A 44518-nucleotide genomic window follows, 5' to 3' on the forward strand; every position below is an offset into this window, starting at 1 on the left:
CCCTAACCGGTCTTACCGCCGCCACCGCGTACAACGAATCACAGCTTAACGGCCTGACCACCGCCACCATCGCTGGAACCACCTCCGCGCCGTTAACCTTAGACAGCGCGCTGGCCACCCATCTGACCGCCACCATCAACAACGCCAGCTACGACGGGCTGATTGCCGAGGCGCACCAGCTCCCCGCCACCGCTAACGCCGATCGCTACCAGTTTGTCCTGCGTCCCTGGCTGTGGTGGCTGACGCTTGCCAGTAACAACCGCGTGTTTCAGAACCTCAGCGCGCAGGAGATCGTCGAGCAGGTGTTTAAAGACGCCGGGTTTAGCGACTACAAATTTCAACTGAAAAGCAAACCGGCGAAGCGGGAATACTGCCTGCAATATAACGAAAGCGATTTCAACTTTATCTCGCGCCTGCTGGAGCAGGAGGGGATCTTCTGGTTCTTCACTCATGCGCAGGGCAAGCACACCCTGGTGCTGGCGGATGATAACAGCGCTTTTCCGCCGATACCTGGCGACAAAAAAGTGAAGTATCAGGCCGCAGCAAGCGGCGCACGGGAAACTGGGATGATTCGCTCGGCAGAACTGCATTTACAGGCCACCGCCCAAGGCTTCCAGAGCAGCGATTTTAACTACGAACAACCAAAAGCTGCGCTGTTTTCGCAGACGGGCGAGAAGAAGGGCGGTATGCAGTATCAGCATCCGGGGCGTTTTAGCGTTAAAGCCGAAGGCGACGCGCTGGCGGCGTGGAAGGTTAACGCCCTGAAAGCGCAGGCGAAACAGCTGGTGGGCGAAAGCGACTGCGCGGCGCTGATGGCCGGGCACTGGTTTACGCTAACCGATCATGACGACAAATCTCTGAACATCGACTGGCTAATCACCACCGTTAGCCACGAGTACGATGGTGAACGCTATCGCAACCGCTTCACTGCTATTCCAAAGGCCACGCCGTATCGCCCCCTCGCCGTGACGCCACAACCCTTTATGCATACGCAAACGGCGATGGTGGTGGGTAAAAGCGGCGAGGAGATCTGGACCGACAAACTTGGTCGGGTGAAGGTACAGTTCCCGTGGGACAGAGAGGGCAAAAGCGACGAAACCAGCTCCTGCTGGCTGCGGGTGGCGACGGCGTGGAGCGGCAACGGCTTCGGCGCGCAGTTTATCCCGCGCATCGGTCAGGAAGTGGTGGTGAGCTTTATCGACGGCGACCCGGATAAGCCGCTGATTACCGGCTGCGTCTACAACGGCGCGAATGCGCTGCCGTACGCACTTCCGGCGAACCAGACCCAGTCGGGCATTAAAACCAAAAGTGAAAAAGGCTTCAACGAACTACGCTTCGACGACAAAAAAGATGCCGAGCTGCTGGCGATGCAGGCGCAAAAAGACTTCCAGCTTACCGTGCTTAACGACAGCAAAACGACTATCAGCCATGACGACATTCAGAACGTCAAAAACGACCGCACGCGTACCGTTGAAGAGGGCAACGAAACCGTTACCCTAAAAAAAGGCAATCGTGCGGTGAAAATCGAAAAAGGCAGCGACACACTGGAGGTAAAAGAGAAGCGCAGCGTGACGGTGAAAGGCGATCAGGAGTACGCCATCGACGGCAACGAGACGCATAAGGTAAAGGGCAACTACACGCTGAACGTCGATGGCAACCTGACGATTAAGGTCAGCGGTACGCTAACTCTCGAGAGCGGTAAAACGTTGGACATCAAGAGCGGGTCGGGTCTTAACGCCAGCGCGTCGGGCAGCATGAAGCTGGATGCCACCAGCATAGCCAGTGAAGCGAAAGCCTCGCTGACCCAGAAAGCCGCAACCATCAGCCACGAAGCAAAAGCCACGCTCACCAGCAAAGCCAGCGCGACCCAAACGGTGGATGGTGGCGGGATGCTGATGATTAAAGGTGGCCTGGTTAAGATTAACTGATGAGCGATACGCAGGAATATCACCTGGATAACACCCTGCTACGGGCAAATCTTGCGAACGACCAGCTAAACGGTGAGACGCGAATTGAAGAGAACGGACGCCTGCTGGCAGTTTTGCGATATCAACAGGGGGCGCTGCATGGGGTAATGGAGCGCTGGCATCCTAACGGTCAGCTAGCTATGCAGCAGGCGTATCGTGAGGGCAGGCCGGACGGTATTGCTCGTTACTTCTCGGAAAACGGCGAGCTACTGCGAGAAGAGCAGTGGCTTGAGGGCCTGCTGCACGGCGAATGCCGCAGCTTTTATCCTTCCGGGCAGCTACAGCAGCGTGAGCAGTGGAGTCAGGGGTTGCGTCACCAACTCAGCGAACAGTTCTATCCGGACGGCTCGCTTGCCCAGCGTCTCTGTTATGAAAAGGGGATACTGAAAGGGGAAGCGGAGCGCTGGCTGCCGGATGGGCGTGCCATTGATGCCCGTGGTAAAGCGCAATCGCGAATGAGTAAATGGACGGAGAGGCTGTGAACACGCCTCTCCTGAGTGATTTTATCGCAAATGATGCACGACCTGGTTGCTGCTACCGCGCCAGATCAGCGCCGGGTCTTTGAGGTCCTGCACAAATTTGCCATCAACCAGCACGTTGATGAGATCCACCACTTGCATCTGTGCGGCGTTGAGTTCATCGAGCTTGTAGCCGGTCCACACCCAGATATCTTTTCCCGGACACTCAGCGCGAATACGTTGTACCAGTTGCAGAATATCCGGCACGTTTTGCGGATGCAGCGGATCGCCGCCCGACAGCGAAATTCCCTGACGGTGAATACGCGTGTCGTTCAGATCGGCAATGATCTTATCTTCCATCTCTTTGGTAAACGGCTCGCCGGAATTGAGCCGCCAGGTGCTTTTGTTATAGCAACCGGGGCATTCGTGCACGCACCCTGACACAAACAGGGTGCATCGGGTTCCTGGGCCGTTGACGATATCGACAGGATAGTATTGATGGTAGCGCATAGAGGATGTCCAGAAAGCATGTAGGCCGGATAAGGTGCTTGCACCGCATCCGGCAACATTGTGATGCCTGATGGCGACGCGATTGCGTCTTATCAGGCCTACGGCCTTTGCAAACGGATATTAACCTATCTGCCCATTGCCTAAATGCTTAACGCGGCGCTTCACTTCTTCCTGCTTACCGGCGTTAAACGGACGTGCGTCCGGACTGCCTAAATAACCGCACACGCGGCGGGTGACCGACACGCGCGCGGCGTCGTGGTTACCACATTTCGGGCAGGTGAAGCCTTTACTGGTGCACTCGAACTCACCGGTAAAGCCGCACTCGTAGCATTCATCGATTGGCGTGTTGGTGCCGTAATACGGCACGTGCTGATAGCTGTAATCCCAAACGTCTTCCAGCGCTTTCAGGTTGTGCTGAATATTCGGGTACTCGCCGTAGCAAATGAAGCCCCCGCTCGCCAGCGGCGGGTATGGCGCTTCGAAATCGATCTTGTCGTACGGGTTCACCTTTTTCTCCACGTCGAGGTGGAAGCTGTTGGTGTAGTAACCTTTGTCGGTTACGCCCGGCACCACGCCAAACTCGGCGGTATCCAGACGGCAGAAGCGGTCACACAGGTTTTCACTCGGCGTGCTGTACAGGCTAAAGCCATAGCCGGTCTCGTCTTTCCACTGATCGACCGCCTGACGCAGACGTTCCACAATGGAGATACCTTTGGCGCGCAGCTGCTCGCTGTCATAGACATGTTTGTCGCCAAACAGCGCGTTGATGGTCTCATGAATGCCTATGTAGCCCAGAGAGATAGAGGCGCGACCATTTTTAAAGATCTCAGACACGTCATCGTCCGCTTTCAGACGCACGCCGCAGGCACCTTCCATGTACAGAATGGGCGCAACGCGGGCTTTTACGCCTTCCAGACGCGCGATACGGGTCATTAGCGCTTTACGCGCCAGCACCAGACGGTCGTCGAGCAGTTTCCAGAAGGTGGCTTCATCGCCATGGGCTTCCAGCGCGATACGCGGCAGGTTGAGGCTGATAACGCCGAGGTTGTTGCGACCATCGTGAACCTGTTCGCCGTTCTCGTTTTCCCACACGCCGAGGAAGCTGCGGCAGCCCATTGGCGTTTTGAACGAACCGGTGACTTTGACCACCTGATCGTAGTTCAGGATGTCCGGGTACATACGCTTGCTCGCGCATTCCAGCGCCAGCTGCTTGATGTCGTAGTTCGGATCGCCAAACTTGTGGTTCAGACCATCGCGAATCGCGAACACCAGCTTCGGGAACACCGCGGTTTTACGGTTTTTACCGAGGCCAGCAATGCGGTTACGCAGAATAGACTGCTGGATCAAACGCGATTCCCAACTGGTGCCCAGGCCAAAACCAAAGGTGACGAACGGCGTCTGACCGTTGGCGGTATGCAGGGTGTTCACTTCATACTCAAGGGACTGGAAAGCGTCGTAGCACTCTTTTTCGGTACGGGAATGGGCATAACCGTCGGCGTCCGGGATCTGCCATTCTTCAGCGGTCTTGCGATGTTTATTAAAGCTCTCGGTCACGAACGGCGCGAGAACTTCATCAATACGGTTAATGGTAGTACCGCCATAAATATGGCTGGCAACCTGCGCGATAATTTGCGCGGTCACGGCGGTCGCGGTAGAGATGGATTTTGGCGGCTCAATCTCCGCGTTACCCATCTTAAAGCCCTGCGTCAGCATGCCTTTCAGGTCGATCAGCATGCAGTTAAACATCGGGAAGAACGGCGAGTAGTCGAGATCGTGATAGTGAATATCACCACGCTCGTGCGCCTGAACGACATCACGCGGCAGCAGGTGTTGGCGCGCATAGTGTTTGGCGACGATACCGGCCAGCAGATCGCGCTGGGTCGGGATCACTTTGCTGTCTTTGTTGGCGTTTTCGTTCAGCAGAGCAGAGTTGGTTTGCTCAACCAGACCACGAATTTCCTGGTTCAGACGGCCACGTTTTTCACGCTGGATATCACGGTCGTGGCGATATTCGATGTACGCACGGGCGAGTTGTTTGTACGGGCCAGACATCAGCTGGTTTTCTACCGCTGTCTGGATCTCGTTGATATCGACCTGGCTGCGCTCATTCATCAGGCTACTAACGACTTCTGCGACGGTGGCACAGTAATCTGCGTCATCGACTCCCGCTGCTTTAGCTGCACGCAGAATGGCTTCTTTGATGCGCTCTGATTTAAACGGCACTTTACAGCCATCTCGTTTCATCACATGCGGTGTCATGATCACTCCATATTTATAAGAACAGGTTATCCACAGAGGTTGGGGAAGCGGCCATGGCTTTATTCATCTCTATTGCCAATGACTTCCCGCAATCCTGACCCACGTTATCCACAATTCCACCGTGAAGCGGTGCATTGTAGTTGTAGCAATTATAGGCGATTAATACAACATATTGGGTCGGCGTGCATTTTAAGTTCTATATGTAGTGATTTGCATCAAGGATGTTTACGATTTTTTTGATGTAGCGCAAAGTAAAAATCGGAGCGTACAGATGACGGGCGCTACAGCCGATTGTAAATTACCCCTGGAAAATTCTGATTAATTATTCAGCAAAAACAGGAAGGTAAGCTGAGCGTAGGCGACAACGCCCGGCCACGCTATGCGTACCGGGCCTGAACATCATTGCAAGCTATTTTTGCACCCACCAGACGGCTTCAAAAGGACGCAGCGTCATGTCAACGGGTTGGCTGGCGACCTCGGCATAGTTGTGCATCAGCACCTGCCAGTTTCCGTCGGCATGCGTCGGTTGCCAGCTCTGGAAGGTATCGCTCAGGTTGGCAATAACCAGCAGCCGCCGTCCTTGCCATTCGCGCTGATAACACCATACGTGTGGGCTGTCTGGTAACAGATCCTGGTAATCGCCCCAGGTGATAACTGGCTCCGTTTTACGCAGGGCGATCAGCTTCTGATAGGTGTAAAACACAGAATCAGCATCATCAAGCGCCGCTGCAACGTTGATCTCGGCTGCGTTGTCACACAGATTGATCCACGGTTCGCCCGCGGTGAAACCCGCGTGTTGGCTGGCATCCCACTGCATTGGCGTGCGGCTGTTATCGCGGGATTTACTGGCGAGGATTGCCAGCAACTCTTCGGCATCGCGTCCCTGCCCGTTCAATTCGGCGAACATGTTATGGCTTTCTACATCGCGGTAATCGGTAATCTGGCGGAAGTGCGGGTTGGTCATGCCAATCTCTTCCCCCTGGTAGATATAGGGCGTGCCCTGCATACCGTGCAGCACCATCGCCAGCATTTTGGCGGCGGGCACACGGTATTTCCCTTCATCGCCAAAACGCGACACGATGCGCGGCTGGTCGTGGTTACACCAGAACAGCGCATTCCATGCGACGTTGTGCATGCCCTGCTGCCAGTGGCGGAACAGAGTTTTGAGCGCCACGTAGTCCGGTTTGGCTAACGTCCATTTTTCACCGTTGGGATAATCCACCTTCAGGTGGTGGAAGTTAAAGGTCATCGACAGTTCGCTACCGTCCAGCGCGGCGTATTGCTGACAGTTTTCCAGCGTGGTGGAAGACATTTCGCCGACTGTCATCAGGCTACGTGGGGTGAAAACGTCGCGGTTCATCTCGCGTAAAAACGCATGCGCGCGCGGACCGTCGGTATAAAAACGGCGACCATCGCCGTCGGGATCGTTCGGGAAGTCCTGATCTTTGGAGATAAGATTGACTACGTCGAGGCGCAGGCCGTCCACGCCGCGATCGGCCCAGAACTCGCACACTTTTTTCAGCTCGGCGCGTACCGCCGGGTTTTGCCAGTTCAGGTCGGCCTGCTCAGGGGCAAAGAGATGCAGATAATACTGCTCGCTTTCGGCGTGCCAGCCCCAGGCGCTGCCGCCAAATTTTGACTGCCAGTTGTTCGGCGGGGTGGTCGGTTCGCCGTCGCGCCAGAGATAAAACTGACGATATGGGCTGTCTTTATCCAGCGCCTCACGAAACCATGCGTGCTGGGTTGAGGTGTGGTTAAACACCATATCCAGAATAATGCGTATGCCGCGCGCTTTCGCCGCTGCTACCAGTTCGTCAAAGTCTGCAAGCGTGCCGTAAGCCGGGTCAACTGACATGTAGTCGGCGACGTCGTAGCCGTTATCAACCTGCGGCGAAATGTAGAACGGCGTCAGCCAGATTGCGTCCACGCCCAGCTTTTGCAGATAGCCGAGGCGCTGCGTTACGCCGCGCAAATCACCCGTGCCGCTGCCGGTGGTGTCCTGAAAACTCTTGGGATACACCTGATAGATAACGCCGTTTTGCCACCAGTGTGGAATATTCATTGCTGTTTCCTGGAGATACGATGGGGCGCAACTGCGCCCCGAAGAAAAGTTACACAATCTGTAACGTGCCCTGACGGTATTTACGCTGGTAGACGAATGAGGTCAGTACCATCGGGATAACGATCGCGATGACCATCGCCATGCCAAACACCTGCCAGTAAGTCGGCTGAATGGAGAGGATACCCGGCAGGCCGCCGACGCCAATGCCGTTCGCCATCACGCCGTTCAGGCCGCACAGCAGACCGGCGAGACCGGAGCCGATCATCGCGCACAGCATCGGGAAGCGGTATTTCAGGTTGATCCCGTACATCGCCGGTTCCGTTACCCCGAGATAAGCCGAGATCGCCGCAGGTACTGATATTTCGCGTTCATTGTGTTTGCGGCTGGAGATAATGATGCCGACCACCGCAGAAGCCTGAGCGATGTTTGACAGCGCAATCAGCGGCCATACCGGCGTACCGCCCATGCTCTGGATCATCTGCATGTCGATAGCCAGCGTGGTCTGGTGTACGCCGGTGATCACCAGCGGCGCATACAGGAAGCCGAACAGCGCCGCGCCAATCGGCGCAAAGCTGCCGGTCATCAGATGACGAACCGCGAACGCCACGCCGTCGCCGATCATGCGGCCAAACGGACCGATAAACGCGTGCGCAAGGAACACAGCGAGGATCAGTGAGCACACCGGGACGATCACCAGATACAGATAATCCGGGACGATGCGTTTCATGCGCGTTTCAATAAACCCGAGCGCCAGACCGGCCAGCAGTGCCGGGATAACCTGCGCCTGGTAGCCCACTTTCTCTATGCTGGACAGGCCGAAGTTCCACACTTCCGGCACCTGTTGACCGAGCAGATAGGCGTTCATCAGCTGCGGCGAAACCAGGGTCACACCCAGCACAATACCGAGGATCGGCGTACCGCCCATTTTCTTCACCGCTGACCAGCAGATCCCGACAGGCAGATAGAAGAAGATCGCTTCGCCAATCAGCCACAGGAAGTCGTAGAGGGTTTTCAGCGACGGATGCATCTGCGCCAGCGTCTGCCCGTTACTCATTGGCAGATCGCCGATCACATTGCGAAAACCTAAGATCAAGCCGCCGCTAATCAGCGCTGGCAGCAGCGGGAAGAAGATCTCTGCAAAATGAGAAATGAGCTGTTCATGCCACTTCATGTTCTGCCGCGCGGCTTTTTTCGCCTGCTCTTTGTCGGCACTGGCCTGGCCGGTGGTCGCCAGCAGCGCTTTGTAGTAATCGCCCACCTCGGTGCCAATCACCACCTGAAACTGCCCGGCGTTGGTGAAGCAGCCTTTGACCATCGGCAACTGCTCTATCTCTTTTGGCCTGGCATTCGCAGGCTGATTCAGCACAAAACGCAGGCGAGTGATGCAGTGGCTCACCGTAGCGATATTGTCGCACCCGCCTACCAGCTCAATCAGCCGGTCGATGTCTGCTTGTTTTATTTTGCTCATGATGACGTGTATTCCCCGTAGGCCGGATAAGACGCGTTAGGTCGCCATCCGGCAACTCCCGCGTTGTTGGCGCAAGAGTATATCTTCGATGAATATTTAAAAACGGGAACGTTCCCGAAACACAGCGAAGATCACAAATTAGCGCTCAGAAAGCGATCAGGCGAGGGTGGAGGGAATAACGATTTGTCGCGGTTCGCTACGGCCGTTGATCTGCTCGATCAGCTGCGAGGCCGCTTGTCGTCCGGCTTCAGCGTAACCGGGATCGACGGTGATAATTTCCGGATGGAGAAATTTCATTAGCGGTGTGTTGCCCACACTCGCCAACTGCAGATTATCAATCCGCTGCTCCTGCAGATATTTGCTGACCCCAAGGGCAAGGGTATCCGTCGCGCAGACTAAGGCGGTGGTTTCCGGGGTGATGACATTGGCGGCCTGCTCATAACCCTGCTTCATGGCCAGGCCCGGTAGCGCGGCAACCGGATGCAGTTTGTGTTTTTTACAGAATGCCAGGTAGGCTTCATGACGGCGCTTACCGGTGGTCACGTCGCTATGGGGGACGCCAAGAAAGCTAATATGGCGGTGGTCGCGATCGTATAAACGCTGCATCAGGGTATGAATAGCGCCCTCATCGTCATAGCAGACGGAGGCAAAGCCTTTGGCATCTCTGGCCAGCAGTACCAGAGAATCCTGCCAGGAGGTGAGCATCGTTTCGGTAATGCCGGTAAAACCAAACAGCACCACACCGTCAATATTACGGCGTCTGAGCATGCCCAGATGTTCTTCGACCAGTTCAGGCGAGAACTGGCTTTCCATCATGATCGGATCGTAACCCTGTTCATAAAAAGCGGGCAGCATGGTCTGCACGGCGAGATTTTCTGAAAGAGAATCCAGGCGCGTGACGATAATCGCCACCACCTTGTCGCTTTGCCCACGCATGGCGCGTGCGGAGCGGGAAGGGGAAAAACCGTGCTGATTCATCACCGCTTCGACGCGTTCACGGGTACGTTCGCTGACGCCGCTTTCGTTGTTGAGAACGCGGGAAACCGTGGATTTCCCCACACCGCTTAAGCGGGCGATGTCTTTAATGGTCAGCCGATTTTGCATCCTGTTTTCCCGTGTCGCGTGTGAAGTTATGCCAAAAGAGAATAACTTTACTCAAGCACAGTGCAATGGGCAAAGTCTGGTATACGTTTGGTTTAGTTTCTATGCTTTATCATACCGCCATAATTGCCACAAACCTTATGGTTTTCTGCGTATAATCCGCGGCGCTTATCATTCACTTACCGGAGGCTATATGGATCCCGATCCCACCCCTCTCCCGAGACGGAGAAACACAACTTTCCGGTAAGCCTGTCTTTCACTGTCTTACCGGATGCGTAAGACAGTGACGTTCTGACGTCCCTGTTGTGATTTTAAAATTGCCATCAGGCAAGGCTTTGCCACGCCTGAAAGATTTACTGCGCCTGTTAAGACTGGCGCAGGGGGACTGCCTATGTTCAAAAATATTACTCGCCAGCTGTTTGCCCGGCTTAACCGCCATTTACCACATCGTCTGGTGCATCGCGACCCGTTGCCCAATGCGCAGACCGTTGCCAGCACACCGATCCCGCCCTCGCTGAGCGAACATTGCCTGAAAATGGCGCTGATGGACGAAGCCGCGCTGTGGAAAACGTTTGGCGCACACCCGGAAGGATTAAACGCCGCAGAGGTCGAGAGCGCCCGCGAAATCCATGGCGAAAACCAGTTGCCGGCGCAGAAGCCGTCGCCGTGGTGGGTGCATCTGTGGGTCTGCTACCGCAATCCGTTTAATATTCTGCTGACCATTCTTGGCGCCATTTCCTATGCCACTGAGGATCTGTTTGCTGCTGGCGTAATCGCGCTGATGGTCGCCATCTCGACGCTGCTGAATTTTGTGCAGGAGGCGCGTTCCACCAAAGCGGCAGATGCGCTGAAAGCGATGGTCAGCAACACCGCCACGGTGCTGCGCGTTATCAACGAAAAAGGCGAGAACGGTTGGGTTGAACTGCCAATTGACCAGTTGGTACCCGGTGATGTCATCAAGCTGGCGGCAGGGGATATGATCCCGGCGGATTTACGTATCGTCCAGGCGCGCGATCTGTTTGTGGCGCAGGCTTCGCTGACCGGGGAATCGCTGCCCGTGGAGAAAGTCGCAACCAGCCGCGACCCGCAGCAAAGCAACCCGCTGGAGTGCGATACGCTGTGCTTTATGGGGACCAATGTGGTGAGCGGCACGGCGCAGGCTATTGTGATTTCGACTGGAGCCAATACCTGGTTCGGGCAACTGGCGGGGCGCGTCAGCGAGCAGGAAAGCGAGCAGAATGCCTTCCAGAAAGGGATCAGCCGCGTCAGCATGTTGCTGATCCGCTTTATGCTGGTGATGGCGCCCATTGTGCTCATCATTAACGGCTATACCAAAGGCGACTGGTGGGAGGCGGCGTTGTTTGCGCTGTCTGTTGCGGTAGGGCTGACCCCAGAAATGCTGCCGATGATCGTCACCTCGACGCTGGCGCGCGGGGCGGTGAAGCTGTCTAAACAGAAAGTCATCGTCAAGCACCTTGATGCCATCCAGAACTTTGGCGCGATGGATATCCTGTGCACCGATAAAACCGGGACCCTGACGCAGGATAAAATTGTGCTGGAGAATCATACTGATATCTCTGGAAAACCCAGCGAGCACGTTCTGCATTCCGCGTGGCTGAACAGCCATTACCAGACCGGGCTGAAGAATCTGCTGGATACGGCGGTACTGGAAGGCGTGGATGAGGAATCTGCCCGCCAGCTTTCTACCCGTTGGCAGAAAATCGATGAGATCCCGTTTGATTTTGAACGTCGCCGCATGTCGGTGGTGGTGGCGGAAGAAACGGATGTGCACCACCTGGTGTGCAAAGGCGCGCTGCAGGAGATCCTCAGCGTCTGCACCCAGGTGCGCCACAACGGCGAGATTGTCCCCCTGGATGAGGGCATGCTGCGTCGGGTGAAACGCGTTACCGATACGCTGAACCGTCAGGGGCTGCGCGTAGTGGCGGTGGCCACCAAGTACCTGCCCGCGCGTGAAGGTGATTACCAGCGTATTGATGAGTCGGATCTGATCCTCGAAGGCTATATCGCGTTCCTCGATCCGCCGAAAGAGACCACCGCGCCGGCGCTGAAGGCGCTGAAAGCCAGCGGTATTACGGTGAAAATTCTCACCGGTGATAGCGAACTGGTGGCGGCAAAAGTGTGCCACGAAGTGGGGCTGGATGCGGGCGATGTGGTGATTGGCAGCAGCATTGAAGGATTAAGCGATGACGAACTGGCAACGCTTGCTCAGCGCACCACGTTGTTTGCCCGCCTGACGCCGATGCACAAAGAGCGCATTGTCACGCTGCTCAAACGTGAAGGCCACGTGGTTGGCTTTATGGGCGATGGCATCAACGACGCTCCGGCGCTGCGCGCGGCGGACATCGGTATCTCTGTTGATGGCGCGGTCGATATTGCGCGTGAAGCGGCGGATATTATCCTGCTGGAAAAGAGCCTGATGGTGCTGGAAGAAGGGGTGATCGAAGGACGCCGTACTTTTTCTAACATGTTGAAGTACATCAAAATGACGGCCAGTTCTAACTTCGGTAACGTGTTTAGCGTGCTGGTGGCGAGCGCCTTTTTACCGTTCCTGCCGATGTTGCCGCTGCACTTACTGATTCAGAACCTGCTGTATGATGTATCCCAGGTGGCGATTCCGTTTGATAACGTCGACGAAGAGCAGATCAAAAAGCCCCAGCGTTGGAATCCCGCCGAACTGGGCCGCTTTATGATCTTTTTTGGGCCGATCAGCTCGATCTTTGACATTCTGACCTTTTGCCTGATGTGGTTTGTCTTCCATGCCAATACGCCAGAGCATCAGACGTTGTTCCAGTCGGGCTGGTTCGTGGTGGGCCTGCTGTCGCAAACGCTGATTGTGCATATGATCCGTACCCGTCGCGTGCCGTTTATCCAAAGTCGCGCCGCATGGCCGCTGATGCTAATGACGCTGGTCGTGATGGTGGTGGGCATTGCATTGCCGTTCTCGCCGCTGGCCAGCTATCTGCAATTGCAGGCGCTGCCGCTGAGCTACTTCCCGTGGCTGATTGCGATTCTGGCGGGCTACATGACATTGACCCAATTAGTGAAAGGTTTTTATAGCCGTCGCTACGGTTGGCAGTAAACATCAAACTTCTCAGCAGGATGGTGTAAATACCATCCTGCATTTCTCTTTTTCATTCGAAAGATATTCTCGCGAAATAGTAGTGTTTTATTTTTATTGAAATGCTAGCTGAGGGAATTAGTATCAAATCGCCTTCTTTGCGTTGTTTTTTTATCAATAAAACGATCTGTGTTGCAAAAATGAAACACTGTGCTAAAAATTATTAGCATCTGCGATTTTTTGTGAACGCAGTCATCGAAATAAATTGTTACACCAGCTAGTCTGCGCAGGTAACGTCGTTAAGAAAGTTTCTCGCTGCCCGTTTTAATTCCGGCAGTCATTTGCTCTGCAAGCTATTCCTGTTAATGGATATTATGAACTTCTGGAGAAGGACAAATGAAACTGACAAAAAACCTGTTAAGTCTGTGTATTGGCGCGTCCGTATTACTGGCGAGTCATGCAACGCTGGCACAAACTTTTCGCGCCGCGGATGTGCATCCGGCTGATTACCCGAACGTCGTCGCAGTGAAACATATGGGGGAGAAGCTCAGCGCCGCGACCGATGGCCGTCTGGAGATTAAAACATTTCCAGGTGGCGTGTTAGGTGATGAAAAACAGATGATTGAGCAGGCGCAATTAGGCGCTATCGATATTATTCGCGTCTCAATGACGCCTGTTGCCGCTATTCTTCCTGAAATTAACGTATTTACCCTGCCGTATATCTTTCGCGATGAAGACCATATGCATAAGGTCCTTGACGGCATGATCGGTCAGGAGATTGGCGACCGCCTGACGGCCAATACGAAATCGCGGCTGGTATTCCTGGGTTGGATGGACGCCGGGACGCGCAACCTGATTACCAAAAATCCGGTGGTGAAACCGGAAGATTTACACGGTATGAAAATCCGCGTTCAGGCGAGTCCGATAGCGCTGGATACCTTAAAGGCGATGGGCGCTAACTCTATCGTGATGGGCGTCAGCGAAGTGTTTAGCGGTATGCAGACCGGCGTTATTGATGGTACGGAAAATAACCCGCCAACATTTGTTGCGCACAACTATTTACCGGTCGTTAAAAACTATACCTGGAGCAAACACTTTATTATTCCTGAGCTTTTTCTGTTTTCCAAAGCCAAATGGGATAAATTGAAAAAAGAAGACCAGGAACTCATTATTAAGCTCGCCAAAGAAGCGCAGGTTGAACAACGCAAACTTTGGCAAGAATATAATGCGAAATCTCTGGAAACTATGAAAGCCAATGGCGTTCAGTTCCACGATATTGATACGGACTATTTCTATAAAGCCACGCAGTCAGTGCGGGATAATTACGGTAAAGACCACCAGGATTTGATCAAACGTATTCAGGATGTGAAGTAATTCATCAGGCGGAGGGGAGCAATCCTCTGCCTGAGTCTTTTGATTAATTCGAGGTGATAATTATGGGTGAATGTTATTCATCGGTAATGGATTTTCTTTATCGGGTCTCTATGTGGATTGCCGGTGTCGCATTATTGGTTATGGTCGCCATTATCCCTATTGGCATATTCGCACGCTATGTCCTGAACAATGCCCTGTCATGGCCTGAACCGGTCGCCATTCTTTGTATGGTGACGTTCACCTTTATTGGCGCGGCGGTGAGCTATCGCGCAGGTTCGCATATCGCGGTGAGCATGGTGATTGACCGTCTGGGGGAGTCCGCCCGTCGTTACTGCTCGATTGTCGCAGATATCATGTTGGTGGCGATCAGCCTGTTTATTCTCTGGTATGGAATCAATCTGTGTCTTGAGCTGTGGGACCAGCCTGTCGCGGAATTCCCGCTTTTAAGCGCCGGGCAAAACTATCTGCCGTTGCCGATTGGCTCCGCTATCACGCTGCTGTTTATCGCAGAAAAGATTTTCCGCGGCCCGCAATATCAACGTCCCGTTGTCATGCTGGGTTCAACCAGCTAGTTACCGCCCCCATTTCATTAAGGAAAGCAGATGGATGCATTTATTCTCGTCTTTACGCTTGGCATTATGCTGGCGATTGGGGTACCGGTAGCGTACGCGGTTGGCATTAGCGCCATCATTGGAGCCTGGTATATTGATATTCCGCTGGAAGCCGTGATGATCCAACTGACCAGCGGAGTAAACAAGTTTTCGCTGCTGGCGATCCCATTCTTTATTCTGGCCGGGGCAATCATGGCGGAAGGGGGGATCGCGCGCCGCCTGGTGAATTTTGCCTATATTTTCGTTGGCTTTATCCGCGGCGGGCTGTCGCTGGTAAATATCGTCGCCTCGACCTTTTTTGGGGCAATTTCAGGATCGTCGGTGGCCGATACCGCTTCTATCGGTTCAGTGATGATCCCGGAGATGGACAAAAAAGGCTACCCGCGCGACTTTGCCGCGGCGGTAACCGCCAGCGGCTCGGTGCAGGCGATCCTCACGCCGCCCAGCCATAACTCGGTTATCTACTCGCTGGCAACGGGCGGGACGGTGTCGATTGCCGCGCTGTTCATCGCCGGGATCCTGCCGGGCCTGTTGCTGAGCTTTAGCCTGATGGTGATGTGCGTGGTTTTTGCCCATAAACGCGGTTATCCAAAAGGGGAGCGCGTACCGTTTCGCCAGGCGCTGAAGATTTTCGTCGATACGCTGTGGGGATTAATGACGGTGGTGATCATCATGGGCGGGATCCTGTCAGGTATCTTTACCGCAACGGAATCCGCGGCGATTGCCTGTCTGTGGGCCTTCTTTGTCACCATGTTTATCTATCGTGACTATAAATGGTCAGAGCTGCCGAAGCTGATGTTCCGCACGGTGAAAACGGTGACTATTGTGATGATCCTGATAGGCTTTGCCGCCGCGTTTGGGGCCGTCATGACCTATATGCAGTTGCCGATGCGGATTACCGAAGCCTTCACCAGCATCTCGGATAACAAATATGTCATCCTGATGTGCATTAACATCATGCTGCTGCTGATCGGTACGCTGATGGACATGGCGCCGCTGATCCTGATCCTGACGCCAGTGCTACTACCGGTGACCAACGCGCTCGGCATTGATCCGGTCCATTTTGGCATGATCATGCTGGTGAACTTAGGGATCGGCCTGATTACGCCGCCGGTGGGGTCGGTGCTGTTTGTGGCCAGTGCGGTGAGTAAGCAGAAAATCGAGCAGGTGGTGAAGGCGATGCTGCCATTCTACCTGGTGCTGTTCCTGGTGCTGATGCTGGTGACGTACATTCCGGCGATTTCGCTATTCCTGCCGAAAATGTTTGGCGTGATGTGATAAATGCCCGGTGGCGCTCGCGCTTACCGGGCCTACAAACTACGCTTGCATAGGCCGGATTACGCGAAGCCGCCATCCGGCACAAGGTGGTTTAGCGACGAACGGCGATCGCTTCAATCTCGATTTTCACGTCTTTCGGCAGACGAGCAACTTCCACGCAAGAACGCGCCGGGAAGGTCGCGTTGTGCTCGGTGAAGAACGCTTCGTAGGTGGCGTTGACGGTAGCGAAATCGTTCAGGTCTTTCACGAAGACGGTCGTTTTTACGATGTCGCCCACTTTTAGACCTGCTGCTTCAACGATAGCTTTTACGTTTTCCAGCGACTGACGCGCCTGAGCGGACACGTCTTCCGCTACGGCGCCGGTTTTCGGATCGACCGGGATCTGACCGGAAGTGATTACCATGCTACCCAGGTCAACACCCTGTACGTATGGGCCGATTGCTGCTGGTGCATTTTCCGTCGCGATAGTCTTGCTCATGATTTCTCCTGAATTACAGCGGTAAGTAGAATTCCTTAGGCATTATAGGGAGCAGGGATCTCATAACCAACCCTAATTAGTTGGCCAGCACCACATAATGCGAAAACTCTTTTTCACAGTATTTGCATTTGAGTGCGATGTCATCAGCACGCTTTTTCACTGCAAAACTGGAAGAAACCGGCTCAGCATGACTGATGCAGTTGCTGTTCGGACACACCAGCACGTTGTCGATGCGCTCTGGCAGACTCGGACGTGATTTACCCACCACGTCGTAATTATCAATGCGGTTCACCGTTGCCTGCGGCGCATACAGAGAGAGCTGGTTAACCTGCTCGTCGGTCAGGAAGGTATTTTCAATTTTGATCAGGTCTTTACGACCCATCTCACCGGACGGCAGGTTCAGACCGATGGTGATTCGCTGGTCGGTTTCTGTCAGCTTGAACAGCGTCAGCAATTTAAAACCAACCTGTGCGGGAATATGGTCAATCACGGTGCCACGTTTGATGGCTTCAACCTGCAGTTTGTTATCGTGTGTCATCTCTTTTTCTCCCTTACAGTGCCAGTTCGCTATTCAGTACCAGTGCCAGTAACGCCTGGCGGGCGAAGATGCCGTTGCCAGCCTGCTGGAAATACCAGGCGTGCGGCGTCTTATCGACGTCGGTGGTGATTTCATCAATACGCGGCAGCGGGTGTAGTACCTTCATATTGGCTCTGGCGCCGTTCAGGTCGCTGGCGCGCAGGACAAACTGTGCTTTCACGTTGGCGTATTCGGATGGGTCCAGACGCTCTTTTTGTACGCGGGTCATGTAGAGGATATCGACTTCCGCCATCACCTCTTCGATAGTGCCATGCAGGCTCCAGGCGATGCCCTTTTCAGTCAGCATATCCAGAATGTACTGCGGCATGGCCAGCGCATCCGGGGCGATGAAGTAGAAGCGGTTGCCTTCAAACTTCGCCAGCGCCTGGGTTAAGGAGTGGACGGTGCGGCCATATTTCAGATCACCCACCATGGCGATTTGCAGATTGTCCAGGCGGCCCTGTGTCTCCTGAATGGTAAACAGATCCAGCAGCGTTTGGGTTGGATGCTGGTTAGAGCCGTCGCCCGCGTTAAGAACCGGGACGTTACCAGAGAATTCTGTTGCCAGACGCGCGGCGCCTTCCTGCGGATGACGCATGACGATGGCGTCGACATAGGTGCTGATGACGGAAATGGTGTCAGCCAGCGTTTCGCCTTTTTTGCCCAGAGACGTGTTGCTGCTGTCAGAGAAACCTACCACGCTGGCGCCCAGACGGTGCATAGAAGTTTCAAAGGATAGACGGGTGCGGGTGGACGCCTCAAAGAAGCAACTGGCGATGACCTTATGCTTTAACAGTTCCGGTTGTGGGTTCGCTTTTAATTTCGCCGCCGTTGCGAGGACCAGATTGAGGTCATCGCGGCTGAGGTCGTTTATGGAAATGATGTGTTTTTGATAGAGCGGGTTAGCCATGTTTATCTCCTGACGCCTGGGCAAAAAAAAAGCCCCTCAATTGAGGGGCTCGGAATGGGTGATCAACGGAAAGAAAAACGGCAGGCCAGCGTCCTTTTTCAGACGCGGTAAGACAAAATGTCGTACACACTGAACCATACATCCTCCCGGCAAATTGTCCGCGATTATACTCAGCTACGTTATGGGATCAAGCGAAAAATGCACGATTTATTCATCGCAAACGGTTCTTCTGAATTTTAATTCATTTTAAAGAGATAATTAATCTGCTTGTGAACCAGGCCCGTTCGCTGCACGACGCGCGGCGCGACCCAGACGATACTGCTGCCGGCAATGACGCCCAGAATTTCCGGCAAGGCGTGATAATCGAGGATTCTGGCAACCGCGCGACCATATCCTGCAGCGGTGTGAATAAGGATAAACTCGCTATTGTGTTCTATGCTGACCACCATTTCAGCGATCGATCGCGCCGCATCAGGAGCGGGTCGTGACTGAGGATTGACAGAATAAATTTTTTGCCCTTTTGTATTTCTTATTTTTATGGCCCCAAGCAACTTCAGCAAACGAGACACCGTCGACTGACTAATACTGGTAAAGCCGTGGCTTTGCAGGTCGCGGCGCAGCGCTTCCTGGGACAGGTAGCTTTTTTCGCTAATCAGGCGCTGACACATCGCCAGCTGTTTTTGCTCTTTGGCAGAGTAATCATCGAATTCCTTCATAAAATCACCTTATATTTCTTATCTGTATCAATGCGATGGCGAAATTCACCACATTTACAGTATCAATAACGGCTCAAACGGGCGGTTGTGCAGAAAAACGAGAGAACGATCAAAAAAGCCGTCGGATACCGACGGCTAAAAGAGCTACAGCATCGCGCCGATACTCAGGACGACCATGTTCAGTAACGTCAAAATAAGCAGTAACGGAGCGACCCATTTCAGGTAACGCACATAGGGAACGCGCGCGATGGCCAGCCCCCCCATCACAACCGCAGAGGTGGGCGTAATCAGATTCACAATGCCGGAAGCGGATTGATACGCGGTGACGACCAGATCCCTCTGTACATGCGCGAAGTCGGCCAGCGGGGCCATAATGGGCATGGTGAGGACCGCCAGCCCAGAGGACGATGGGACCAGGAAGGAGAGCAACACTTCCAGCCAATAGGTCACATTGATGAAAATGGTGGTGGAAAGGCCGGAGACTATATTTTCGGCGCTGTGCAGAATGGTGTGAGTGATCATGCCGTTATCCATCACCACGACGATGCCGCGCGCAATACCGATAATCAGCGCCACGCCAAGCAGATCCCGCGCACCGTCAATGAACGTACTGGTAAATGCCTCTTCACTCATGCGGGCGATTACGCCGACGATAATCGCAGCAGCCAGAAAGACTGCGGATATTTCTGCCATCCACCATCCGAGTACCGCCACCCCATAGATCATTACCGCAAAGGCGGCGGCGAAAATCAGCAGGATCCATTTCCGCGTTGCTGTGAATTCCAGATTGGTATTGGCGCGACTACCGAGAAAATGGGCGCGGTTTTCCTCCATTTTATCCGCCACGATAGACAGCTCAGGATGGCTGCGAACTTTCCGGGCATAGCGCATGACCCACACCACACAGATCACATAGCCGACGACCAGCAGCAGAATGCGCATCAGCATTCCCTGGGTGAAGGGGATCCCGGCCGCGTTGGCAGCGATAACCGTTGCGAACGGGTTAATGGTCGAACCGAGTGTGCCGATACCTGCGCCGAGCAAAACGGTCGCAGCAGCTACCAGTGGATCAAAGCGGGCCGCCATCATTACCGGGACGAGCAGCGTGTAAAAAGGTAGCGACTCTTCCGCCATCCCGTAAATCGTACCGCCGGCGGCGAAAAGTCCCATCAGGATGGGGATCATCCACTCTTCTTTGCCGTTAAGCCTGACCGTTACGCGTTCGATACCGGCGTCAATGGCGCCCGTTTTATTTACCACGCCGAGAAAACCGCCGATGATCAGGACAAACAGCGCCACATCAATGGCGCCGGCGGTGTAGGTCTCGTGATTATAAAGACCGTCAATTGGCGCCAGCAGTACAGCGGTAATGCCTTGTGGATGCGCCTCTGTGGGGGCATAAGTCCCGGCAACTGGCACTTCTTTACCCAGGGTCGCATTCATCGCCATCTGGTATTTCCCTGCCGGGACAATCCAGGTCATAACAGCGACGAGTGCAATAAGAATAAACAGGATGGTATACGCGCTGGGAAATTTGAATTTGCCCATGATGTTCTCCGGATAGCTCGGGCATATGCCGTCAGGCGACATATGCCCGCAGGGGTTAGTCGCCGAGTGTCGCTACCATGACCGCTTTAATGGTATGCATCCGGTTTTCTGCTTCGTCGAAGACGATGGAGTGTGCTGACTCGAACACCTCTTCCGTGACCTCAAGCCCTTTCAGGCCGTAAGCCGCTTCGATTTCACGCCCAACTTTGGTGTGTTCGTTATGGAAGGCGGGCAGACAGTGCATAAATTTCACATTGGGGTTGCCGGTTGCGTTGATGACTCGCTGGTTAATCTGGTAAGGCGTCATCAGGCTTACGCGTTCTGCCCATGCCTCTTTGGGTTCGCCCATGGAGACCCAGACATCGGTATAGAGGAAATCCACGTCGTAAACGCCTTCCTCAACGTCCTCTGTGAGCGTAATGCGCGCGCCTGTCACGCTGGCGATTTCACGGCATTCGGCAACCAGCGTCTCATCCGGCCAGAAGGATTTAGGGGCGACGAGGCGGATGTCCATCCCCATTTTCGCCGCGCCAACCATCAGCGAATTACCCATGTTATTGCGGGCGTCACCGAGGTAGGCGAAGCTCAGTTCAGGTAAGGTTTTGCCCGGCGCGTGTTCCAGCATGGTCATCAGATCCGCAAGGATCTGCGTAGGGTGAAATTCGTTGGTCAGTCCGTTCCATACCGGAACACCGGCGAACTGCCCCAGTTCTTCGACGATCTCCTGGCCATATCCGCGATATTCGATGCCGTCGTACATGCGGCCTAACACGCGGGCGGTATCTTTCATCGATTCTTTGTGACCAATCTGTGAGCCGCTTGGGCCGAGATAGGTCACCTGCGCGCCCTGATCAAAAGCGCCAACTTCAAAGGCGCAGCGGGTGCGGGTTGAGGTTTTTTCGAAGATGAGCGCGATATTTTTACCGACCAGCGTCCGTCTTTCGCGTCCGGCCTTTTTCGCCGTTTTTAATTCGATAGCCAGATCGATCAGGTACTGGATCTCTGCCGGGGTGTAGTCGAGCAGTTTAAGAAAATTGCGATTTTTTAAGTTAACAGTCATCAGAATGTCCTTATGTAGGCCGGATAAGGCGCAGTCGCCCATCCGGCAAAATGGGTCACGCGTCGTAAGCAATGGTTTCGGGCCGAATCAATGTGCCTTTCTCTCCCGAGAGAATGGCCGGGCCGTCGGCCAAGGAGCCGATGCCTGCTATCCCCTGGCATTGAGAGACAAAATTCGCGCAGGCGGTAACTTTCGGCCCCATAGAACCGGCGTCGAACTGCATTTCGCCGAGTATTTCGGGGGTGACCTGAGCCAGAGGGCGCTGGGTGGGTTTGCCCCAGTCGAGGTACACCGCGTCGGCATCGGTCAGGATGAGCAACGCATCAGCATGAAGCTGGCTGGCGAGCAGGGCGGCGGAGAGATCTTTGTCGATTACGGCTTCAATGCCGTGGTAGCCATCGGCTTTTTCCACGACCGGCACACCGCCGCCGCCATTGCAGATGACCAGATGATCGCGGGCGATCAACGCCTGGATCGCGTCACTTTCAACAATGCGTTTGGGCTGCGGAGAGGGCACAACGCGACGGAACGCTTTACCATCGGCTTTGAAAACCCAGCCTTTTTCCACCTGTAATGCACTGGCCTGGGTTTGGTCGTAAATGGGCCCGATATATTTGGTGGGATTGCTGAAGGCTGGATCGTGGGCATCGACTTCAACCTGCGTCAGCAGGACGCTAATTTCTCGCTGTGGAAGCTGGTTTTTCAGCGCCTGTTGCAACATATAGCCAATCATTCCCTGACTTTCCGCGCCGAGAATATCGAGCGGATAGGGGGTGACGCTGGCGTAAGCGCTGTTTTGTAACGCCAGTAGTCCAACCTGTGGGCCATTGCCGTGTACCAGAATCACACGCCACTGTTGCGTAAGCCGGGCGATGGTTTTTGCCGCCAGCTCAATATTCTTACGTTGGATGTCTGCTTCCAGCGGCTCGCCGCGTTTGAGCAGCGCGTTGCCGCCCAGAGCCACAACCAGGGTTGGTTTATTTTCCATGACGTCTCCTTAAATACCGTCGCGTTCCAGCGGGCAGCTCATGCAGCGCGCGCCGCCGCGTCCGCGTCCAAGTTCGTCGCCAGGAATGGGTAAAACGGTGATGCCGGCTTTGTCGTATTTCTCGTTGGTCCAGATATTGCGCTCGTAACCCACAACAACGCCGGGGCGTAGCGTCAGGACGTTGTTGGCGTCATTCCACTGTTCACGTTCGGCTTCGAAGGCGTCACCGCCGGTAGTAATCAGGCGAATTTGATCGAGCCCCAGCGCTTTTTCCAGGGCATGGACCAGCGTACTTTCCTGCGTCCGTTTCAGGCCGCCGCGCCCGTCTGGCGTCAGAGTCCAGCACTGCACGTCCGGGCGCACCACTTCCGGGTAGACAGAGAAGGTATCGATATCGATGTGGGTCATCACGGTGTCGAGATGCATACAGGAACGATGCTTAGGCAGTTCGACCGCGATGACGCGCTCTGCCTGGCGATGCTTGAAGAGTGACTGGGCAAGGAACTCGATTCCCTGTGGCGTGGTGCGCTCAGACATGCCAATAAGTACCGCACCGCGACCAATGACCAGCACATCTCCACCTTCTAATGTGGCGTGGTCGTAATTAATATTTTCATCACCGAAATATTTAATAAATTCGCCATCGGCAAATTGTGGGTGCCAACGGTAAATCGCCCGCAGATTATTAGTTTCTCGTTGCCGGGCAGTTTTAGCCATCGGATTAATCGACACGCCGTTATATATCCAGCAGGAAGTGTCGCGGGTAAATAAATGGTTGGGCAATGGCTTCATAATAAAATCATTAATATCATGAGTATCCACCACCATATTTTTTATAGAGGCAGGGATTTCGCCATAGGTCAGCCCGCCGCTTAAATGCCGTGCCAGTTCCCGATGCTGCATGTCCGCAAGCCAGGCGCGGACATCGGCGGCGAAAGTGGGTCCAAGGCGATAATCAGAAATTTGCGTATCCAGCAGCCAGCTTTTAGCGTCGGGAATATCCAGGGTTTGTGTTAATAAATCAGTGAGTAACAGAACCTCAATTCCCTCCTGGCGCAGCGTGTTGGCGAAAATGTCGTGCTCTTCACCTGCACGTTCTACCGAAAGCACATCATCAAAAAGCAGCTCCTGACAGTTGGATGGCGTCAGCCTTTTTAAGCTGAGATTAGGGCGATGCAGCATCACGCTACGTAATTGACCGATTTCAGAACCGACATAATGCTTTTCCATCATTATTCCTTTAATACGATTTTAAAAAATAAAGAGGAGATGGCTGCAAATGCAATTTATTGCAGTCATGATTTTTCAGCTGATTTCAGAATCTATATTTAGATCTTATTTGATACGGAAACGTGATTTGTTTCACAGTCGGTTCGATATTTGAATTTGCTTTCCTAATATATGAGATGGCTCTGAGATTTTAAAAAATAATAAATACAATAACTGAATTGCTACGCATGAATATGTCTTGTTATTTACCTATGTTAATTTTATGTACATTTTTAAAAATATATGCATTTAATAATTAATTGATTTTTATGTGTTTTTTATTATTAGGTGAATGTTTATGCGGTTCTGTGATTCTATTATTTGTACGGGACAGTTTATTGCCAAATAAATATGGTGGCGAACAAAGCTAGTGGGGGAGGTGTGAATTGTGATCGACGGCTGGGTTTTATCATAACACTTTCAAAACCAGCAAGTTACCAGCAAAGAGAAAAATGAGAGGGTAAGAGTTATGCAGTGTTTATGCATAACCTGATGCGTTAGGTTAACAACTATCTAACATCATCAGCGATAAACATGCGTTGCCGCAAAATATCGGTAATTAGGAGTGGTATGGCAGGCCGTTTTTTCGTATAACAACAAAAATGAAACGATGTTTTAATTAAGGGGTTTGAGATGATTGTCGGCAATATTCACAACCTGGGTGCCTGGCTGCCGGAAGAGCTGCGTCAGGCGATTGAGCACATTAAAACGCATGTTACGGATGCGACGGAAAAGGGTAAGCATGATATCGATGGCGATCGCCTGTTTTATCTGATTGCCGAAGATATGACGGAGCCGTTTGCACAGCGCCGTGCCGAGTATCATGCCCGCTATCTGGATATTCAGATCCTGCTCAAAGGGCAGGAAGGCATGACCTTCAGTACGCAGCCTGCGGGCGCGCCGGAAACTGACTGGCTGGCGGATAAAGACATTGCCTTCCTGCCGGAAGGGGCACAGGAGAAAACGGTGGTGCTGAACGAAGGTGACTTTGTGGTGTTCTATCCGGGGGAAGTGCATAAACCGCTGTGCGCAGTCGGCGCTCCGGCGCTGGTACGCAAAGCGGTGGTGAAATTGCGGGTGGAATAAGCGTGTTTGCCGGGGGGCGGCTTCGCCTTGCCCGGCCTACGGGAGCGCGGTTGTAGGCCGGATAAGATGCTGAACATCGCCATCCGGCAAATCAATCACGCAACGCTATCATTTGGAAAGCGTCGCCACCATTACCGCTTTAATGGTGTGCATCCGGTTTTCCGCCTGATCAAATACGATGCTGGCGGGTGACTCAAAGACGTCGTCGGTCACTTCCATCCCGCCGTGCAAACCGTACTGTTGCGCCATTTGTTTGCCAAGCGTGGTTTGATCGTCATGGAACGCGGGCAGGCAGTGCAGAAATTTCACCTGCGGATTGCCGGTGAGCGCCATCATCGCGCTGTTTACCTGATATTTGCGCAGCAGCGCAATACGCTCGGCCCACTTCTCTTTCGCTTCGCCCATTGACACCCATACGTCGGTGTAGATGAAGTCCGCACCTTTTACGCCCGTGGCGACATCTTCCGTCAGCGTAATATTGCCACCGTTTTTCTGTGCCAGCGCTTTGCATTCTGCCACCAGACTCTCATCCGGCCAGCAGGCCTGCGGTGCAACCAGACGCAGATCTAACCCGGTTAACGCGGCGGCTTCCAGCATCGAATTGCCCATATTGTTACGAGCATCGCCGGTGTAGACCAACGCCATCTCATTAAATGCTTTACCCGGCAGGTGTTCCTGCATAGTTAACAGATCCGCCAGTAACTGGGTGGGATGAAACTCGTTAGTTAATCCATTCCACACCGGCACCCCGGCATATTCCGCCAGCGTTTCCACCACTTCCTGACCGTGACCCCGATACTGAATACCGTCGTACATGCGGCCGAGTACGCGGGCGGTATCTTTAATCGACTCTTTATGCCCAATCTGGCTGCCGCTTGGCCCGAGATACGTTACGCGAGCGCCCTGATCGTATGCGGCAACTTCGAAAGAGCAACGAGTACGAGTCGAGTCTTTTTCGAAGATGAGCGCGATATTTTTACCGGTGAGTTGAGCGACCTCGGTGCCGTTTTTCTTATCTGCCTTGAGCTGCGCGGCGAGCTTGAGCAGTGACGTGAGTTCAGCAGAGGTGAAATCAAGCAGTTTCAAAAAGTGCTTCTGATAAAACGTAGACATGGTTTCCTCACATGGCTTAAGCTATTTATTGAATTAAAATTCAATTTATATGTATGTTTATTCATTTGCAACCTTGTTTAACAAATCTTTCCTGGAAAGGTGGAGGCAATGACAGCGGTATGTGACAATAAGAGTATCGGCAGGACATTATGAGGAACGAGCCATGGCAAACCCGGAACTACTGGAAGAGCAGCGTGAAGAAACACGCTTGATTATTGAAGAGTTACTCGAAGATGGCAGCGATCCAGACGCGCTGTACACTATCGAGCATCACCTTTCCGCGGACGACTTTGAAACCCTGGAAAAAGCGGCAGTAGAAGCCTTCAAGCTGGGTTATGAAGTGACCGAGCCGGAAGAGCTTGAAGTCGAAGAAGGCGACACGGTTATTTGTTGTGACATCCTCAGCGAATGCGCCCTGAATGCCGAGCTGATTGACGCTCAGGTTGAGCAACTGATGAACCTTGCTGAAAAATTTGAAGTGGAATACGACGGTTGGGGCACCTATTTTGAAGACCCGAACGGCGAAGAAGGTGAAGATGGCGACGATGAAGACTTCGTCGACGAAGATGATGACGGCGTGCGTCACTAAGTCATCTGCTGACCTGCGGTAGCCCAGGCTGCCGCAGGCCAAGGACAACGTATGGATTACCCGCAAATACTCTCCCCGATCCACAACTTCCTGCAATGTAAAACGCCTCAGGCCTGGCTTGATAAAGCGCGAGACCCGGCGAATCTGCCGCTATTACTGACCGATCACCTCGTCTGCGAACTGAAAGCGGCGCAAACGGCAATGCTGCTGGTGCGTAAGTATGCCGCGGATAAACAGGGATCGCAGGCGCTGCTGGACTGGCTAAAACCCTATGAAGCCTTTGCTTTTAGGGAAGGGGATGAGCCGGATTTTATCGCACTAAATAAACAGATAAGCAAAAGCGTTATGCCGCAAACCGACGACCCGTGGGGACGAAAGCTTATCGACAGCATGGTGTTGCTGATCAAAGAAGAGCTGCATCACTTCTCGCAGGTACGCGAGGCGATGACGATCCGCAATATCCCTTACATCAAAATGACCGCCAGTCGTTACGCCAAAGGTATGCTCAAAGAGGTTCGCACCCACGAGCCGCTGACGCTGATCGACAAGCTGATTTGCGGGGCGTATATCGAAGCCCGTTCCTGTGAACGGTTTGCCGCGCTGGCGCCGTATCTGGAGGCGGATTTGCAGGCGTTTTACCTGTCGCTGCTGCGATCCGAGGCACGGCACTATCAGGATTATCTGGCGCTGGCGCAGCAGGTTTCTGCTGACGATATCAGCGACCGGGTGCGGTTTTTTGGCGAAGTCGAAGCCGCGCTGATTACCTCTCCTGACGACGAGTTCCGCTTTCACAGCGGCATACCGGCTTGATTCCTTCTGTGACGCGCGCTGTTCAATCATCGCGCGTTTTACCTCTTCTCCCTTTCCGCTAGCAAAATCTGGTGGCTGGAAATCGCCCGCCGCTGCCGTAATAATCAAAATACACGAAGGGGGAAATATATCTCCTTACTTGAGATTGTTTTGCATAAGGATGGTTAATGAACTGGGCTCACGTATTGTTAGCAGGCTATATCGGGGTGGTGATTGCCATCGTCGTTGGCATGTTCCGTAAAAAAGGGTGGCTGGGCAAGATCTCTGGCGCGGTGGTCTTTGTGGTGGCGATTATTGCGTGGAATCTGTTTGATGTGCACTACCTGATCCCACGTGAAAACCCGGATTATGGTCTGACCGAAGAGCAGCAGTTTGAAAAGGCGATGCTCTCTAATCCGGCGTTTCAGGTGATTAAGGAACAGGAGCCTGCGCTGACGCAAAAAATAATCAGCCAGGCAGCGCAGATGAAAAAAGCAGGGAGCAGTGAACAGCAGGTTATCGACGCGATACAGCCGCAGATTCTTCAGTTGCAAATGGCACGATTGCAGCAAGCTCCTGATGCCAATGTCATTGAATATATGAAAATTAATCTTGAGCAGATCGCCGCCGTGGCCAAAATAGGTGATGACGAATGCTTCCGCTTCCTGTTTCCGGCGGTAAAAGGTGGGATTAACCCGGCACGTCTTGTTCCGCGTGAGATCATGGATCGTCGTATGGCGAGTGACATGAGCATGATGTACGCCTCTCACGGACCGAAAAAACATACGGTTACGGCAGAGGAAAAGCAACTGGCGCTTCAGGACCTGCAAAGCATCAGCCCTGGCCTGGTACAGCGCTATGGACCGGATATTCAAATCATGGCCGATCCGACTAAAGCTGTCGGCAAAGAGAAGATTGCCTGTGAGATAGTGCAGGATCTCTGGTCACAGGTGTTGAAGCTGCCGACCGCGCGTTCGGCCGGCGTGATTCGTCTGATGCTTTCGGCTGAGATGCAGTAAGGTCAATATGGCCCCTCGGCGTAAGGTCAGAGGGGCTTTAACATCCGCACTTCACAATCCACGTGCCCGGTACAGCCCAGCGCTTCGCTGATGTGCTCAAAGCCTAAATGTTCATACAGGCGAATAGCCTCGGTCAGAAACGCGGTCGTTTCCAGATAGCACTGCTTAAAACCCTGCTCACGGGCGTGATCCAGCGCCATCAGCGCCAGCTTTTTCGCCAGCCCCTGGCCGCGTACGCTCGACAGGAAATACATCTTCTGCAGCTCGCAAATGTCCGGCTCGCTACAGCCTAACGGCGCGACGCCGCCGCCGCCCACCACCTGACCATTCTGCTCAACGACCCAATAGGCTGCGCCCGGCTGGCTGTAAACCTGGAACAGTTCATCCAGATTTGGGTCGGCCACGGTATAGCCTTTATCAGCGGTAAGCCCGTATTCGGCGGAAACCTGGCGGATAACGCGGGCGATGGCGGCGTTATCGTCGGCGGTAAGACGACGCAGCGTCGCAAAGACAGGGGTAGTAACACTCATAGCGAACTCATGACAGAAACGTGGAACATATGCAGTTAATAACACTGCGGGGAGGGGAAGTGCAAGCGATGATAATTCAATAAAAAGCCTCTGATGCACACGCTCAGAGGCTTTTTATTCGTCAGTGGTGTCGGATGCGTTACGCTTATCCGACCTACGTTGACGCTGCCCGTTGGCCGGATAAGCGCAGCGCCATCCGGCAAATATACGGGCACGATGATTACAGCGCGGCGATAACCGCCTGCTGCTCAATCAGCTTCGCTTTCGCTTCCGCGTAACCGTCCAGCTTCTCACGCTCTTTGGCGATCACCGCTTCCGGCGCACGAGCGACGAAACCTTCGTTGGAAAGTTTGCCTTCGATACGGGCAATCTCACCTTCGATTTTCGCCACTTCTTTCGCCAGACGCGCCAGCTCATCTTCTTTGTTGATGAGGCCAGCCATCGGAATCAGCAGTTCGGCGCCGTCGATGATTTTGGTCACGGAAACCGGACCTTTGTCATCGGCAGGCAGCACGGTGATGCTTTCCAGACGCGCCAGGTTCAGCAGGAAGCTACGGTTGTCGTTCACACGACGCATCGCGTCAGCGCTGCAACCACGCAGCAGCAGCTCCAGCGGTTTGCCCGGCGCGATGTTCATTTCCGCACGGATATTACGTACGGCGACGATCGCCTGCTTCAGCCATTCGGTATCGGCCAGCGCGGCTTCATCAACCTGCGCGGCGTTATATTCCGGGAACGGCTGCAGCATGATGGTGTCAGCGGTAATACCGCAAATGACCTTCACGCGCTGCCAGATGGTTTCGGTGATGAACGGGATGATCGGATGCGCCAGGCGCAGCAGACCTTCCAGCACGGTGACCAGAGTATTGCGGGTGCCGCGCAGTTCAGACTCGGAACCTCCGGTCATCACCGGTTTGGTCAGCTCCAGATACCAGTCACAGAACTGGTTCCAGGTGAATTCGTACAGAATGCCCGCGGCGATATCGAAGCGGAAGTTATCCAGCGCTTCGCGGTACGCTTTAACGGTCTGGTTGAATTCAGCCAGGATCCAGCGGTCTGCCAGCGACAGGGTCATTTCGCCGCCGTTGAAGCCGCAATCCTGACCTTCAGTGTTCATCAGCACAAAGCGGCTGGCGTTCCACTGCTTGTTACAGAAGTTACGGTAACCTTCCAGGCGCTTCATATCCCAGTTGATGTCGCGGCCGGTCGAGGCCAGCGCGGCTAGGGTAAAGCGCAGGGCGTCGGTGCCGTGCGGCTCAATGCCGTTCGGGAACTGCTTCTCGGTACGTTTGGCAATCTTCTCAGCCAGCTGCGGCTGCATCATGTTGCCGGTACGTTTTTCCAGCAGTTCCGGCAGGGAGATGCCGTCGACCATATCCAGCGGGTCAATGACGTTACCCTTGGATTTGGACATCTTCTGGCCTTCGTCGTCACGGATCAGACCGGTCATGTAGACGGTATGGAACGGCACCTGCGGCTTGCCGTTTTCATCTTTGATGAAGTGCATGGTCATCATGATCATGCGGGCAATCCAGAAGAAGATGATGTCGAAGCCGGAAACCATCACGCTGGTTGGGTGGAACTGACGCAGCGCGTCGGTGTTTTCCGGCCAGCCGAGGGTGGAGAAAGTCCACAGCGCGGAGGAGAACCAGGTATCGAGAACGTCTTCGTCCTGACGCAGCGCAACGTCGGCGCCGAGGTTGTTTTCCTGGCGGACTTCGTCTTCGGTACGGCCTACATAAACGTTGCCGTCGTTGTCGTACCATGCCGGGATACGGTGACCCCACCACAGCTGACGAGAGATACACCAGTCCTGAATATCACGCATCCAGGAGAAGTACATGTTTTCGTACTGCTTCGGCACGAACTGAATGCTGCCGTTTTCAACGGCTTCAACCGCCGGTTTCGCCAGCACGTCGGCACGGACGTACCACTGGTCGGTCAGCATCGGTTCGATAACCACGCCGCCACGGTCGCCGTAAGGAACGGTCAGGTCGTGCGGTTTGATCTCTTCCAGCAGACCCAGGGCGTCAACGGCTGCGACGATCGCTTTACGCGCGGCAAAGCGTTCCAGCTTCTGGAATTCAGCCGGAATCGCGTTGGAGTAAACGTCGGACTCTTCGCCTTTGGTGTCGTACACTTCCGCAGTTTCACGGATGTCGCCGTCAAAGGTCAGAATGTTGATCATCGGCAGGCCGTGACGTTTCCCGACTTCGTAGTCATTAAAGTCGTGCGCCGGAGTGATCTTCACGCAGCCGGTGCCTTTTTCCATGTCGGCGTGTTCGTCGCCCACGATCGGAATACGGCGGTCAACCAGCGGCAGGACAACGAATTTACCGATCAGATCTTTGTAGCGCGGATCTTCCGGGTTAACGGCCACGCCGGTATCCCCGAGAATAGTTTCCGGACGAGTGGTAGCGACGACCAGGTAATCTTTACCGTCTGCGGTCTTCACGCCGTCGGCCAGCGGATAGCGGATGTGCCACATTGAGCCTTTGGACTCGCGGTTTTCCACTTCCAGGTCAGAGATGGCGGTGCGCAGTTTCGGGTCCCAGTTCACCAGGCGTTTGCCACGGTAAATCAGGTCTTCTTTGTACAGGCGAACAAAGACTTCTTTCACGGCATTGGAAAGACCTTCGTCCATGGTGAAGCGCTCGCGCTCCCAGTCAACGGAGTTGCCGAGACGGCGCATCTGACGGGTAATGGTGCCGCCAGATTCCGCTTTCCACTGCCAGATTTTGTCGATAAACGCTTCGCGACCGTAGTCGTGACGAGTTTTACCTTCTTCAGCGGCAATCTTACGCTCAACCACCATCTGGGTCGCGATACCCGCGTGGTCGGTACCGGCCTGCCACAGGGTGTTTTTGCCCTGCATGCGCTGGTAGCGGATCATGGTGTCCATGATGGTTTGCTGGAAAGCATGACCCATATGCAAACTGCCGGTGACGTTCGGCGGCGGGATCATGATGCAGAAGGACTCTTTGCTTTCATCGCCGTTAGGTTTGAAATAGCCCTGCTTTTCCCAGTGCTCGTAAAGCGGCTGTTCGATATCTTGTGGGTTATATGTCTTTTCCATTATTTCCAGGTTGCCGTATTCAGGTTAAAACCAGCCACGCGGTATGCTTTGTAGCGATCGCGTGCCGATTGTTTCAAAGAATCTTCGTAAGGGACGAAGTCTATCACTTCTGTGAAAGCGGTGGCAAAATCTGCAAAGCCAACGCGCAAACTGATTAGCAGGTCGCGCGGGCTGCTGTTGCGTTTTTCCGGCCAGGCAATCTCTACCGGCGAGCCGCCTCTGGGACCTTCACCCGCCAGATTATGCGGCACGAAGCTTTCTGCCGGTCTTGCCCACAGGGCTTCATCAAGGCGAAAGGCCTGCTTTTCGTTTTCGCAGGCGATCAGCACGCGCTTGCCAGCACGCCAACGTTCTGCGGCAATTTCACACACCAGTTGCTCGACGGCGCTTAAGCCATCAACGGTAGTGTCATTATCCAGAAGATAGAACGTCGCATTCTTCATATATGGGGCTTCTTGTGGTGGATTTAAATACAAGGCCGGGTGACCCGGCCTTATCGCCTGATGGCAACGCTCGCGCGTCTTATCAGGCCTACAGCTTGCTGCTTTGTAGGCCGGATAAGCGTAGCGCCATCCGGCATTTACACATTACTCGTCGCCGTTAAATCCGGCGCGATTGAGCAGGAACTGCGACAGCAGCGCTACCGGACGACCGGTGGCGCCTTTGGCTTTACCGGAACGCCATGCGGTACCCGCGATGTCCAGGTGCGCCCAGTTATATTTACGGGTAAAGCGCGACAGGAAGCAGCCCGCGGTGATAGCGCCGCCAGGACGGCCGCCGATGTTGGCCATATCCGCAAAGTTGGACTCCAGTTGTTCCTGGAATTCATCACCCAACGGCAGACGCCACGCGCGGTCGCCCGCCTGCTCGGAAGCACCGATCAGCTCGTGCGCCAGCGGATTGTGGTTCGACATCAGGCCGGTGATGTGATGGCCCAATGCAATCACGCACGCGCCGGTCAGCGTTGCCACATCAATGACCGCTTCCGGTTCAAAACGCTCGACGTAGGTTAACACGTCGCACAGTACCAGACGGCCTTCAGCATCGGTGTTCAGTACTTCAACGGTTTGACCAGACATGGTCGTCAGCACATCGCCTGGGCGATACGCGCGGCCGCCCGGCATGTTTTCGCAGCCCGCCAGTACGCCGACGACGTTGATTGGCAACTGTAGCTCCGCCACCATGCGCATCACGCCGTAAACCGCTGCCGCGCCGCACATGTCGTATTTCATCTCATCCATACCTTCGGCAGGTTTGATGGAGATACCGCCGGAGTCAAAGGTTAACCCTTTACCCACCAACACGATCGGGCGTACGTCTTCGGATTCGACACCTTTATACTCAATCACCGACATCAGCGATTCATTTTGCGAACCATTGCCGACCGCAAGATAGGAGTGCATGCCCAGCTCTTTCATCTGCTGCTCACCGATGACGCGAGTGACAACATTTTTGCTATAGCTGTCAGCCAACTGACGCGCCTGAGAAGCCAGGTAGGCGGCGTTACAGATATTCGGCGGCATATTACCGAGATCTTTTGCCGCTTTGATCCCGGCGGCAATCGCCAGGCCGTGCTGAATGGCACGTTCACCGCTGGTCAGTTCGCGGCGGGTCGGTACGTTGAAGACCATTTTACGCAGCGGACGACGTGGTTCGCTTTTGTTAGTCTTCAACTGATCAAAGCTGTACAGCGTTTCCTGGGCCGTCTCAACGGCCTGACGTACTTTCCAGTAGTTATTGCGGCCTTTGACGTGCAGCTCAGTCAGGAAACAGACGGCTTCCATCGAGCCTGTATCATTCAGGGTATTTATAGTTTTCTGAATGACCTGCTTATACTGACGTTCATCAAGCTCACGCTCTTTACCACAACCGATGAGGAGAATTCGCTCAGACAGGACATTAGGAACATGGTGCAGCAACAGGGTTTGACCCGGTTTGCCTTCCAGTTCGCCACGACGCAGCAGTGCGCTGATGTACCCGTCGCTGATCTTGTCGAGCTGCTCTGCAATCGGAGAGAGGCGGCGTGGTTCAAAGACGCCCACAACGATGCAGGCACTCCGCTGTTTCTCCGGGCTACCGCTTTTTACACTGAACTCCATGCACTACGCTCCTGAATCTTAAAGACAACGGCGGTGGCTACGGATAGAATTGCAAGCTTTCGTAACTCATTCCCGCTGTTGCGGTGACTTCGTGTTAATCTTAACGTTATTACGGCATTGGCACGTCAGAACAATTTCTGAGAGGTGGATCCGTTGAGTATAATGATCTTAGCGACGATTTCGACGACTCAAGAGAATAAATGACGTTTAAGCCATGAAACAAGCTAAATTCCGGCAAAAGACGGGTTTTTACGGGCGTATTTAAAGTGATAATCATAAGATATCTGGTTCGGGAAACGCTCAAAAGCCAACTTGCGATCCTTTTCATCCTGCTTTTGATCTTCTTTTGTCAAAAGTTAGTCAGGATCCTTGGTGCGGCGGTTGACGGTGATATCCCGGCGAATCTGGTGCTCTCGCTGCTGGGGCTGGGCGTGCCAGAAATGGCGCAACTTATCTTGCCCTTAAGCCTGTTCCTCGGGCTGCTGATGACGCTGGGCAAACTGTATACCGAAAGTGAAATTACGGTCATGCACGCCTGTGGGCTGAGCAAGGCTGTGCTCGTGAAAGCGGCGATGGTGCTGGCGTTGTTTACCAGTATTATTGCGGCGGTTAACGTGATGTGGGCCGGACCATGGTCCTCCAGGCATCAGGACGAAGTGCTGGCGGAAGCGAAAGCTAACCCCGGCATGGCTGCGCTTGCTCAGGGGCAATTCCAGCAGGCGACTAACGGCGGTTCGGTGCTGTTTATCGAAAGCGTTGACGGCAGCAACTTCAAAGATGTATTCCTCGCGCAAATCCGCCCGAAAGGTAATGCCCGTCCTTCGGTGGTGGTGGCTGATTCCGGACATCTTACCCAGATGCGCGATGGCTCCCAGGTCGTGACGCTGAACCAGGGCACGCGCTTTGAAGGGACTGCGCTGCTGCGTGATTTCCGCATCACTGACTTCCAGGATTATCAGGCGATTATTGGCCATCAGGCTGTGGCGCTGGATCCAAACGATACCGACCAGATGGATATGCGTACGCTGTGGACGACCGACAACGATCGTGCTCGCGCGGAGCTGACCTGGCGTATCACGTTAGTATTCACCGTATTTATGATGGCGCTGATGGTCGTACCGCTGAGCGTGGTGAACCCGCGTCAGGGGCGCGTACTGTCGATGCTGCCCGCCATGCTGCTCTATTTGCTGTTCTTCCTGGTCCAGACATCCCTGAAGTCGAACGGCGGCAAAGGTAAGCTGGATCCGGTGTTCTGGATGTGGACGGTTAACCTGGCGTATCTGGCGCTGGCGATTGTACTTAACCTCTGGGATACGGTGCCTATGCGCCGCTTGCGTGCCCGTTTTATGCGTAAAGGAGCGGTATAATGCAGCCCTTTGGTGTACTTGACCGCTATATCGGTAAAACCATTTTCACCACCATCATGATGACGTTGTTCATGCTGGTGTCGCTCTCCGGGATCATCAAGTTCGTCGACCAGCTTAAAAAAGCCGGGCAGGGGAGCTACGATGCGATGGGCGCCGGGCTGTATACCCTACTCAGCGCACCAAAAGATATCCAGATTTTCTTCCCGATGGCGGCGCTGCTCGGCGCGTTGTTGGGGCTGGGCATGTTGGCTCAGCGCAGTGAACTGGTGGTAATGCAGGCTTCCGGCTTTACCCGTATGCAGGTGGCGCTGTCGGTAATGAAAACCGCGATTCCGCTGGTGCTGTTGACGATGGCCATCGGTGAATGGGTGGCGCCGCAGGGCGAACAGATGGCGCGTAACTATCGTGCCCAGCAGATGTACGGTGGCTCGCTGCTCTCTACGCAGCAGGGGTTGTGGGCGAAAGATGGTGACAGCTTTGTCTACATCGAGCGGGTGAAAGGCGACGCCGAGTTAGGCGGAATTAGTATCTACTCCTTTAATGATAAACGTCGTTTGCAGTCCGTTCGCTATGCCGCGAGCGCGACGTTTGACCCGGAGCAGAAGGTGTGGCGTCTGTCGCAGGTGGATGAATCTAACCTGACCGATCCAAAGCAAATCACTGGTTCGCAGATGGTGAGCGGGACCTGGAAAACCAACCTTACGCCGGACAAGCTCGGCGTCGTCGCGCTGGATCCTGATGCGCTCTCGATTAGCGGTCTGCATAACTACGTGAAGTATCTGAAGTCGAGCGGCCAGGACGCCGGACGTTACCAGCTCAATATGTGGAGCAAAGTCTTCCAGCCGCTTTCCGTGGCGGTCATGATGCTGATGGCGCTGTCGTTTATCTTTGGCCCGCTGCGTAGCGTCCCGATGGGCGTGCGCGTAGTGACAGGGATTAGCTTCGGTTTTGTGTTCTATGTGCTGGACCAAATCTTTGGCCCATTAACGCTGGTGTACGGCATTCCGCCGATTATCGGCGCGTTGCTGCCTAGCGCCAGCTTCTTCCTGATAAGCCTGTGGTTGATGCTGCGTAAGTCGTAATATCCGCCCCTCCCGTAGTGCGGGAGGGGCGTTTCACTGCTAGCGTTTTCTGCCGCCCATCAAACTTCCCAACATGCCGCGAATTATCTGATTAGTGACCTGTCGCGCCGCGCTTTTCGCCACGCTCTGTACTACGCCATCGCGCTTACCGCCGCGTGGTCCGGTGCTGCCAAACAGAATATCTTTCAACCCCCCGAGAATACCGCCATCCACGTCGATCGCTTTCCCGTTGGCGGGAGGCGTATTTTGCTGCTCGGTGCTGGCCTGTACGCCTTGCTGTAAACGCTCATAAGCGGACTCACGGTCGACTTCTTCCTCATATTTTCCGTACAATGAGGAGTGATTAATCAGCCCGTTGCGCTCGTCGTCGGTTACCGGTCCCATGCGCGAGCACGGCGCAATTACCATCGCCCGTTCCACCACTGAGGGGCTACCTTTGGCATCGAGGAAGGAAATGAGCGCTTCGCCGGTACCCAACTCCTGAATGGCTTTTTCGGTATCAAATGCCGGATTGGCGCGCATAGTTTGCGCCGCGGTTTTCACCGCTTTCTGATCTTTCGGCGTGAAGGCGCGCAGGGCATGTTGCACGCGGTTCCCCAACTGCCCGAGTACGTTGTCCGGAATATCGGACGGGTTTTGCGAAACGAACCACACGCCGACCCCTTTCGAGCGGATCAGGCGGATTACCTGTTCAATTTTATCCAGCAATACCTGCGGGGCGTCGTTGAACAACAAATGGGCTTCGTCGAAGAAGAACACCAGTTTTGGCTTCTCCAGATCGCCGGCTTCCGGCAGTTGTTCATACAGTTCGGAGAGCATCCACAGCAGGCTGGCGGCGTACAGTTTGGGCATCTGGTACAGCTTCTCGGCGCTGAGGATGTTGATTACCCCTTTACCGCTGGCGTCAGTGCGCATCCAGTCTTTGATATCCAGCATCGGCTCGCCAAAGAAGTGCGCCGCTCCCTGTTGTTCCAGTGACAACAGTCCGCGCTGGATAGCGCCCACCGATGCGCTGCTGATGTTGCCGTACTGGTTCTGGAACGATTTAGCGTTATCGCCGATGTACTGCGTAATGGCCCGCAGATCTTTGAAATCGAGCAGCAACAGACCCTGGTCATCGGCAATACGGAAGATAATATCCAGCACGCCGGACTGCACATCGTTGAGATTCAGCAGACGCGCCAGCAGCAGCGGCCCGAGGTCAGAGACCGTGGCCCGCACCGGGTGGCCTTTTTCGCCGAAGATATCCCACACCGTGACCGGATTCGCATGCGGTTGCCAGTCGGTAATGCCGATGTTTTTCAGGCGGGCGAGCAGCTTTTCAGAGGCTTGTCCTTCCTGCGCTACGCCGGTTAAGTCACCTTTTACGTCGGCCATAAATACCGGCACGCCAATCTCAGACAGCGATTCGGCCAGTTTCTGTAGCGTGACGGTTTTACCGGTCCCGGTCGCGCCGGTAATCAGCCCGTGACGGTTGGCCATGCCTGGGAGTAAAAACAGTTCGGTGTCCGGCGTGCGGGCGATTAGCAGGGGTGCGCTCATTGAGATTTCCTCCATTTATCCTGCCTGGAGTATAGGCAATATGAATGAAAGAAAGTATGAGCAAGGGAGATAAAAAATCTTAAAGCGTATGGCCGTGATAAATCTGATACCCCAAATCCACGGTGTTGTGGTTATGGTCGTTGTTCTTGATTTTGCTCAGCAACATCTGCGCCGCCATACGGCCAATGTCGAAACGCGGGGTGATCACGCTGGCGAGGCTTGGGATCATCTGCCGCCCCATTTCCAGTCCGTGAAAACCAGCAATCGAGATCTGTTCCGGAACGGCCAGCTCGCGTTCGCGGCACAGCAGCAGCGCGCCCATCGCAATATCGTCGTTGGTGCAAAAGACGCCGTCTAAATCCGGATGCGCGGCGAGCGCGTCCCGCATCATCTGGGTGCCGAGATGAATGGACGAAATAGAACGCGGATTAACGCGCAGTGGCGACAGACCCCGACGCGTCATGGCATCACAATAACCGCGATAGCGCTGTTCATCGCGGACGTCGTCTTTCGAACCCAGATAGAGGATTTTGCGGCGCGGGCGTTTATCCAGCATGGTGCTGACCATATCAAACGCCGCCTGACGGTTATCAAAGCCCACCTCCATGTCCAGACGGTCACCCTGAATATCCATCAGCTCGACCACCGGAATATTGGCTGAACGCAGAAATTTAACCGTGCGCAGAGTGTGATATTTCTCGGACAGAATAATGCCGTCGATATTGTACGACAGCAGGTTGATCACCGACTCTTCCTCGGATTCCCGGTCATAATTGTAGTTGGCGATCAGCGTCTGATAGTTATGGTCCGAGGTGACCGACTCAATACCGGCCAGAATGTCAGCGAACAGCTGGTTTTGAAACGAGGGGATCAGCACGCCGAGCGTATAGCTTTGCGCATTCAGCAGCATCGCGGGCGCGCGGTTGGGGATGTAATTAATCTCCTCCATAATCTGCGCAATGCGTTCACCGGTTTCCTTTGCGACCTTTTTCGGCGAGCGAATGTAGCGGCTCACCGTCATTTTGGTCACGCCCGCCAGTGTGGCGATATCTTGCAAAGAAATTCTGTGGTTCCTCATTTTCTCTCCCGTGCCGGGGAGCGCTGACCTGTGCTCCCCGGTGATGACCGTCTTAATGCAGGATGGCGTTCAGCGCCAGTACGCCCAGCAGACCCATAATGGAAATCAGCGTCTCCATCACCGTCCAGGTACGCAATGTTTCCCCAACGCTGAGATTAAAATAGCCTTTAAACAGCCAGAATCCCGGATCGTTAACGTGGGAGGCAATCACGCTGCCCGCGCCGGTTGCCAGCACCATCAGCGCCGGGTCGGCGTGAGTAACGTTAATAATCGGCAGCACCACGCCTGCGGTGGTGATCGCCGCCACGGTCGCAGAACCGAGCGCGATACGCAGCAACGCGGCGACCGTCCAGCACATCAGCAGCGGAGAGAGCGACGTGCCGGTCATCAGGTGCGAGATATACTGCCCCACGCCGCTGTCGACCAGTACCTGCTTAAACGCACCGCCCCCGGCAATGATGAACACAATCATCGCGATTGCGCCGATAGAGTCGCCAATGATATCCATAATTTGCTCGATCGTCCGTCCGTTACGTCGACCAAGGGTAAAAATGGCCAGCACGATGGCGATAAACAAGGCGACCGCAGGGTTGCCGATAAACTCAAAGAATACCCGCACGCTGTTGGACTTCGGCAGCGTAATTTCACATACCGCCGCCACCGCCATCAGTATGACCGGGATAACCGCCGCAAAGATACTGTTCCAGAACGACGGCATCTCTTCTTCGGTGAACAGATGCGGGTTGAATAACCCTTCCGGCGGCGCTTTCTCAAAGCGGGTTAGCAGTTTAGAAAACAGCGGCCCGGCGACAATTACCGTCGGGATGGTAATAATAAAGCCGTACAGCAGGGTGGTGCCGAGATTGGCCTCGAAAATGGTGGCAATCGCGGTGGGGCCCGGATGCGGCGGCAGGAAACAGTGGGTTACGGACAGCGCCGCCACCATCGGCACGCCGACATACAGCAGCGGCAGACCGGAAGAGGCCACCACCGTAAATACCAGCGGCAGCAGCAGAACAAAGCCGACTTCGAAGAACATCGCCAGACCGACGACCAGACCGGTGATCACCAGCGCCCACTGCACACGTTTCTTACCGAACGTGTCAATCAGCGTGGTGGCGATGCGCTGGGCTGCGCCGGTATCGGAGATCAGCTTGCCGAGCATCGCGCCAAACCCGAGGATCATCGCCAGCCCGCCGAGCGTACCGCCGATCCCATTTTGTATAGAGTGCAGAACGGCCTGGGCATCCATCCCTTCGGCAAAACCGACGACCGCCGCCACCAGGACCAGCGCAATAAAGCCGTTAACTTTAAAGCCAATCATCAGGACCAGAAGCAGCGCGACGCCTGCCGCAATTATTATTAATGGCATAATCGTTTCTCTTATATCCCCGTCATACTTCAAGTTGCAGGACAAAATGCTTTTGGCATTTTGTCCTGCAACTCGAATGATTTCGGGTGGGTGCCAAAAGGCAGCGCCTGGGCGCTGCGTGATGTTGCGTTGTGTTGTATCAGACGGCGACCAGCATGCCGCCATCGACGAACAACAGGTGCCCGTTAACAAAATCGGATGCTTTGGAAGAGAGAAATACCGCCGCGCCAATCAGCTCCTGCGGATCGCCCCAGCGCGCGGCTGGCGTACGTTTGCACAGCCAGGCGGTAAAGGCTTCATCCTCGACCAACGCTTTGGTCATCTCGGTTTTGAAGTAGCCCGGCGCGATACCGTTGACCTGGATATTGTGGCGCGCCAGCTCAACGCACATTCCGCGGGTGAGCATTTTTACCGCGCCTTTGGAGGCAGCGTACGGCGTAATGGTGTCGCGGCCCAGTTCGCTCTGCATGGAACAGATGTTGATGACCTTCCCGGCCTGGCGCTCCACCATGCGGCGAGTGACCGCCTGCGAGACCAGGAACACCGCCGTCTGGTTAACGGCAATCACATCGTTCCAGTCCTGTTCCGGGAACTCGGTAAAGGGATGGCGGCGCTGGATACCGGCGTTATTCACCAGCACATCAATTTGGCCAATGTCTTTTTCGATATGCTCGATGGCGGCATCAATGTCCTGTTTCTGCGTAACATTAAATGCCGCGGCAACGGCGCGGATCCCTTCCTGCTGCAGTTTGGCGACGGCGGCCTCCGCGCGCTCTGGCGTAATATCATTGACGATAATCTGCGCGCCGTATTTACCCAGGCCGGTCGCCAGTAAATAACCAATACCCTGAGCCGAACCGGTGATCAGAATGTTTTTGCCGTCCAGTGAAAAAAGATCGTTCATCATGTTATTCCTTATTTTGTTTCTGCAAAAACGAGCTGGACCTTTGCCGCCTGGGTTTTGTCCCCGGCGAAGATCAGCGCTTGTTCAAGCTCGGTAAATGGATATTCGGCGCTGAGTAACGGCAGCGGATCGATAACGTTATTCGCCAGCCACGACACCGCGGTGTTGAACTCGGTGGTAAAGCGGAACGAACCTTTGAGCGCGATTTCTTTGCCGATCAGCATCATCATCGGGAAGTCCGGCACTGCGCCGCCCATGCCGACCTGCACCATCACGCCTTTTGCGCGTGTCACTTCCAGACAGGTGGTGATTGAGGACGGATGACCGGAGACTTCGAAGCTAACGTCGAAGTAGCCTTTCTCTTTTTTCCACTCCTCGAGCGAGTCCTGCTGCGGATTAATCAGCGCGTCGGCCCCCATCTGCTGGGCCAGCGACAGCGAACGCGGGCTGATATCAGCACAGACAATCTCTGCCGCACCGAGCGTTTTTACCGCGCTGACGATCAGGCAGCCGATAGGACCGACGCCGGAGATAAACACGCGCTTGCCCTGCAGGTCGCCCGCTTCATGCGCGGCGTGGATCGCGACCGCCAGTGGTTCGGCAAAGGCCATGACTTTTTCATCGGCCTCTTGGGGGTAGGGAATACACTGCGTGGTATCGACGGTTTTAAACCGGGTAAAACCGCCGTCGACATGGGGAAAATACATGGCGCTACCAAAAAAGCGCATTTCCGTGCACTGGTTTTCTTCATGTTGCAGACAATATTTACAGTGGCCGCACGGCTTCGACGGATTAATCGCCACTGACTGACCTTCATGTAATTCTTTGGAGTCGCTGTGCACCACTTTACCAATAACTTCATGGCCTAAAATCATCGGCGCTTTAACAGTGAAATTACCGACTTTTCCTTCCTGATAATAATGTAAATCGGACCCGCAAATACCACCGCGGGTAATTTTTACTAGTGTCCCTTTATTATCCCATTCAATATTTTGGTCGGTAACGGCAACAGTTTTCTTACCCGCGACAACGCAGGATTGGGTTTTGACTTGCATAAATGCCTCACTGGTCAGGTAGTAACCTCGACAGCATTTAAGCGGTTTTAATTATTATTATTTGTGAAGTAAGTCACGCTGGAAAATTGTTACACTACAATGTTACGCATAACGTGATGCGCCTTGTAAATCTGTGCGGTCGTGCCGAAAAAAGGTGAATTCTGCAATGTGCAAGGCGTAGTATCGCCTCATGGAATATAAATCTGGAGTTTTTTGATGGCCGGGGAAAGTTATATTTTGATGGGCGTTTCGGGGAGCGGTAAATCTTTAATCGGTAGCAAAATTGCCGCTGTATTATCGGCTAAATTCATTGATGGCGACGATCTTCATCCAGCTAAAAATATTGATAAAATGTCTGAGGGTATTCCATTAACCGATGAGGACAGACTTCCCTGGTTAGCGCGATTAAATGATGCCTCATACAGTTTATATAAAAAGAATGAGACCGGATTTATTGTCTGCTCATCATTAAAAAAACAGTACCGCGATATATTGCGGCAGGGCAGCCCGAATGTGCATTTTCTGTGGCTGGATGGTGATTACGAGACCATTCTGGCACGCATGCAGCGTCGGGCAGGGCATTTTATGCCGGTGGGCTTGTTAAAAAGCCAGTTCGACGCGCTGGAATGTCCGCAGGAAGATGAACGCGATATTGCCCGCATCGATGTGAACCATGACATCGAGCATGTGACGGAACAGTGCCGCCTGGCAGTGCTTGCGTTTCGTAGCGGGCAATAGGCCCAGCCCCTTGCGGGACTGAGCCCTGCATCAGAAGTCGGCTTTCAGCACCACGCGGTAGCGGGCTTTGCCGTCGCGCACGTGCTGGATAGCTTCGTTAATTTGCGACATCGGGTACAGTTCGGTAGTCGGCGACACCTTGCTGCGCCCGGCAAACTTCATCAGTTTACGCAGTTCGAAGGGCGTACCGGTCGCCGAACCGGAGATGCTACGATCGCCGGCAATTAAGGTAAATGCTGGCACCGGCAACGGTTTCAGCACCGCACCGACGGTATGGAAATTACCGCCGTAGGCCAGCGCTTCAAAATAGGGCTGCCAGTCGAGGTCGACGTTAACCGTGTTAATGATGAGATCGAACTGGCCCGCCAGCGCTTTTAGCGCATCCGGATCGCGGCTGTTGACCACCTTATCCGCTCCCATCGCCAGCACCTCCTGCTCTTTCGCCGGATTGGAGCTGAACGCGGTCACCTCGCAGCCCATCGCGTGTAACAGCTTAATGGCGATATGCCCCAGGCCGCCGATGCCGATCACCCCGACGCGGCTGGTGGCAGTGATGTGGTGCATCAGTAGCGGTTTGAACACCGTGATACCGCCGCACAGCAATGGGCCAGCCGCCGCCAGGTCGATGCTATCCGGCAGCGGGATCACCCACTGCCAGTCGGCCCGCAGCTTCTCGGCAAAGCCACCGCGATTGAGAATCGTGGGAACGGAACCTTGCAGGCAGTTAATCTGATTACCGCTGATACAGGCGTCGCAATGCCCGCAGCTGCGCGCCGTCCAGCCAACGCCGACGCGCTGGCCAACTTTCAGACCCTTATCCTGCGCCGCGCTGCCGAGCGCGGCCACGCGACCAATCACCTCATGCCCGGCAACCAGCGGATACTGAGAGAACCCCCATTCGTTGTCGATCATCGACAAATCGGAATGGCAGATACCGCAGTAATCGACCTGTACCTCGACATCTTCCGGCTTAAGCTCGCCCGCATCATATTCATAGAGTTCGAGTTCGCGGCCCGCCGATTTTGCGGCGTAACTTTTTATCATCGACATCGTGTTTCCCTCAGTGTGGTGTTGAATTGGAAGTGTAGAGCATGGGGAAACGGGACGCTTCGCAGAACGGGGGCTTAAGGAGGTTATTGCGGGGACTAAACCGTGATGTTGATTGCAGCTCCGAAAGGTAATGCTGAAATTTTCAACACTTAGCGAGCCATACGCACGCTGACGCTTGCATGGCGGCGCATGACAGGTATAATCCACAACGTTTTCCGCATCCCTTCCGTGCCGGAGTGGCGAAATCGGTAGACGCAGTTGATTCAAAATCAACCGTAGAAATACGTGCCGGTTCGAGTCCGGCCTTCGGCACCAT

43 protein-coding genes and 1 tRNA gene are annotated in these 44518 nt (G+C 54.2%); 17 read left to right on the plus strand and 27 right to left on the minus strand.

Annotated elements, in window-relative coordinates; genetic code table 11:
• A partial coding sequence (locus JSN25_RS07965) for a type VI secretion system Vgr family protein (RefSeq protein ID WP_204525597.1) occupies positions 1-1928 on the plus strand: 1928 nt, incomplete at its 5' end.
• Positions 1928-2449, plus strand: coding sequence for a toxin-antitoxin system YwqK family antitoxin (locus JSN25_RS07970; RefSeq protein WP_199952581.1), 522 nt, complete (start codon positions 1928-1930; stop codon positions 2447-2449). The genes JSN25_RS07965 and JSN25_RS07970, both read left to right, overlap by 1 nt.
• 21 nt (positions 2450-2470) lie before the next feature.
• Here JSN25_RS07970 and nrdG read toward each other — a convergent pair whose 3' ends face one another.
• The 5 genes from nrdG to treR form a co-directional block, all read right to left on the minus strand.
• On the minus strand, positions 2471-2935 hold the full coding sequence (gene nrdG / locus JSN25_RS07975) for an anaerobic ribonucleoside-triphosphate reductase-activating protein (protein WP_069324767.1): 465 nt from the start codon (positions 2933-2935) through the stop codon (positions 2471-2473).
• A gap of 120 nt (positions 2936-3055) precedes the next feature.
• The gene (nrdD, locus tag JSN25_RS07980; protein ID WP_204525598.1) at positions 3056-5194 is read right to left on the minus strand and encodes an anaerobic ribonucleoside-triphosphate reductase; all 2139 of its coding nucleotides are present in this window, start codon (positions 5192-5194) and stop codon (positions 3056-3058) included.
• 409 nt (positions 5195-5603) lie between these two features.
• Complete coding sequence (gene treC / locus JSN25_RS07985) at positions 5604-7256, minus strand: alpha,alpha-phosphotrehalase (RefSeq protein WP_199952580.1); 1653 nt, start codon at positions 7254-7256, stop codon at positions 5604-5606.
• Positions 7257-7305: 49 nt separating this feature from the next.
• Positions 7306-8724: a PTS trehalose transporter subunit IIBC gene (gene treB, locus JSN25_RS07990; protein WP_204525599.1), complete on the minus strand. Its 1419-nt coding sequence runs from the start codon at positions 8722-8724 to the stop codon at positions 7306-7308.
• A 156-nt stretch (positions 8725-8880) separates the two neighbouring features.
• Positions 8881-9828, minus strand: coding sequence for a trehalose operon repressor TreR (gene treR, locus JSN25_RS07995; protein WP_038636723.1), 948 nt, complete (start codon positions 9826-9828; stop codon positions 8881-8883).
• A gap of 190 nt (positions 9829-10018) precedes the next feature.
• On the opposite strand from treR, the gene mgtL reads away from it, so the two are divergent.
• From mgtL to JSN25_RS08015, 5 genes are all read left to right on the plus strand, one after another.
• Complete coding sequence (gene mgtL, locus JSN25_RS22440; RefSeq protein ID WP_223229530.1) at positions 10019-10072, plus strand: mgtA regulatory leader peptide MgtL; 54 nt, start codon at positions 10019-10021, stop codon at positions 10070-10072.
• A 144-nt stretch (positions 10073-10216) separates the two neighbouring features.
• The gene (mgtA, locus tag JSN25_RS08000; protein WP_150344552.1) at positions 10217-12925 is read left to right on the plus strand and encodes a magnesium-translocating P-type ATPase; all 2709 of its coding nucleotides are present in this window, start codon (positions 10217-10219) and stop codon (positions 12923-12925) included.
• A gap of 375 nt (positions 12926-13300) precedes the next feature.
• Entirely contained in the window at positions 13301-14278 is a 978-nt protein-coding gene (locus JSN25_RS08005; protein WP_087857461.1) for a TRAP transporter substrate-binding protein, read from the plus strand.
• A gap of 62 nt (positions 14279-14340) precedes the next feature.
• Positions 14341-14850 (plus strand): TRAP transporter small permease, encoded by a 510-nt coding sequence (locus tag JSN25_RS08010; RefSeq protein WP_038636733.1) that lies wholly within the window; start codon positions 14341-14343, stop codon positions 14848-14850.
• 30 nt (positions 14851-14880) lie between these two features.
• Positions 14881-16167 (plus strand): TRAP transporter large permease, encoded by a 1287-nt coding sequence (locus JSN25_RS08015; RefSeq protein WP_204525600.1) that lies wholly within the window; start codon positions 14881-14883, stop codon positions 16165-16167.
• A 91-nt stretch (positions 16168-16258) separates the two neighbouring features.
• Here the strand turns inward: JSN25_RS08015 and ridA are convergent, their stop codons facing one another.
• The 5 genes from ridA to pyrL form a co-directional block, all read right to left on the minus strand.
• Positions 16259-16645, minus strand: a complete 387-nt coding sequence (gene ridA / locus JSN25_RS08020; protein ID WP_000047544.1) for a 2-iminobutanoate/2-iminopropanoate deaminase — start codon at positions 16643-16645, stop codon at positions 16259-16261.
• 76 nt (positions 16646-16721) lie between these two features.
• Positions 16722-17183 carry an aspartate carbamoyltransferase regulatory subunit gene (gene pyrI / locus JSN25_RS08025; protein ID WP_069324772.1) on the minus strand — a complete coding sequence of 154 codons (462 nt, stop codon included), beginning with the start codon at positions 17181-17183 and terminating at the stop codon, positions 16722-16724.
• A 13-nt stretch (positions 17184-17196) separates the two neighbouring features.
• Complete coding sequence (pyrB, locus tag JSN25_RS08030; RefSeq protein WP_038636743.1) at positions 17197-18132, minus strand: aspartate carbamoyltransferase; 936 nt, start codon at positions 18130-18132, stop codon at positions 17197-17199.
• Positions 18133-18134: 2 nt separating this feature from the next.
• Positions 18135-18188, minus strand: a complete 54-nt coding sequence (locus JSN25_RS22445; protein ID WP_106875647.1) for a pyrBI operon leader peptide — start codon at positions 18186-18188, stop codon at positions 18135-18137.
• Positions 18169-18270, minus strand: coding sequence for a pyr operon leader peptide (gene pyrL, locus JSN25_RS08040; protein ID WP_003025819.1), 102 nt, complete (start codon positions 18268-18270; stop codon positions 18169-18171). Before pyrL ends, JSN25_RS22445 begins: the two co-directional genes overlap by 20 nt.
• On the opposite strand from pyrL, the gene JSN25_RS08045 reads away from it, so the two are divergent.
• Positions 18250-18372 (plus strand): hypothetical protein, encoded by a 123-nt coding sequence (locus JSN25_RS08045; RefSeq protein WP_087857458.1) that lies wholly within the window; start codon positions 18250-18252, stop codon positions 18370-18372. The two genes, pyrL and JSN25_RS08045, sit on opposite strands and share 21 nt — an antisense overlap.
• Here the strand turns inward: JSN25_RS08045 and JSN25_RS08050 are convergent.
• The 5 genes from JSN25_RS08050 to arcA all read right to left on the minus strand — a co-directional run bounded on the left by JSN25_RS08050 (position 18369) and on the right by arcA (position 23674).
• Positions 18369-18848 (minus strand): arginine repressor, encoded by a 480-nt coding sequence (locus tag JSN25_RS08050; RefSeq protein WP_038636746.1) that lies wholly within the window; start codon positions 18846-18848, stop codon positions 18369-18371. The two genes, JSN25_RS08045 and JSN25_RS08050, sit on opposite strands and share 4 nt — an antisense overlap.
• A gap of 144 nt (positions 18849-18992) precedes the next feature.
• Positions 18993-20396 carry a YfcC family protein gene (locus tag JSN25_RS08055; protein WP_038636748.1) on the minus strand — a complete coding sequence of 468 codons (1404 nt, stop codon included), beginning with the start codon at positions 20394-20396 and terminating at the stop codon, positions 18993-18995.
• A gap of 55 nt (positions 20397-20451) precedes the next feature.
• A complete protein-coding gene (gene argF / locus JSN25_RS08060) occupies positions 20452-21456 on the minus strand; it encodes an ornithine carbamoyltransferase (RefSeq protein WP_204525601.1) in 1005 nt (334 codons plus the stop codon).
• 55 nt (positions 21457-21511) lie between these two features.
• The gene (gene arcC, locus JSN25_RS08065; RefSeq protein WP_038636753.1) at positions 21512-22444 is read right to left on the minus strand and encodes a carbamate kinase; all 933 of its coding nucleotides are present in this window, start codon (positions 22442-22444) and stop codon (positions 21512-21514) included.
• 9 nt (positions 22445-22453) lie between these two features.
• A complete protein-coding gene (gene arcA, locus JSN25_RS08070) occupies positions 22454-23674 on the minus strand; it encodes an arginine deiminase (RefSeq protein ID WP_038636756.1) in 1221 nt (406 codons plus the stop codon).
• A gap of 672 nt (positions 23675-24346) precedes the next feature.
• On the opposite strand from arcA, the gene JSN25_RS08075 reads away from it, so the two are divergent.
• Positions 24347-24799 (plus strand): YhcH/YjgK/YiaL family protein, encoded by a 453-nt coding sequence (locus tag JSN25_RS08075; RefSeq protein WP_038636759.1) that lies wholly within the window; start codon positions 24347-24349, stop codon positions 24797-24799.
• 108 nt (positions 24800-24907) lie between these two features.
• Here the strand turns inward: JSN25_RS08075 and argF (JSN25_RS08080) are convergent, their stop codons facing one another.
• Positions 24908-25912 carry an ornithine carbamoyltransferase gene (argF, locus tag JSN25_RS08080; protein ID WP_069324775.1) on the minus strand — a complete coding sequence of 335 codons (1005 nt, stop codon included), beginning with the start codon at positions 25910-25912 and terminating at the stop codon, positions 24908-24910.
• The gene (gene argL, locus JSN25_RS22450; RefSeq protein ID WP_422678872.1) at positions 25882-25977 is read right to left on the minus strand and encodes a putative translational regulatory protein ArgL; all 96 of its coding nucleotides are present in this window, start codon (positions 25975-25977) and stop codon (positions 25882-25884) included. Before argL ends, argF (JSN25_RS08080) begins: the two co-directional genes overlap by 31 nt.
• Positions 25978-26075: 98 nt before the next feature.
• Here argL and rraB point away from each other — a divergent pair, with 98 nt between their 5' ends.
• The 3 genes from rraB (at position 26076) to JSN25_RS08095 (ending at position 28309) form a co-directional block, all read left to right on the plus strand.
• Complete coding sequence (gene rraB / locus JSN25_RS08085) at positions 26076-26501, plus strand: ribonuclease E inhibitor RraB (RefSeq protein ID WP_005134179.1); 426 nt, start codon at positions 26076-26078, stop codon at positions 26499-26501.
• A gap of 51 nt (positions 26502-26552) precedes the next feature.
• Positions 26553-27311 (plus strand): tRNA isopentenyl-2-thiomethyl-A-37 hydroxylase MiaE, encoded by a 759-nt coding sequence (gene miaE, locus JSN25_RS08090; protein ID WP_137351315.1) that lies wholly within the window; start codon positions 26553-26555, stop codon positions 27309-27311.
• 167 nt (positions 27312-27478) lie between these two features.
• Positions 27479-28309, plus strand: coding sequence for a hypothetical protein (locus JSN25_RS08095; protein WP_038636769.1), 831 nt, complete (start codon positions 27479-27481; stop codon positions 28307-28309).
• 26 nt (positions 28310-28335) lie between these two features.
• On the opposite strand, the gene JSN25_RS08100 is transcribed toward JSN25_RS08095, so the two are convergent.
• The 4 genes from JSN25_RS08100 to pepA all read right to left on the minus strand — a co-directional run bounded on the left by JSN25_RS08100 (position 28336) and on the right by pepA (position 34014).
• Positions 28336-28839 (minus strand): GNAT family N-acetyltransferase, encoded by a 504-nt coding sequence (locus tag JSN25_RS08100; RefSeq protein WP_038636772.1) that lies wholly within the window; start codon positions 28837-28839, stop codon positions 28336-28338.
• Positions 28840-29059: 220 nt separating this feature from the next.
• Positions 29060-31915 carry a valine--tRNA ligase gene (locus JSN25_RS08105; protein WP_204525603.1) on the minus strand — a complete coding sequence of 952 codons (2856 nt, stop codon included), beginning with the start codon at positions 31913-31915 and terminating at the stop codon, positions 29060-29062.
• On the minus strand, positions 31915-32358 hold the full coding sequence (holC, locus tag JSN25_RS08110) for a DNA polymerase III subunit chi (RefSeq protein ID WP_038636780.1): 444 nt from the start codon (positions 32356-32358) through the stop codon (positions 31915-31917). Before holC ends, JSN25_RS08105 begins: the two co-directional genes overlap by 1 nt.
• A 144-nt stretch (positions 32359-32502) precedes the next feature.
• Positions 32503-34014 carry a leucyl aminopeptidase gene (gene pepA, locus JSN25_RS08115; protein WP_038636783.1) on the minus strand — a complete coding sequence of 504 codons (1512 nt, stop codon included), beginning with the start codon at positions 34012-34014 and terminating at the stop codon, positions 32503-32505.
• 153 nt (positions 34015-34167) lie between these two features.
• On the opposite strand from pepA, the gene JSN25_RS22025 reads away from it, so the two are divergent.
• From JSN25_RS22025 to lptG, 3 genes are all read left to right on the plus strand, one after another.
• Positions 34168-34218, plus strand: a complete 51-nt coding sequence (locus tag JSN25_RS22025; RefSeq protein WP_212723231.1) for a hypothetical protein — start codon at positions 34168-34170, stop codon at positions 34216-34218.
• A 62-nt stretch (positions 34219-34280) separates the two neighbouring features.
• Entirely contained in the window at positions 34281-35381 is a 1101-nt protein-coding gene (lptF, locus tag JSN25_RS08120; RefSeq protein WP_038636786.1) for an LPS export ABC transporter permease LptF, read from the plus strand.
• Positions 35381-36463, plus strand: coding sequence for an LPS export ABC transporter permease LptG (lptG, locus tag JSN25_RS08125; protein WP_038636788.1), 1083 nt, complete (start codon positions 35381-35383; stop codon positions 36461-36463). Before lptF ends, lptG begins: the two co-directional genes overlap by 1 nt.
• Positions 36464-36502: 39 nt before the next feature.
• Here lptG and JSN25_RS08130 read toward each other — a convergent pair whose 3' ends face one another.
• The 5 genes from JSN25_RS08130 to idnD form a co-directional block, all read right to left on the minus strand.
• Positions 36503-38005, minus strand: coding sequence for a helicase HerA-like C-terminal domain-containing protein (locus tag JSN25_RS08130; protein ID WP_085048488.1), 1503 nt, complete (start codon positions 38003-38005; stop codon positions 36503-36505).
• Positions 38006-38084: 79 nt separating this feature from the next.
• Entirely contained in the window at positions 38085-39083 is a 999-nt protein-coding gene (idnR, locus tag JSN25_RS08135) for a DNA-binding transcriptional regulator IdnR (protein ID WP_038636791.1), read from the minus strand.
• Positions 39084-39135: 52 nt separating this feature from the next.
• Positions 39136-40455 carry a gnt-II system L-idonate transporter gene (gene idnT / locus JSN25_RS08140; RefSeq protein ID WP_038636794.1) on the minus strand — a complete coding sequence of 440 codons (1320 nt, stop codon included), beginning with the start codon at positions 40453-40455 and terminating at the stop codon, positions 39136-39138.
• Between the two features lie 139 nt (positions 40456-40594).
• The gene (gene idnO, locus JSN25_RS08145) at positions 40595-41359 is read right to left on the minus strand and encodes a gluconate 5-dehydrogenase (protein WP_204525717.1); all 765 of its coding nucleotides are present in this window, start codon (positions 41357-41359) and stop codon (positions 40595-40597) included.
• A gap of 11 nt (positions 41360-41370) precedes the next feature.
• Positions 41371-42414 (minus strand): L-idonate 5-dehydrogenase, encoded by a 1044-nt coding sequence (gene idnD, locus JSN25_RS08150; RefSeq protein WP_204525604.1) that lies wholly within the window; start codon positions 42412-42414, stop codon positions 41371-41373.
• Positions 42415-42630: 216 nt separating this feature from the next.
• Here idnD and idnK point away from each other — a divergent pair, with 216 nt between their 5' ends.
• On the plus strand, positions 42631-43152 hold the full coding sequence (idnK, locus tag JSN25_RS08155; RefSeq protein WP_121529896.1) for a gluconokinase: 522 nt from the start codon (positions 42631-42633) through the stop codon (positions 43150-43152).
• Between the two features lie 30 nt (positions 43153-43182).
• On the opposite strand, the gene ahr is transcribed toward idnK, so the two are convergent.
• Complete coding sequence (ahr, locus tag JSN25_RS08160; protein WP_204525605.1) at positions 43183-44202, minus strand: NADPH-dependent aldehyde reductase Ahr; 1020 nt, start codon at positions 44200-44202, stop codon at positions 43183-43185.
• 230 nt (positions 44203-44432) lie between these two features.
• Here ahr and JSN25_RS08165 point away from each other — a divergent pair.
• Positions 44433-44517 (plus strand) — tRNA-Leu (locus tag JSN25_RS08165).
• Position 44518: the final 1 nt, after the last annotated feature.

The organism is Citrobacter cronae (genome assembly GCF_016893685.1).
In the GTDB taxonomy this organism is placed as follows: Bacteria; Pseudomonadota; Gammaproteobacteria; order Enterobacterales; family Enterobacteriaceae; genus Citrobacter; species Citrobacter werkmanii.

What these genes read in the sequence shown, in the direction of transcription:
- idnO (WP_204525717.1), bottom strand. Translation starts at nt 41,359, where the DNA reads ATGAACGATCTTTTTTCACTGGACGGCAAAAACATTCTGATCACCGGT.
- ridA (WP_000047544.1), bottom strand. Translation starts at nt 16,645, where the DNA reads ATGAGCAAGACTATCGCGACGGAAAATGCACCAGCAGCAATCGGCCCA.
- pyrB (WP_038636743.1), bottom strand. Translation starts at nt 18,132, where the DNA reads ATGGCTAACCCGCTCTATCAAAAACACATCATTTCCATAAACGACCTC.
- ahr (WP_204525605.1), bottom strand. Translation starts at nt 44,202, where the DNA reads ATGTCGATGATAAAAAGTTACGCCGCAAAATCGGCGGGCCGCGAACTC.
- JSN25_RS08045 (WP_087857458.1), top strand. Translation starts at nt 18,250, where the DNA reads ATGTCGTACACACTGAACCATACATCCTCCCGGCAAATTGTCCGCGAT.
- JSN25_RS08105 (WP_204525603.1), bottom strand. Translation starts at nt 31,915, where the DNA reads ATGGAAAAGACATATAACCCACAAGATATCGAACAGCCGCTTTACGAG.
- lptG (WP_038636788.1), top strand. Translation starts at nt 35,381, where the DNA reads ATGCAGCCCTTTGGTGTACTTGACCGCTATATCGGTAAAACCATTTTC.
- holC (WP_038636780.1), bottom strand. Translation starts at nt 32,358, where the DNA reads ATGAAGAATGCGACGTTCTATCTTCTGGATAATGACACTACCGTTGAT.
- arcC (WP_038636753.1), bottom strand. Translation starts at nt 22,444, where the DNA reads ATGGAAAATAAACCAACCCTGGTTGTGGCTCTGGGCGGCAACGCGCTG.
- JSN25_RS08075 (WP_038636759.1), top strand. Translation starts at nt 24,347, where the DNA reads ATGATTGTCGGCAATATTCACAACCTGGGTGCCTGGCTGCCGGAAGAG.
- JSN25_RS07970 (WP_199952581.1), top strand. Translation starts at nt 1,928, where the DNA reads ATGAGCGATACGCAGGAATATCACCTGGATAACACCCTGCTACGGGCA.
- argF (WP_204525601.1), bottom strand. Translation starts at nt 21,456, where the DNA reads ATGACTGTTAACTTAAAAAATCGCAATTTTCTTAAACTGCTCGACTAC.
- idnR (WP_038636791.1), bottom strand. Translation starts at nt 39,083, where the DNA reads ATGAGGAACCACAGAATTTCTTTGCAAGATATCGCCACACTGGCGGGC.
- nrdD (WP_204525598.1), bottom strand. Translation starts at nt 5,194, where the DNA reads ATGACACCGCATGTGATGAAACGAGATGGCTGTAAAGTGCCGTTTAAA.
- arcA (WP_038636756.1), bottom strand. Translation starts at nt 23,674, where the DNA reads ATGGAAAAGCATTATGTCGGTTCTGAAATCGGTCAATTACGTAGCGTG.
- miaE (WP_137351315.1), top strand. Translation starts at nt 26,553, where the DNA reads ATGGATTACCCGCAAATACTCTCCCCGATCCACAACTTCCTGCAATGT.
- rraB (WP_005134179.1), top strand. Translation starts at nt 26,076, where the DNA reads ATGGCAAACCCGGAACTACTGGAAGAGCAGCGTGAAGAAACACGCTTG.
- pyrI (WP_069324772.1), bottom strand. Translation starts at nt 17,183, where the DNA reads ATGACACACGATAACAAACTGCAGGTTGAAGCCATCAAACGTGGCACC.
- JSN25_RS08130 (WP_085048488.1), bottom strand. Translation starts at nt 38,005, where the DNA reads ATGAGCGCACCCCTGCTAATCGCCCGCACGCCGGACACCGAACTGTTT.
- treR (WP_038636723.1), bottom strand. Translation starts at nt 9,828, where the DNA reads ATGCAAAATCGGCTGACCATTAAAGACATCGCCCGCTTAAGCGGTGTG.
- JSN25_RS08010 (WP_038636733.1), top strand. Translation starts at nt 14,341, where the DNA reads ATGGGTGAATGTTATTCATCGGTAATGGATTTTCTTTATCGGGTCTCT.
- JSN25_RS08005 (WP_087857461.1), top strand. Translation starts at nt 13,301, where the DNA reads ATGAAACTGACAAAAAACCTGTTAAGTCTGTGTATTGGCGCGTCCGTA.
- treC (WP_199952580.1), bottom strand. Translation starts at nt 7,256, where the DNA reads ATGAATATTCCACACTGGTGGCAAAACGGCGTTATCTATCAGGTGTAT.
- idnD (WP_204525604.1), bottom strand. Translation starts at nt 42,414, where the DNA reads ATGCAAGTCAAAACCCAATCCTGCGTTGTCGCGGGTAAGAAAACTGTT.
- nrdG (WP_069324767.1), bottom strand. Translation starts at nt 2,935, where the DNA reads ATGCGCTACCATCAATACTATCCTGTCGATATCGTCAACGGCCCAGGA.
- JSN25_RS08100 (WP_038636772.1), bottom strand. Translation starts at nt 28,839, where the DNA reads ATGAGTGTTACTACCCCTGTCTTTGCGACGCTGCGTCGTCTTACCGCC.
- pyrL (WP_003025819.1), bottom strand. Translation starts at nt 18,270, where the DNA reads ATGGTTCAGTGTGTACGACATTTTGTCTTACCGCGTCTGAAAAAGGAC.
- JSN25_RS08055 (WP_038636748.1), bottom strand. Translation starts at nt 20,396, where the DNA reads ATGGGCAAATTCAAATTTCCCAGCGCGTATACCATCCTGTTTATTCTT.
- JSN25_RS08050 (WP_038636746.1), bottom strand. Translation starts at nt 18,848, where the DNA reads ATGAAGGAATTCGATGATTACTCTGCCAAAGAGCAAAAACAGCTGGCG.
- idnK (WP_121529896.1), top strand. Translation starts at nt 42,631, where the DNA reads ATGGCCGGGGAAAGTTATATTTTGATGGGCGTTTCGGGGAGCGGTAAA.
- pepA (WP_038636783.1), bottom strand. Translation starts at nt 34,014, where the DNA reads ATGGAGTTCAGTGTAAAAAGCGGTAGCCCGGAGAAACAGCGGAGTGCC.
- argL (WP_422678872.1), bottom strand. Translation starts at nt 25,977, where the DNA reads ATGAATAAACATACATATAAATTGAATTTTAATTCAATAAATAGCTTA.
- JSN25_RS08015 (WP_204525600.1), top strand. Translation starts at nt 14,881, where the DNA reads ATGGATGCATTTATTCTCGTCTTTACGCTTGGCATTATGCTGGCGATT.
- argF (WP_069324775.1), bottom strand. Translation starts at nt 25,912, where the DNA reads ATGTCTACGTTTTATCAGAAGCACTTTTTGAAACTGCTTGATTTCACC.
- JSN25_RS08095 (WP_038636769.1), top strand. Translation starts at nt 27,479, where the DNA reads ATGAACTGGGCTCACGTATTGTTAGCAGGCTATATCGGGGTGGTGATT.
- treB (WP_204525599.1), bottom strand. Translation starts at nt 8,724, where the DNA reads ATGAGCAAAATAAAACAAGCAGACATCGACCGGCTGATTGAGCTGGTA.
- mgtA (WP_150344552.1), top strand. Translation starts at nt 10,217, where the DNA reads ATGTTCAAAAATATTACTCGCCAGCTGTTTGCCCGGCTTAACCGCCAT.
- idnT (WP_038636794.1), bottom strand. Translation starts at nt 40,455, where the DNA reads ATGCCATTAATAATAATTGCGGCAGGCGTCGCGCTGCTTCTGGTCCTG.